Genomic DNA, 57,138 nt, shown 5'->3' on the forward strand with positions numbered 1-57,138 from the left:
GGCTGTTTTTCTCCCGCTTTTCCCACCCGATTTCCGGCGTGTTAATTGGGGGTGGGGGTGGTGGGTTAAACGGTTCAAGCGCCGTGTCCCGCGGGAGCTGCGGGGCACGGCGCTTCTTCCGGTTTCAGGTGGGCCGGCGGTACCGGGTGGACCGGCGGTCTCAGGTGTACTGGGCGACGAGACTGCGCGGGCGGATGTCGGTCCAGTTGGCGGTGACGTACTCCAGGGCCTCGTCCCGGCTCCCCGGTCCCCAGGCGCTGGTCCACCCGGCCGGCACGTCCGCGAAGGCGGGCCACAGGGAGTGCTGCCCCTCGTCGTTCACGACGACGTGGAAGGTTCCCTCGGAATTGTCGAACGGGTTGACGGAATCACTCATGACTGGCTCCTCGATTCTTCCTTCTCCACGGTGGAGAGCTTTTCCGAAATGATTCTTCCGATGTGCGAGAGGGGTTCCGGTTCGGTCATGCGGAGGTGTTCGGATTCCACGGTGTGGTTGTCCACGACGCCCTCGGTGCAGGAGATCCACGTGGCGGCCAGGGCGCCCTCCGGTTCACCGGGCCTGCGGGCCGTGAAGAACGTCAGGTCCGCGTCGGCGACGCCCGGGACGTACCGCGCCATGAGGCCGGCGTGGGTCCGCGAGGCGTGCAGCACGGAATCCAGTTCCGCGGCGGAGAAGCCGGCCAGCACCGGGTCCTCACGGGCGATCCGTTCCCTCGCCGCGGCCGGGTCTGCGCCGCCCGGCACCGCCTCGCCCGCGCCGGGCTCCTCGTCCGGCAGCACGGACACGCTGCCGGGGCCCGTCAGGTGGGCGTCCATCAGCGCGAGGAGTTCGACGCGTTCGCCCGCCGCGCGCAGCCGCACCGCCATCGCGTGGGCGACGATCCCGCCGAAGGACCAGCCGAGCAGCCGGTAGGGGCCCCAGGGCTGCACCTGCCGGATCCGCTCCAGGTAGTCGTCGGCCATCTCCTCCACGCTGCCCGGCCGGTGTCCCGGCTCGCTCAGCGCCCGGGCCTGCAGCGCGTACAGCGGCTGGTCGTCGCCCAGGTGACGGGCGAGGCCCGCGTAGGACCAGCCGACGCCGGTGCCGGGGTGGACGCAGAACAGCGGGCGGCGGGCGCCACGGGTGCTCAGGGGCAGCAGCACGCCCAGCGCGCCGGCCGTGCCGTCGTCGTCCGCGCCGAGCAGTCCGGCCGGGGTGGGCTGCCGGAACAGGTCGCGGACGGTGCGCTCGACGCCCAGGACGCTGCGCACGCGGCTGACCAGGCGCACGCCGAGCAGCGAATGACCGCCCAGGGCGAAGAAGTTGTCGTCGATGCCGACCCGAGCCACGCCGAGGACCTCGGCGAACAGGCCGCACAACACCTCCTCGCGGGCATTGCGGGGCAGCCGGCCCTCGGCCGTGGCGGCCCGGTGCGGGGCGGGCAGCGCCGCGCGGTCCGGTTTGCCGTTGACGGTCAGCGGCAGGGAGTCGAGGACGACGACGGCGGACGGCACCAGGTGGCCGGGAAGCGTCCGGCGCACCTGGGCGAGCAGTTCGGCCCCGGTGACGGTGTGTCCGTCGCGTGGGACGACGTAACCGACGAGGGTCTTCCCGCCGGGCAGGTCCTCGCGGACGACGGCGAGCGCCTGCCCGACCCCGGGGAGGCCCGCCAGCGCCTGCTCCACCTCCCCGGGTTCCACGCGCACGCCGCGCAGCTTGACCTGGCCGTCCGAGCGCCCCAGGAAGCGCAGTTCGCCGGCGGGAGTCCACAGCACCCGGTCCCCGGTGCGGTACATGCGGCTGCCGTCGGTCTCGAACGGGTCGGGGACGAACCGTTCCGCGGTCAGGCCGGGCCGGCCGACGTAGCCGCGGGCCACGTGCGCGCCGGCGATGTACAACTCACCCGGCACCCCCGGCGGGACGGGACGCAGCGCCTCGTCGAGGACGTGGCCGCGGGTGTTGTCCATCGGGTGGCCGAGGTGGATCCCGGTGCCGCGCAGCGTGCGCTGCGCGGTGCCGAACCACTGGTTGTGGGAGGCGAAGGTGGTCTCGGTGGGTCCGTAGGAGTGGACCAGGACGGTGTCCGGGCAGTGGGAGAGGACCCGCTGGAGCGCGGCCGGGGCGACGACGTCGCCGCCGGTCCAGACCTCGCGCAGCAGCCGGAGGGTGTCCAGGCCCTCCTCGGCCATCAGGTGGAACAGGCCGGCGGTGAAGTAGGCGGCGGTGGCGCCGTGCTCGCGGACGGCCCGGGCCGTCTCCGTCAGGTCGGTGCCGTCGCCCGGCATCAGGACCAGGCTGCCGCCGGTGAGGAGCGGCACCCACATCTCGAAGACCGAGGCGTCGAACCCGGTCGCCGAGTGGACCAGCATCCGGTGCGGCGCACCGGCGGCGACGTCCCGGTCGGCGGCCAGCTCGAGCACGTTGCGGTGGGTCACCCCCACGCCCTTGGGCCGGCCGGTCGAGCCGGACGTGAACATCACGTACATCAGGTCGTCTCCGGTCGCCCCCGCGGCGTCCGCCGGGACACCGGCGGAGGCTTCCGGGCCCGCGGCGGTCCGGGCGGCCCCGGAGGCCGGGTCCGCCTCGGCGGGGGCGTCCACGGCCAGCACCCGCCAGGCGCCGGCCGCGTCGGGGCCGCCCGGCCCGGCGCCCGGCCCGGCGCCCGGCACCGCGGCGGCGCGGGCGGTGTCGGTGGCGACGAGCCGGGTCGCGCTGTCCGCGAGCATCAGCCGGAGCCGGGCGGCCGGCAGCCGCGGGTCCAGCGGGAGGTAGGCGGCGCCGCAGCGCAGGACGGCGAGAGCGGTGACCACCAGGGGCACGCCGCGTTCCAGCAGCACCCCGACGGTGTCGCCGCGGCGCACCCCGGCGGCGCGCAGGCGGGCGGCCAGGGCGGCGGCCCGCTCGTCGAGTTCCCGGCGGGTGACGGTCTCCTCGCCGGCGAACAGGGCGGGGGCGTCCGGGGCGCTCAGGGCGCGGCGGGCGATCAGTTCGTGGACCGTGCCCGACGAGGACCCGGTGGTGGCGGTGTCGTTGTGCTCGGCCAGCCGGAACCGGTCGGCGTCGGTCAGCAGCGGGACGTCGGCGACGCGGATGCCGGGGTCGGCGGCCGCCGCGCGCAGGATCCGTCCGAGGTGGGCGGCGAGCACGGCGGCGGTCGCCTCGTCGAACAGGTCGGCGGCGTACTCGACACCGCCCGCCATACCGAGCGGACGGCCCCGCGCGTCGCGTCGCTCGGTCAGGGCGAAGGTCAGGTCGAACTTGACGGACGCGGTGGACAGCAGTCCCGCCTCGGCGTCCCGGAACAGCTCCTGCCCGCCGCAGGCGGCCGGGTCGCCCGGGGTGTGCTCCTGGTGGAGCTGGACGACGATCTGGGCCAGCGGGTGACGGGCGGCGGAGCGGTCCGGGTTCAGGTGCTCCACGACGCGTTCGAAAGGCAGGTCCTGGTGCGCGTAGGCGGCCAGGTCGGCCTGACGGACCCGTTCCAGGAGCTCGGCGAAGGCGGGATCGCCGGAGGTGTCGGTGCGCAGCACCAGGGTGTTGACGAAGAACCCGACGAGGCCGGCGAGCCTCTCGTCGTCGCGTCCGGCGGTCATGGTGGCCAGCGGCAGGTCGGTGCCCGCGCCGTGCCGGGTGAGGAGGGCGGCGAGCGCGGCCTGCAGCACCATGAACAGGGTGGCTCCGGTGCTCCGGGCCAGCTCGTCGAGGGCCTGGTGGGTGGCGGCGTCGAGGACGATCGGGACGTGCCCGCCCCGGTGGGAGGGCTCGGCGGGGCGGGGCCGGGCGGCCGGCAGCTCCAGCACCGGCGGGGCTCCCGCCAGGTTCCGCTCCCAGAACTCCAGGTGACCCCGGACGGCCGCCTCGTCGGAGGCGAGTTCGTGCTGCCAGAGGGCGTAGTCGGCGTACTGGACGGGCAGCGGCTCCCAGCCGGGGGCGCGGCCCTCGGCGCGGGCGCGGTAGGCGGCGGCGAGGTCGTCCAGGAGGGGCCCGACGGACCAGCCGTCGGCGGCGATGTGATGGAGCACCAGGACCAGGAGCTGCGCGCCGTCGTCCTCCTCGACCAGCCATGCCCGCAGCGGGATCTCGTGGGCCAGGTCGAAGACGTGCCCCGCGGCCTCGGCGACCGTGGCGGCGAGCCGGCCGGGGGCCGCCTTCCGCCGGACCAGGACCGGCCGGGCGGCGGGCAGGACCTCCTGGTGGGGTTCGCCGTCCGCCGACCTGTACACGGTGCGCAGCACCTCGTGCCGGTCGGTCACGTCGGCGAGGGCCCGCTCCAGGACGCCGGCGTCCAGCGGCGTGACGGGGCGCAGGACGAGGGGGATGTCGTAGGCGGCGCCGGGACCCTCCATGACGTCCACGAACCACAGCCGCCGCTGGGCGGAGGACAGCGGGAGGCGTTCGGGGCGGTGCGCGCGGGGAACCGGCCGGGGACGGGACCCCCCGGCCGGCGCCGCGCCCGGCAGCGGGCCGACGGCGGCGATGCGGCGGGCGAGCGCGTCGGGGGAGGGGGCGAGCAGCAGGTCGCTGACGCGGACCTCGGCGCCGAGGCGGGCCCGGATCCGGTTGGCGAGGCGGACGCCGCTCATGGAGTGTCCGCCGATGGTGAAGAAGCCCTCGTGCGGGCCCACGTCCTCCAGGCCGAGGATCTCGGCGAACAACTCCCGCAGGACCGCCACGTGTTCGGCGGGCGGCTGCTGCCCGCCGTCCGGGTCCTGACCCGCCTCGGCGGTGACCGCCGCCGCTGCCGCCGCTGCCGCCGCGGCGGTGCGCTCGCGGCGTTCGTCCAGACACCGGCGGTCGGCGGGGGCGATCAGCTCGCCGTCCTCCACGCGGGCCGCGGGGTCGTCGGCGGCGGCGCGCAGGGCGCGCTCGAAGGCGGTGAGCAGGAGACGCACGGTGTCCTCGTCGAGGACGTCGTGCGCGTACTCCAGGCCGATGCGCAGGCCGGCGGGGGAGCCGTCCGGGTCGCGGTGTTCCACGCAGGCGGCGGTCAGGTCGAAGGGGGTGGTGGCCGGGCCGTCCCCGGCGAAGCGGCCCGGCACCGGACCGAGGGCGAAGGAGGTGTCGGCGGATGCGGCGGGCGTGAGGGTGAGCATCACCTGGAACAGGGGGTGGACGCCCGGCGTGCGGGGCGGGTTGAGGTGCTCGACGAGCAGGTCGAACGGCACCCGCTGGTGGGCGAAGGCGGCGAGGTCGGCCTCGCGGACCCGCTCGAGGAGTTCGGCGAAGGCCGGTGCGCCGGAGGTGTCGGTGGGCAGCACCAGGGTGTTGACGAAGAAGCCGACGAGGGAGTCGAGGGCCTCGTCGTCGCGTCCGGCGACCGGGGTGCCCAGGGCGACCCGCTCGCCGGCGCCCGCCGCGCGCAGCACGAGGGCGAGGGCGGCCTGCAGCACCATCAGGACGCTGGCGTCGTGGTCGGCGGCCAGCCGGGCGAGGCGGACGTGCGTCGCGGCGTCGACGTCGGCGGTGACCAGGGCGCCCCGGCGGCCGGGGACGGCGGGGCGGGGACGGTCGAGGGGCAGGTCGGCCACCGCGGGCACCCCGTCCAGGGCGGCCCGCCAGTGGGCCAGGCCCCTGGAGACGGCGGAGTCCGCGTCCCGGGGGTCGCCGAGGACGTCGTTCTGCCACAGCGTGTAGTCGGCGTACTGGACGGGCAGCGGCTCCCAGCCGGGGGCGAGGCCCCGGGCCCGGTCGGCGTAGGCGCGGGCCAGGTCGGTCATCAGCGGGGCGAGGGACCAGCCGTCGCCCGCGACGTGGTGCAGGAGCACGGCGAGGGTCGCGCCGCGGCCGTCCCGCGGCAGGAACAGGGCGACCCGCAGGGGCAGGTCGCGGGAGAGGTCGAAGCTCTCGGCGGTGAACCGGGCCACCCGGCCCGGGACCTCGCCGGCCGGGCACTCCACGGTGCGCAGCCGGACCACCGAGGGGGCCAGGACGTGCTGGTACGGCTCCTCGTCCGGGGTGAGGAACACGGTGCGCAGCACCTCGTGCCGTTCGGCGAGGTCGGTGACGGCGGCGGCCAGCACGGCCGGGTCGGGACGCGCGTCCAGTTCGAGGACGATCGGCATGTTGTACGCGGCGGACGGGCCGTCGAGCTGGTCGACCAGCCACAGCCGCCGCTGGGCGTGGGACAGCGGCACCCGGTCCTCGGGGGACAGCGGCCTCTCGTGGACGACCGGCAGCCGCGGGTCGGCGGTGCGCAACGCCTTGCGGTCGATCTTGCCGGAGCTGGTGCGGGGCAGGGCGACGACGACGGCGACGGCGGCCGGGACGGCGGCGGCCGGCATGCGCGCGCGCACCCAGTCGCGCAGCTCCGCCGCTCCCGCGCCGCCGTCGGTCACCACGAAGGCGACGAGCCGCTTGACGCCGGCGGCCTCCTGCTGGGCGACGACCGCCGCCTCCCGGACCGCGGGGTGGCCGGCGAGGACGGAGTCGACGGCGGCCGGGTCGATGCGCTGCCCGCCGATCTTCACCTCGTCGTCGACGCGGCCGTGGAAGAGGATCTGCCCGTCGTCCCCGACGGCGACCAGGTCCCCCGTGCGGTAGGCGCGTTCCCCGTCCAGCGTGGTGAAACGGCGGGCGTTCAGCTCGGGGCGGCCGAGGTAGCCGCGGGTCAGGCCGCCGCCGAGCAGCCACAGTTCGCCGTCGACGACGGCGGCGCGGACCCCGGGCAGGGGGCGGCCGATGGGGACGGGCCCGCCGTCGTGGTCGGTCAGGTCGGCGACCGTGGCGGCGACCGTCGCCTCGGTGGGCCCGTAACTGTTGAGGAGGCGGACCCGGCCGCCGGTCAGGTCGCGCCACTGGGCGACCCGCTCCGGCAGGGCGGCCTCGCCGAAGGTCCCCACCAGGCGCAGGCAGCCGGGCAGCCGCGCGGACCCGGTGGACAGCACGTGGACCAGCTCGTGCCAGTAGGCGGCGGGCAGGTCCACCAGGGTGACGCCGTGGCGGGCACACCCGGTCAGGAACTCGCCCACGTCCAGCATGTCGTCGGTGCGCAGCACCAGGGTGGCGCCCGCGCCGAGGGCGCTGAAGATCTCCTGCACGCTGGCGTCGAAGTGCAGCGGGCTGAACTGGAGGAGCCTGTCGTCGGGGCCGATGCCGTAGGCGGGGATCACGCCGGCCGTGAAGTGGGCGAGGGAGTCGTGGGCGACGACGACGCCGTTGGGGGTGCCGGTGGACCCGGAGGTGTAGATGACGTAGGCGGCGTCCGCGTCGACACCGGGGCCGGGCAGGACGAGTTCGCTGTGCCGGGCGACGTCGGCGGGCGAGGGCGCGCCCTGACCGCAGCAGTCCCGCAGGATCGCCTCGTTGCGCGCCTCGGGCGCCTGGACGTCCAGCGGCAGGTAGGCGGCCCCGGTGGTCAGGACGGCCAGGATGCCGACGATCGCCTCGACGGAGCGCGGTCGGTGCAGGGCGACCAGGCGGCCGGGCCCGGCGCCGGCCGCGGCCAGCTCGGCGGCCCGCCCGTCCACCGCGGCGGCGAGCTCGGCGTAGGTGAGGTGGACGCCGCCCTGGACGAGGGCGCGGGCGCCGGGCCGCACGCGCGCCTGGCGGGCGACGAGCTCGAGGACCGGCGGGGCCGGCGACGGGGACGGTCCGCCGTCCAGCAGGTCTTCCGTTCCTATGGGGGGCATGCTGAGTTCCTCCGGTGAAGGGCACGGCCGAGAGACCGGGGCGAACGGTTCCTCTCGCCTCCGTGCCCTTCACGCTAGGGGCGGCCGGGCCGCCCCCGGGGCAGTGCGCGCGGCAGATGCGGGCGGCAGGAACGGGCTGACCGCAGCTGCCGCTGCCGCCCCGCGACGCACCCGCGCCGGCAGCGGGTGCCGCCGGCGCGTCGGACCGTGCGTCAGAAGGCGGCGGCGCGCGCGCCCGCCCGGGTGCGGCGCCGCAGAGCGGTCGCCGCCGGACTCCCGCCGCCCGTCATGCGGCGGGCCAGGGCGGCCGCGGTCGGGTTGCGGAACACGTCCTGCAGGCTGAGGTCCTGGCCGAACTCGGCGCGGATCCGGTTGAGCAGCCGCACCGCCAGCAGGGAGTGCCCGCCGGACTTGAAGAAGTTGTCCTCCCTGCCGACCTCCCGGCCGCCGAGGACCTCACGGAAGACGTTCAGCAGGCGTTCCTCCCGGCCGTCCGGGGCCGCCGGCCGGGGCACGTCCTTCTCCGGCGGGACGTGGCCGTGCTCGCCCGGAGCGGGCAGCCGCGTCACCTCGACCACCCGGGTGGGGGCCAGGTACTCGGGCAGCCGGTCGGCGGCCCAGCCGCGCAGCTCCTGCCCGCTCACGCCTCCGGGCAGACAGGTGACGTACGCGTACAGCCGGTCGTCGCGGACGGCGACGGCCGCGCCCGTCACGGCGGGATGGCGGAGCAGGACCTCCTCGATCCGGCCCGGCTCCACCGGGTAGCCGCCCACCGTGAGGACGGGCACCGGGCGCAGCGTGCCGTCGGCCGCGGCGAACGCGCGCCGACCGGTGGGACGCAGCCCGCCGCCGGGAGCCGGTTCGTGGACCTCGCCGGGCACCCGCACCGCGGCCGGCCGCCCCCGCTCGTCCAGGACCGTCTCCCGGCCGGCCGGGGCCGGCGGGCCGTACACGAGCTCGGAGATCGGCGCGGCGGGGTCGGCGGCCAGCGCGTCGAGGGTCTCGGCGAGCCGCCGGGCCAGCAGGCACGCGGTCTCCTCGTCGTAGAGGGCGGTCGCGTACTCCAGGACGCCCTGGAGGCCGGCGGGCGCACCGTCCGGGCCGGTCCGCTCGGTGAGCGCGAAGGTGAGGTCGCACTTGGCGCCGCCGGCGCGGAAGGCGACCGGATCGCCGTCCAGGGCGGACGGGGCGGACGCGGCGGACGGCCCGGAGGGCGCCGCGTGCACCTGGAGCATCACCTGCACCAGCGGGGCGTGGGCGGCGGACCGGTGCGGGCTGAGGTGTTCCACCAGCCGGTCGAAGGGCAGGTCCTGGTGGCTGTACGCGGCGAGCCCCGCCTCCCGGACCCGCCGCACCAGCTCGGCGTAGGCCGGGTCGCCGGAGGTGTCGGTGCGCAGCACCAGCGTGTTGACGAAGAATCCGACGAGCGGGTGCAGGGCGTCGTCGCCGCGCCCGGCGACGGTGGTGCCGATCGCGACGTCGCAGCCCGCGCCGTGCCGGGACAGGACGGCGGCGAGGGCGGCCTGCACCACCATGAACAGGGTGGCGCCGCAGTCCCGGGCACCACGCAGCAGCGCGCGGTGGGTGGCGGCGCCCACGGTGAACCGGGCAAGGGCGCCGGCGCCGTCGCTCTCCGCGGGGCGCGGCCGGTCCGTGGGCAGGGCCAGCAGCGGCGGCGCTCCGCGCAGGGCGTCCCGCCAGTGGGCGAGCTGCTCCCCGGCGATCCCGCTCCCGCCGCTCCCGACGCTCCCGCCGTTCCCGTCGTCCTCGCCGTCCTCTCCGTCCAGCAGGGTGCGCTGCCACAGGGTGTAGTCGGCGTACTGGACGGGCAGCGGCTGCCAGTCGGGGGCGCGGCCCTGGGCGCGGGCCCGGTAGGCGGTGTCGAGGTCGGCGAGGAGGCAGTCGGTGGACCAGCCGTCGCCCGCGATGTGGTGCAGGAGCAGCACCATCACCTGACCGCCGTCGGCCTCCTCGATCAGCCAGGCCTTCAGCGGGATCTCTCGGGCCAGGTCGAAGACGTGCCCGGCCGCCGCGTCGACGGCCGCCTCCAGCTGCCCGGGACCCCCGGTGCGCACCAGGGTGAGCTCGGGCTCGGCGTGGTCCAGGACCTCCTGCCAGGGCTCGCCGTCCTCGGACCGGTACACGGTGCGCAGCACCTCGTGGCGGGCGGCGACGTCGGTCAGCGCGTCGGCGAACGCGGCCGGGGCGACGGGGCGGCGCAGCCGGGTCACCACCGGAATGTTGTAGGTGGCGGAGGGGCCCTCGAGCCGGCCGACGAACCACAGCCGCCGCTGGGCGGCGGACAGCGGGATCCGGGCCGGCCGGCGCTCCGGCGGGACGGCCCGCAGCGGCGGGCGCCCCGGACCCGCGGAGCGCTCGCCCAGCAGGCGCAACAGCCGCCGGGGGGTGGGGGCGAGGAAGACGTCGCGGATCTCGGCGTGCAGGCCGAGCGCGCCGCGGACGCGGTTGGCGAGTTTGCCGGCGAGCAGCGAGTGCCCGCCCAGCTTGAAGAAGTTGTCGTCCGGCCCGGCGTCGTCCCGCCGGAGGACCTCCGCGAACAGGCCCCGCAGTATCTCCTCGCGGGGGTCCGCCGGCGGCCGGCCGGCGACCGGCGCGTCGTCCTGCGACTCGCGCCGCCGGCCGGTGCCGGGCCGCCCCGCGCGGGAGAGCGCCCGGTACCGGCGGTCGAGCGCCCGGCGCTCCTCCTCGGTGAGCAGTACGGCCCGGCTGAGGGGTGTACCGGCCGGCTGTTCGGCGAGGACGCGGAGCGCCCGCCGGAACAAGGCGAGCAGCAGTCGCGCGGTGTCCTCGTCGTACAGGTCGGTGGCGTACTGCAGGCCGAGCGCGACCCCGTCGGGTTCGCCGTCGGGGCGGTGCGTCTCGGCGCAGCTGAAGGCGAGGTCGAACTTGGCGGTGGCCAGGTCGGCCCCGTCCAGGACAGCCGGTATGCCGCCCAGGCGGACGGTGGCGTCCCGCGCGGTCTGCGCGGCGAGCGTCACCTGGAAGAAGGGGTGGCGGCCGAGGGACCGTTCGGGGTTGAGGTCCTCCACCAGCAGGTCGAAGGGCAGGTCCTCGTGGGCGAAGGCGGCCAGGTCGCGTTCGCGGACCTGGGCGAGGACCTCGCCCAGGGTGGGGTCGCCGGACAGATCGGTCCGCAGGGCCAGGGAGTTGACGAAGAAGCCGACCAGCTCGTGCAGGTCCTCCTCGGGGCGGCCGGCCACCGGCGCGCCCACCACCACGTCGTCCCCGGCTCCCGCCGTCCGCAGGGCGAGCGACAGGGCTGCCCGGCAGGCCATGAAGAAGGTCGCCCGGTGGGCGCGGGCGACACCGGTGAGCGCCTTGTGGGCGGCGGCGTCGAGTTCCGCGGTGACCACCGCGCCCCGGCCGGTCGGTTCGGCGGGGCGGGGCCGGTCGGCCGGCAGCCGGGTCTCGGCGGGGGCGCCCGCCAGGGCCTCGCGCCAGTGGGCGAGCTGCTGGTGGGCGGTGCTGCCGGGGTCCCCGGGGTCGCCGAGCATGTCCCGCTGCCACAGCGCGTAGTCCGCGTACTGGACGGGCAGCGGCTCCCACCCGGGTGCCCGGCCGCTCAGCCGGGCCCGGTAGGCGGCGTCGAGGTCGGTGAGGAGGCAGCCGACGGACCAGCCGTCGGAGGCGATGTGGTGGATCAGCAGCGCCAGCACGGCGGTGTCGTCCGGGCCGGTGAACAGGCGTGCCCGCAGGGGCAGTTCGACGGTGATGTCGAGGGGAGTGCGGACGAACGCGGTGACCGCCGCCTCCAGGTCGTCGCCCGGTGCGCAGCGCTGCGCCTCCAGCCGTACGTCCGGTGCGTCGACGATCCGCTGGCAGGGCTCGGCGTCCTCGGCCGCCGGGTAGACGGTGCGCAGGACCTCGTGGCGTTCCACGACGTCCCGCACCGCGGCCTCGAGCGCCTCCCGGTCGGGGACGGCGGCGAGGCGGAGCACGACGGGGGCGTTGTAGGCCGGCGACGCGCCCTCCAGGCGGTTCAGGAACCACAGCCGGCGCTGGGCGTAGGACAGGGGGATCACGGTTGCTGCTCCTCGGGGATGGCGGGGGCGGGCGGGTCGGGGGACCGGTGACGGGGTCCGCCCGGCGGCGTGCGCGGAGGTCAGGCATCCCGCGCGGCCGTCAGCTCCTCGATGTGCGCGGCCAGGTCGCGCAGCCGCGGATGGGCGTACACGGCCTTCACCGGCAGGGCCAGGGACAGTTCCGCCCGCACCCGGGAGACCAGCTTGATGGCGAGCAGGGAGTGCCCGCCCAGCTTGAAGAAGTTGTCGTCCGGGCCGATCGACGCGGCGCCCAGGACCTCCCCCCACACCCTGGCGATCAGCTCCTCCGCGCGCCCGCGCGGGCCGTCGCCGCCGTCCGCGGCGGCACGGGAGGCGGCCTGCGCGCGGGAGCCGGCCCGCGCCTCGACGCAGGCGGGCAGCGCGGACCGGTCGAGCTTCCCGCTGGGCGTCGTCGCGAACCGGTCCACGGCGACGAACGCGGACGGCACCATGTACGACGGCAGCGTCCGCGCCAGCCGGGTGCGCAGCTCCGGCGCGTGGCCGCCGCGGTGGTAGGCGATCAGGGCCGGTTCGCCGCCGGCGTCCTCGCCGAGGATCACGGCGGCCTCGGCGACGCCGCCCACACGGGTGAGGGCGGCCTCGATCTCCGGGAGTTCGACGCGGTGGCCGCGCACCTTGACCTGGCCGTCGGCGCGGCCGAGGTAGACCAGCCGGCCGTCGGGAAGCAGCCGGCAGCGGTCACCGGTGCGGTACACGCGGGATCCGGGGAGGCCCGAGGGGGCGGCGACGAAGCGCTCCGCGGTCAGGGCCGGCCGTCTCCGGTAGCCGCGGCCCACCCGCGGCCCCGCCAGGTGGAGCTCGCCGGTCCCGCCCGGCCCGACGGGGGCCAGGTTCTCGTCCAGCAGCAGCATCCGCAGGCCCGGCAGGACGGTCCCCAGGTGCGGTTCACCGGGCCCGTCGATCCAGCCGGCGGTGGCGTCGACGGTGCACTCGGTGGGGCCGTACAGGTTGACCGCGCGCAGCAGACCGGACCGGTGGGCGGCGGCCAGCCGGTCCCACAACGACGGGCTGATCGCCTCGCCGCCCACCAGCAGGGTCAGCGGGCGGGGACCGCCGCCGGCGGTGAGCAGTCCGAGCAGCGGGTCGGCGTGCGAGGGGGTGATGTCGAGGTCGGTGAGGGCCTGGTCGTCGACGAAGGCGGCCAGCAGCGCCGGGTCGCGGCGGGTCTCCTCGTCGATCATGACGAGGGTGTCGCCGCGGCACAGCCGCACCCACTGCTGCACGGACGCGTCGAACGACGGGGAGGCGTTCCAGCCGACCCTACGGCCCTCACCCGCGGCGATGCCCGCCTCCTCCAGCTCCCGCAGCAGGAGGGAGACGGCGCCGCGGCCGATCTCCACGCCCTTGGGACGGCCGGTGGAGCCGGAGGTGTAGATGACGTAGGCGAGGGTGTCCGGGGTGACCGGCACCGGGGCGAATCCGGCCCGGTCGGCCCGGTCGGCCAGGTCTGCGGTGAGCTCGGGCAGGGCGACGGTCCGGGTGGAGGTCCGGGTGGCGGTGGTCGCGGGCTCGGCGGCGCCGTCGGTCACCACCAGGTCCGCGCCGGAGTCCTCCAGCAGGTAGGTGCGGCGCTCGGCGGGCAGTGCCGGGTCGATCGGCAGGTAGGCGGCCCCGGCGGTGAGCGTGCCGACGATCGCCGTGACCAGGCCGGCGCCGCGCGGCAGGCACAGCGCCACCACGCTCTCCGGTCCGATGCCGAGCCCGGCCAGGCGGGCGGCGAACACGGCGGCCTCGGCGCGCAGTTCGTCGAAGGTGAGCTCCAGGCCGTCGGCGACGACCGCGGTGCGCCCACCGGGGACGGCGGCGAGCCGGGCCATCAGGTCGGCGGCGCCGGTGCCGGCGGCGCACCCGCCGCACGGGCAGTCGGCCGGGTGGGGCCCGTGCCCAGGACGCTGGGCGGCCGGCTCCGCCACGGTGACGGCGGAGCGCTCGGGGAGGACGGCGGTCATGGCGGGGCTCACTTTCCGTACGGGGTGGTGGACGGGACGGTGGTGGGGGAGCAGTCGGACAGGGCCACCGGTTCCCCCATGGCGACGAGGATCTTCCGGTCGCCGGTGAACGACTCGCGGCCGTGCGCGCAGAGGATGTTGTCGACGAGCATCAGGTCGCCCGCCTGCCAGCTCTCCCGCACGGTGACCGCCTGGTAGACGTCGTTGATCGCGTCGACCTCGGCGTCGGTGAGCGGGGAGCCGTCGCCCAGGTAGGTGTTGAACGGCAGGCCGTCCTCCCCGAAGGTCTCGGTGAGGACCTCACGGACGTCCTCGTCGAGGCTGCGGGCGTTCCAGAACGCGAAGTGGTTGAACCAGGTCCGCTCGCCGGTCACCGGGTGGGTGATGATCGCGGAGCGGCGCTGACGGGTGCGCAGGGTGTCCTCGTCCAGCCATTCGTAGCCGATGGCGTTGGCGTCGCAGTACGCCTCGGCGCCGGCCGGCTCCTCGGAGGAGAACGCCTTGCGCCAGGGCATGCCCGCCAGGTCGGAGTAGTTGCGCACCAGCAGCCAGCCCGCCTCGGCGAACCGGGCGGCCAGGTCCTCGGGCAGCAGGGCGAGCGCCCGGCGCATGTCGCCCACGGTGGTCGCCCCGCCGGTCTCCGGAGCTGTCGCGCAGCCGAAGAGCAGCACGCCGGGGAAGTCGAGGGTGTAGCTGTTCTCGTTGTGCAGGCGGATCGGCTGGGCGGCCGGCAGGTCAGTGGAGGAGAACACCCCCTCGCCGAAGTCGGTGCGCGGGGTGGCCTTCTCCTTGTAACCGGCCCGCACGGCGATCAGCGCGTCGCGTGCCGCGGCGAACGACTCCGCGTCCGTCACCGGCAGCCCGCGCAGCATGACCGCACCGGACCGGTGCAGCTCGGCGCGGATGGCGGAACGCCGGCCGGAGAGCCAGGCGACGGCCTCCTCCATGGTGGCGAAGCCCGGCGTGCGGACGACGACCGGCTTGCCGGGCTCCCGGCTGACGGCCAGGTCGGTGCCGGCGGTGCCGGCGGTCTCGGAGGCGGCGGTCTCGGAGGCGGCGGGGCTCTGGGCGAATGTGGTCATGGCGGTTCCTCAGGTCGGTTCGATGCGGCAGGAGGGGGAAGGCCGGGCGGGGGCCGGGTGGTTCGGGTCGTTCGGCTCGGCGGGTCGTTCGGCTCGGCGGGTCGTTCGGCTCGGCGGGCCGGGCACCGCGCCGGTCAGGCCGGGGCGGCCGTGGAGTCGCGCAGGGCCTGGAGGGACGGGTTCAGGCGGGCGAAGAAACCGGGCAGGTCCTGCTGGAAGTAGAAGTGGTCGCCGGGCAGCACCTCCGGCGTCACCGGGTGACCGGCGACCGTGGACCAGCCGCCGAGCATCTCCACCGGGACGATCGGATCGGCGTCCCCGCCGAACACCGCGACCGGGCAGTCCAGCCGCACACCCGGGGCGGTGCACCGGTAGGCGTCGTCGATGGCGAAGTCCGCGCGGATGGACGGCAGGACGATCTCGCGGAGCTCCGGGTCGTCGAGGATGCCGTCGTCGGTGCCGCCCCGCTCCTTGATGGCAGCGACGAGCTGGTCGTCGTCGAGGCGCTCGGGGTGCACGGGGCACTGGTTGGGCAGCACCGGCGCCCGGCAGGCCGAGGCGACCAGCCCGGCCGGAGCGCGGCCGGCGGCCTGCAGCGCACGGGCCACCTCGAAGGCGACCAGCGAACCCATGCTGTGCCCGAGCACCACCAGCGGACCCGTGTCCGAGGGCAGTGCGCCGACCACCGGGAGGGCCAGGTCGTCGACCGACTCGGGCAGGTCCTCGCAGTAGCGCGCACCGCGGCCCGGGTACTGGCCGACCAGGAGCCGCACGTCGGCCGGCAGGTGGTCGCGCCACTCGCTGTAGGCGTGCGCGTTGCCGCCCGCGTGCGGCAGCACCAGCAGCGACAGGCGGTGCGGCGCGTCACCGGGCAGATCCCAGACGACGTCCTCGGGGGCGGGGGACGGAGATCCGTTCATGAGCTCATCCGTTCGGTCTCGGTGCGGCGGCGCAGAGCGGGCCGGGCCTTGACGGCCGGCGCGGTCCGGCACGCCGCGATGTGTTCGGCGAGTCGGGCGGGGGTGGGGTGCTGGAAGACGTCGCGGACGGTGAGTCGGACGTCGAGGGTGGTGGCGATGTGGTTGGTGAGGCGGGCGGCGAGGAGGGAGTGGCCGCCGAGGGTGAAGAAGTCGTCGTCGATGGTGGGGGTGTCGGGGAGGTCGAGGGTGCGGGCGAAGAGGGTGGTGAGGGTCTTCTCGGTCTCGGTGCGGGGTGCGCGTCCGGTGCGGGAGGCGGTGGTCGGTTCGGGCAGGGCCCGTTTGTCGATCTTGCCGTTGGGGGTGAGGGGGAGTCGGTCGAGGAGGGTGAGGTAGGTGGGGACGAGGTGGTCGGGGAGACGCTCGGTGAGGTGACCGCGGATGTGATCGGCTGAGGCAGGTGCGTCGGTGACGATGTGGGCGCTGAGCCGGCCTTGGTGGACGGTGACGACGGCTTGGGTGATGTCGGGGTGGGTGAGGAGGGTGGTCTCGATCTCGCCGGGTTCGACGCGGAAGCCGCGGATTTTGATCTGGTCGTCGGCGCGGCCTTCGTAGTGGAGGTTGCCGGACGTGTCGAAGTGGACGAGGTCGCCGGTGCGGTAGAGACGGCTCCCGGCGGGGCCGTACGGGTTCGCCACGAAGCGCGCGGCGGTGAGGTCGGGTCGGCCGAGGTAGCCGTGGGCGAGGCCGTCGCCGGCGAGGTAGAGCTCGCCGGTCACACCGGGTGCGGTGAGTTGGAGGCGGTTGTCGAGGACGTAGGCGCCCTTGTTGACCAGGGGTGATCCGATGGGGATCGTCGGGTGGGGCTGGTCGCCGGGTTCGATGGTGTGGGTGGTGGTGAAGCCCATGGATTCGGCGGGGCCGTAGCCGTTGACGATGGTGATGCCGGGCTTCAGTTGCTGAAGTTTGTGGACGTGGGCCGGGGAGGCGGCTTCTCCGCCGGTGTAGGCGACGGTGACGGTGTCGAAGGCGTCGGGGTGCTCGTCGGCGAGGTAGTTGAACAAGCTCGCCGAGAGTTGGAGCATCGTGACGCCGTGGCGTTGCGAGAGCTCGGTGATCAGCGCCGGTTCGGGTCGCTGCCCCGGTTGCAGGACGGTGGTCGCTCCGTGGAGGAGGGCGCCCCAGAATTCGAGGCTGAAGGCGTCCCAGGACACCGGGGAGCACTGGAGGAACACCTGGTCGGCGCCGAAGTGTCCGTAGGACTGGGCGGTGACGGTGGAGACCAGGTTCCGGTGGGAGGACAGGATGCCCTTGGGTCGGCCGGTCGAGCCGGACGTGAACATCAGGCATGCCGCGTCGTCGCCGGACAGGGGAATGTCGAGGTTCGACTCGGACAGACCGGAGAGTCCCGCCGGCAAGGAAGTGACCGTGGTCCACGGGCCGTCGAGTCGTGCGGCGAGGGTGGGGTCGGTGATGAGGAGGCGTATGCCGGCGTCGGTGGCGGCGGTGTGCAGGCGCTCGTCGGGGAAGTCGGGGTCGAGGAGGGTGTAGGCGGCGCCGGTCTTGGCGACGGCGACGACCGCGGTGGCGAAGTCCGTGCCGCGCTCCAGCAGGACGCCGGCCATGTCGCCCCGGCCGAGGCCCTGGTCGTGCAGGTGGCGGGCCCAGCGGTTGGCGGCCGCGTTGAGTTCCCGGTAGGTGACCTGACGGTCGCGGTCGATGAGCGCGAGCTGGTCGGGGAATCGTTCCGCCTGCGCCTCGAACCGCTCGACCAGCGAGATGTCGCCGATGTCGGCGCTGGTGCCGGCCCAGGTTTTGGTGACCAGCGTCCGTTCGTCCCGGGAGAGGACGTCGAGGTCGCTGATCCGGTGGCTGGGGTCGGCCAGGACCTGCTCGAGGACCCGGCCCAGGACAGTGACCATGCGCCGCACGGTGCTGTTGTCGAACAGGTCCTGGGCGAAGAGCACCGTCCCGTGCAGTCGCCGGTTGTCGTCGGAGCGGAGCAGGAACTCCAGGTCGAACTTGGCCGAACCGTTCGTCATGCCGAAGACGTCGGCCAGGCGGTCGCCGGGCAGCCGAATGGTTGAGGCGCCACCCGTCTCGAGGCCGAGGCAGATCTGGAACAAGGGGTGGCGGGCGAGGGAGCGGGCCGGGTTGACCGTGTCGAGGACGAGGTCGAAGGGGGCTTCCTGGTGGGCGAAGGCGTCCAGGTCGGCGGCACGGATCCGCGCCAGCAGTTCCTTGAAGGTCGGGTTTCCACTGCTGTCGGTGCGCAGCACCAGGGTGTTGACGAAGAAGCCGACCAGATCGCGGAGCTGCTCGTCGCCTCGACCGGCGACCGGTGTGCCGACGGCGAGGTCGGTGCCGGCGCCGAGACGCATCAGGGCGGCGACCAAGGCCGCGTGAACCACCATGAACGGCGTGCAGCCCTCCGCCAGGGCCAGCTCACCCACCCGGGCGAAGAGATCCGGGCCGAGGTCCACCCCGATCTCGCCGCCCCGGTGGGTCGCCCGGGCGGGACGGGGCCGGTCCAGACGCAGACCGTGCTCCTCGGGCAGCCCTTCCAGCGCCGAACGCCAGAACCCGAGCTCCCGCGCCAGCACGCTGTCCGGATCGTCGGGCGAGCCCAGGGTTCTGTGCTGCCAGTGCGCGTAGTCGGCGTACTGCACCGGCAGGGGCTCCAGAACGTTGGTGGTGGCACCCGACAGCCGCGCTTCGTAGGCCCGGGCCAGGTCGTCGAAGAACACGCTGTTCGACGCGCCGTCCGTCGCCACGTGGTGCAGCAGGAGGAACAACACCCAGGTGCCGTCGTCAAGGGCGAACGCCGTGGCTCGGAAGGGGACATCGATCCGCAGGTCGAAGACCTGGCGTGCGGCCGTCGCCAGCTCCCCGTCCAGGTCCTGGGCGGCGATCCGGCGGCGGTCGAGAGGAATGCGGACCTCGGCCGGGGGCAGGATCCGCTGGCGCGGTTCGCCGTCGACCGTCTCGATCAGGGTGCGCAGCGGGGCGTGGCGTTCCGCCAGGTCGTTGAGCGCGGCTTGCCAAGCCACCAAGTCGAGTTCGCCTTCCAGGCGGATTGCGAGGGGCACGTTGTAGGCGGTGCTGTCGCCGTCCAGGTCGGCCAGGAGCCACAGTCGTCGCTGTGCGAAGGACGCGGCCGGCAGCGAGCTGTCGTCGCCGGTGCCTTCTCCGGCTGTGATCGGCGGCAGGGCGGGCTGTCCCTTGTGGCGGGAGATCAGGTCGGCGAGCCGGGCGGGGGTGGGGTGCTGGAAGACGTCGCGGATGGTCAGGCGAACGCCGAGTGCCTCCGCGATGTGGTTGGTGAGCCGCGCCGCCCGCAACGAATGGCCGCCGTGGCGAAAGAAGTCGTCGTCGATCGTGAGGGACTCGGAGGTGCTCAGTGCCCGGGAGAAGAGAGCCACCAGGGTCCCTTCGAGCGGCGTACGAGGCGCCCGGCCGCCCGTCGAGGCCGACGACGGTTCGGGCAGTGCCCGCTTGTCGACCTTTCCGTTGGGAGTGAGGGGAAGCCGGTCGAGAACCACGATGTGTGCGGGCACCAGGTGCTCGGGCAGCAGCTCGGTGAGATGCCGGCGTGCCAGGTCGGCCAGGGTGCCCACGAGGCCTTGCTCCGGCGCTCCGCCGACGACGTGCGCCACGAGGCGCTGCTCGTAGGCGGTGACGACGGCTTGGGTGACGGCGGGGTGGGTGAGGAGGGCGGCCTCGATCTCGCCGGGTTCGACGCGGAAGCCGCGGATCTTGATCTGGTCGTCGGCGCGGCCCTCGTAGTGGAGGTTGCCGTCCGCGTCGAAGTGGACGAGGTCGCCGGTGCGGTAGAGGCGGCTGCCCGCAGGCCCGTACGGATTCGGCACGAAGCGGGTGGCGGTGAGGTCGGGTCGGCCGAGGTAGCCGTGGGCGAGACCGTGGCCGGCGAGGTAGAGCTCGCCGGTGACGCCGGGAGCGGTGAGCTGGAGGTGGTCGTCGAGGACGTAGGCGCCCTTGTTGGTGATGGGTGACCCCACGGGGATCGTCGGGTGGGGTTGGTCGCTCGACTCGATGGTGTGGGTGGTGGTGAAGCCCATGGATTCGGCGGGGCCGTAGCCGTTGACGACGGTGATGCCGGGCTTCAGGCGGTGGAGCTTGTGGACGTGGGCCGGGGAGGCCGCTTCGCCGCCCGTGTAGGCGACGGTGACGGTCTCGAAAGCCTCCGGGTGCTCGTCGGTGAGGTAGTTGAACAGGCTGGCCGACAGCTGGAGCATGGTCACCTTGTGGCGCTGCGCCAGTTCGGCGATCAGCGCGGGCTCCGGGCGCTGCCCGGGCTGCAGGACGGTGGTTCCGCCGTGGAGGAGGGCGCCCCAGAATTCGAGGCTGAACGCGTCCCAGGACACCGGGGAGCACTGGAGGAAGACCTCGTCCGGTCCGAAGTGTCCGTAGGACTGGGCGGTGACGGTGGAGACCAGATTCCGGTGGGAGGACAGGATGCCCTTGGGCCGGCCGGTGGACCCGGAGGTGAACATCAGGCATGCCGCGTCGTCACCGGACAGGGGGACGCTGAGGTTGACCTCGGAGAGGGAGAAGAGTTCTTCAGGCGAGGTGGACACCGTGGTCCAGGGGCCGTCGAGTCGTGCGGCGAGGGTGGGGTCGGTGATGAGGAGGCGGATTCCGGCGTCGGTGGCGGCGGTGCGCAGGCGATCGTCGGGGAAGTCGGGGTCGAGGAGGGTGTAGGCGGCGCCGGTCTTGGCGACGGCGACGACCGCGGTGGCGAAGTCCGCGCCGCGCTCCAGCAGCACGCCGGCCATGTCGCCCCGGCCGAGGCCCTGGTCACGCAGGTGGCGGGCCCAGCGGTTGGCGGCCGCGTTGAGCTCCCGGTAGGTAACTCGTCGCTCACCGTCGATGAGTGCCACGGCCTCGGGCGAACGGGCGGCCTGCCCTTCGAACCTCTCCACCAACGAGACGTCGTGGGTGTTGAGGATCGTGCCTGCCCAGCTCCCTGTGAGCCGGGCACGGTCGTCCTGGGAGAGGATGTCGAGGCTGCCGATCCGGTGGCCGGGGTCGGCCAGGGCCTGGTCGAGGACCTGGCCCAGGACGGTGACCATGCGTCGCACGGTGCTGTCGTCGAACAGGTCTCGCGCGTACAGAACCGTCCCGTGCAGGCGCCGGTTGTCGTCGGAGCGGAGGAGGAACTCGAGGTCGAACTTGGCCGAACCGTTCACCACGCCGAACACGTCGGCCGGTCGTGCACCGGGCAGCCGCAGTTCAGGGGTGCCTCCGGTTTCGAGGCCGAGGCAGATCTGGAACAGGGGGTGGCGGGCGAGGGAGCGGGCCGGGTTGACGGCGTCGAGGACGAGGTCGAAGGGCGCTTCCTGGTGGGCGAAGGCGTCCAGATCGGTCGCACGGATCCGTGCGAGCAGCTCTTGGAAGGTCGGGTCCCCGCTGCTGTCGGTGCGCAGTACCAGGGTGTTGACGAAGAATCCGACCAGATCGCGGAGCTGCTCGTCCCCGCGCCCGGCGACCGGTGTGCCGACGGCCAGGTCGGTGCCGGCGCCGAATCGGGTGAGTGCGGCGACGAGGGCGGCGTGGACCACCATGAACGGGGTGCAGCCCTCCGCCAAGGCCAGCTCGCCCACCCGGGCCATGACGTCCGGGCCGAGATCGACCTCGACCTGTCCGCCCCGGTGGGTCGCCCGGGCGGGGCGGGGCCGGTCCAGGCGCAGTCCGTGCTCCTCGGGCAGCCCTTCCAGCGTGGAGCGCCAGAACCCGAGCTCGCGCGCCAGCACGCTGTCCGGGTCGTCGGGCGAGCCCAGGGTTCTGTGCTGCCAGTGCGCGTAGTCGGCGTACTGGACCGGCAAGGGGGTCAGCACGTTGTTGTCCGCCCCCGACAGCCGTGCTGCGTAGGCCCGTGACAGGTCGTCGAAGAACACGCCGTTCGACGCGCCGTCCGTCGCCACATGGTGCAGAAGGATCAGGAGCACGGTCGTTCCGTCACCGGGCTCAAGCACGCTGACGCGCAGCGGGATCTCCGTCCGCAGGTCGAACCGGTACCCCGCGGCCGTCACCAGGTCGGACTCCAGGGTTTCCGGAGTGGTGCTACGCCGCTCGACCGGCACCCTGACCTCGGCCGGCGGCAGGATCCGCTGGCGCGGTTCGCCGTCGACCGTCTCGATCAGGGTGCGCAGGGGAGCGTGCCGCTCCGCCAGGTCGTTGAGCGCGGCTTCCCATGCGGCTGCGTCGAGTTCGCCTTCGAGGCGGACTGCGAGGGGCACGTTGTAGGCGGTGCTGTCGCCGTCCAGGTCGGCAAGGAGCCACAGCCGTTGCTGCGCGAAGGACGCGGCCGGCAGCGAGCTGCCGTCGCCGGTGCCTTCTCCGGCCGTGATCGGCGGCAGGGCGGGCAGTCCCTTGTGGCGGGAGATCAGGTCGGCGAGGCGGGCGGGGGTGGGGTGCTGGAAGACGTCGCGGATGGTCAGGCGAACGCCGAGTGCGTCCGCGATGTGGTTGGTGAGCCGCGCCGCCCGCAACGAGTGGCCGCCGAGGACGAAGAAGTCGTCGTCGATGGTGGGGGTGTCCGCGCCACCCAGGACCTGGGCGAAGAGCACGGTCAGGGTCTCCTCGAGCGGCGTACGAGGCGCCCGGCCGCACGTCGGGACCGACGACGGCTCGGGCAGAGCGCGCTTGTCGACCTTTCCGTTGGGGGTGAGGGGAAGCCGGTCGAGGACGGTCAGGTAGGTGGGCACGAGGTGGTCGGGGAGACGCTCGGCAAGATGACGGCGGGCGTCCTCGGCGGGCCTGTCGGTGACGATGTGGGCGGACAGCCGGCCCTGGTGGACGGTGACGACGGCTTGGGTGACGGCGGGGTGGGTGAGGAGGGCGGCCTCGATCTCGCCGGGTTCGACGCGGAAGCCGCGGATTTTGATCTGGTCGTCGGCGCGGCCTTCGTAGTGGAGGTTGCCGTCCGTGTCGAAGTGGACGAGGTCGCCGGTGCGGTAGAGGCGGCTGCCGGCGGGTCCTTGGGGGTTGGGGACGAAGCGGGTGGCGGTCAGGTCCGACCGGCCCAGGTAGCCGTGGGCGAGGCCGTCGCCGGCGAGGTAGAGCTCGCCGGTTACCCCGGGGGCGGTGAGTTGGAGGCGGTTGTCGAGGACGTAGGCGCCCTTGTTGGTGATGGGAGATCCCACGGGGATCGTCGGGTGGGGCTGGTCGCTCAACTCGATGGTGTGGGTGGTGGTGAAGCCCATGGATTCGGCGGGGCCGTAGCCGTTGACGATGGTGATGCCGGGCTTCAGTTGCTGCAGTTTGTGGACGTGTGCCGGGGAAGCTGCTTCACCACCTGTGTAGGCGACGGTGACGGCGTCGAAGGCGTCGGGGTGCTCGTCGGTGAGGTAGTTGAACAGGCTCGCCGACAGTTGCAGCATCGTCACCTTGTGACGCTGAGCCAGTTCGGCGATCAGCGCGGGCTCCGGGCGCTGCCCGGGCTGCAGCACCGTCGTCGCTCCGTGGAGGAGGGCGCCCCAGAACTCGAGGCTGAACGCGTCCCAGGACACCGGCGAGCACTGGAGGAACACCTGGTCGGCGCCGAAGTGTCCGTAGGACTGGGCGGTGACGGTGGACACCAGGTTGCGGTGGGAGGACAGGATGCCCTTGGGCCGGCCGGTCGACCCGGAGGTGAACATCAGGCAGGCCGCGTCGTCACCGGACAGGGGGACGCTGAGGTCGTCGGCCTGGTACTCGGTGAGCTGGTCCGGGTTCTCGGTCACCGTGGTCCACGGGCCGTCGAGTCGTGCGGCGAGGGTGGGGTCGGTGATGAGGAGGCGGATTCCGGCGTCGGTGGCGGCGGTGCGCAGGCGCTCGTCGGGGAAGTCGGGGTCGAGGAGGGTGTAGGCGGCGCCGGTCTTGGCGACGGCGACGACCGCGGTGGCGAAGTCCGTGCCGCGCTCCAGCAGCACGCCGGTCATGCCGCCCCGGCCGAGGCCATGGTCGCGCAGGTGGCGAGCCCAGCGGTTGGCGGCCGCGTTGAGCTCCCGGTAGGTGACCTGACGGTCGCCGTCGATGAGCGCGACCTGGTCGGGGAATCGTTCCGCCTGCTTCTCGAACTGCTCCGCCAGCGAGACGTCGTCGATGTCGGCGCTGCTGCCCGCCCAGGCTCCGGTGACGAGCGCCCGCTCCTCCCGGGTGAGGATGTCGAGGTCGCCGATCCGGTGGCCGGGGTCGGCCAGGACCTGGTCGAGGACCTGGCCCAGGACGGTGACCATGCGTCGCACGGTGCTGTCGTCGAACAGGTCTCGCGCGAACAGAACCGTCCCGTGCAAGCGCCGGCTGTCGTCGGAGCGGAGGAGGAACTCGAGGTCGAACTTGGCCGAGCCGTTCACGACGGGGACCACGTCACCCGTCCCGTTGCCCGGCAGGCTCAGACGGGGGGTGGTGGCGACGTCAAGGGTGAGGCAGATCTGGAAGAGCGGGTGACGCGCGAGTGAGCGAGTGGGGTTGAGCGCTTCGAGGACGAGGTCGAAGGGTGCTTCCTGGTGGGCGAAGGCGTCCAGATCGGTCGCACGGATGCGTGCCAGCAGCTCTTGGAAGGTCGGGTCCCCGCTGCTGTCGGTGCGCAGCACGAGCGTGTTGACGAAGAAACCGACCAGGTCACGCAACTGCTCGTCCCCGCGCCCGGCGACCGGTGTGCCGACGGCCAGGTCGGTGCCGGCGCCGAATCGGGTGAGTGCGGCGACCAGCGCGGTGTGGACCACCATGAAGGGCGTGCAGCCCTCCGCCAAGGCCAGCTCGCCCACTCGGCCCATGACGTCCGGGCCGAGATCGACCTCGACCTGTCCGCCCCGGTGGGAGGCACGGGCGGGACGGGGCCGGTCCAGGCGCAGTCCGTGCTCCTCGGGCAGCCCGTCCAGCGTCGAGCGCCAGAAGCCGAGCTCCCGCGCCAGCACGCTGTCCGGGTCGTCGGCCGACCCCAGCACCATCCGCTGCCACTGCGCGTAGTCCGCGTACTGCACCGGCAGCGGTGCGAGCGCGCTCCCCGCCGCCCCGGACACCCGCGCCGCACAGGCCCGCGACAGGTCCTCGAAGAACACGTTGTTCGACGTGCCGTCCGTCGCCACGTGGTGGAGCAGCACGAGGAGCACGCACGACCCGTCACCGGGCTCGAACACGGTGACCCGCAGCGGCATCTCCGTCCGCAGGTCGAACCGGTGTCCCGCGGCCGCCACGAGATCGGACTCCAGGGACCCCGGGGTCGTGACGCGCCGTTCCACCCGCACGCGGGCCTTGTCCGGCGGAAGGACACGCTGGCACGGCTCGCCGTCCACCGTCTCGACCAGGGTGCGCAGCGGTGCGTGCCGTTCGACGACGTCGTTGAGCGCGGCCTCCAGCGCCGCCGTGTCCACGGCACCGTCGACCCGCACCGACAGCGGAACGTTGTAGGCGGTGCTGTCCCCGTCCAGGTCGGCCAGGAGCCACAGCCGCCGCTGGGCGAAGGACGCGGGCAGGGGCCCGGACGCGGGGGCGGCGGGAGCCAGGGCGGGCAGGTCGGTCGCCTTCTGCACGCCCATGCCGGTGACGTGTTCGGCGAGTCGGGCGGGGGTGGGGTGCTGGAAGACGTCGCGGACGGTGAGTCGGACGTCGAGGGTGGTGGCGATGTGGTTGGTGAGGCGGGCGGCGAGGAGGGAGTGGCCGCCGAGGGTGAAGAAGTCGTCGTCGATGGTGGGGGTGTCGGGGAGGTCGAGGGTGCGGGCGAAGAGGGTGGTGAGGGTCTTCTCGGTCTCGGTGCGGGGTGCGCGTCCGGTGCGGGAGGCGGTGGTCGGTTCGGGCAGGGCCCGTTTGTCGATCTTGCCGTTTGGGGTGAGGGGGAGTCGGTCGAGGAGGGTGAGGTAGGTGGGGACGAGGTGGTCGGGGAGACGCTCGGTGAGGTGACCGCGGATGTGATCGGCTGAGGCAGGTGCGTCGGTGACGATGTGGGCGCTGAGCCGGCCCTGGTGGACGGTGACGACGGCTTGGGTGATGTCGGGGTGGGTGAGGAGGGCGGCTTCGATCTCGCCGGGTTCGACGCGGAAGCCGCGGATTTTGATCTGGTCGTCGGCGCGGCCTTCGTAGTGAAGGTTGCCGTTGGTGTCGAAGTGGACGAGGTCGCCGGTGCGGTAGAGGCGGCTGCCGGCGGGGCCGTACGGGTTCGGTACGAAACGTGCGGCGGTCAGATCCGACCGGCCCAGGTAGCCGTGGGCCAGCCCTTCGCCCGCCACGTACAGTTCGCCGGTGGCGCCCGGCGGGCACAGCCGCAGCCTGCTGTCGAGGACGTACAGCGGCTTGTCGGCCAGTGGCGACCCGATGGGGATGGACGGGTGCGGCCGCTGCCCGCGCTCGACGGTGTGCGTGGTGGCGTAGATCATGACCTCGGCGGGGCCGTAGCCGTTGACCACGGTGATGCCGGGCCTCAGCTGCTGCAGCTTGTGCACGTGGGCCGGGGAGGCCGCCTCGCCGACGGTGTAGGCGGTGGCGACGCTTTCGAACGTCTCCGGGTGCTCGTCGACGAGGTAGTTGAACAGGCTTGCCGACAGCAGGAGCGTGGTGACGCGGTGACGCCGGGCCAGTTCGCTCACCAGCGTCGGTTCCGGCTTCTGGCCCGGCTGCAGGACGGCGGTCCCCCCGTGCAGCAGCGGGCCCCAGCACTCGAGGCTGAAGGCGTCCCAGGACACCGGCGACGACTGCAGGTACACCTCGTCCGGGCCGGTCGGGAGGTACCGCTGGCCGACGAGGGTGGCCACCAGGTTCCGGTGGGAGGACAGGATGCCCTTGGGTCGGCCGGTCGAGCCGGAGGTGAACATCAGGCACGCCGGGTCGTCGGGGGTGAGCGGGACGTCCAGGTCTCCTGCCGCCAGGTGGGCGAGTTCCCGCGGATCCTCCGTGTGGACGGCCCACGGACCGTCGAGGCGGCCCGCGAACCGGGGAGTGGTCACCAGGTGGCTGATGCCGGCGTCCCCGGCAGCGGAGCGGAGGCGCTCGTCGGGGAAATCGGGGTCGAGCAGCACATGGGCGGCGCCGGTCTTGAGCACGGCGATCAGGGCGGTGGCGAAGTCCGCGCCGCGCTCCATCAGGACGCCCGCCAGGTCGCCGCGGCCCAGTCCCCGGTCGCGCAGGTGCCGGGCCCAGCGGTCGGCGGCCGCGTCGAGCTCCCGGTAGGTGATCCGCCGGTCTCCGTCGATCAGCGCGACCCGGTCGGGGAAACGTTCCGCCTGTTGCCGGAAGCGTTCCACCAGCGTGGTGTCCTGCCGCTCGGTGGTGGCGCCGGCCCACTTCCCGAGCAGCAGGCCGCGCTCCGCCTCGGTCAGCACCTCGAGATCGGAGGTCGCGCGCCCGGCGAGCTCGCCGGCGCCAGGTGCCGCGGCCGCGGCCAGGAACGCGGCGAACCGGTCCTGGTGGGCGGCGACGGCGTCCGGATCCACGCCCTCGACCGGAGTGTCGAAGTCGATCCGGATGCCGTGCGCGGCCCCCAGGTCGAACACGGCGATGCTGAGGTCGTCGACCGGGCCGTTGCTGACGTTGTGGTTGACCGTCGGGCTGCCGCAGACGGTGAGGTCCGCGTTGAAGCCCATGATGTTGACGACCGGACCGGCGAGTCCGCGCGCCCTCCCCAGGACGCCGGCGTCCCGGCACAGCTCCTCGTAACGGGTCCGCTGGCCCCGCAGGCCGTGCTTGACCTCCGCGGACACCGAGCGGACCAGCGCACCGAACGGCTCGTCGGGGCGCACCCGCACCCGCAGCGGCACCACGTTCGACATCATCCCGGGGGTGCTGCGCGACGTCTGCGTGGTCCGGCCGGTCACCGGCAGGGCGATCACCAGCTCGTCCTGTCCGGTGACCCGGTGCAGGTACACGGCGAGCAGCGACACCAGCAGGACCGGCCAGGAGACCCGCTGCCCGCGGGCCGTGTCCCGCAGCCGGCCCGCGTCGGCCGGGGAGAGCCGCACGGTGCGCCGGGCGAAGGGCAGACCGCCGTGGGCCGGTGCGGCCCGGCCGGAGCCCCGGACCAGACTGCGGGGGACGTCCGGCGCCCCGGCGAGGTGTTCCCGCCAGGCCGCCCGCTCGGCGGCGGCCTCCGGCGACCCGCGGAACGCGGCGTCCTCCGCCAGCAGGTCGGAGAGCCGCCCGAACGGCGACGGACCCCACGACTCGCCGGCCACCGCCCGCTCGTACAGCTCCACCAGCCGCGTCAGCGCGAGCCCCACGCCGACGCCGTCCACGACCAGGTGGTGGAACCCGTAGAAGTAGAAGTACCGCTCCGCGCCCAGCCGGATCAGCGCGCAGCGCACCGGCGGCTCCGAGGCCAGCGCGAACGGGGTGCTGATCATCCCGTCGACCAGCCGCCACGCCTCCGCCTCCGGATCGGCCGCCCCGCTCACGTCGGTGAACGGCAGGTCCAGCAGGCCGGCGTCGGCGTCGACGACCTGCCAGACCTGCTCCCCGTCCTCCTCGAAGCGACGGGTCCGCAGGAAGTCCGCCTCCTCGGCGAGCCGACGCCAGGCGGCGGCCATCAGCGCGGGGTCGAGCGGGCCGAGGATCTCCCGGCACTCGGCCACGTTGTACTTCAGGCCCGTCGGGTCGAGGGCGTGCGCCGTCCAGATGTCACGCTGGGCCGCCGAGAGGGGCAACCGGGTGGCGGCCGGGACGGGAGCGACAGGCGCGTCGGACGACATGGCGGTCTCCTGGTGAGGGACGGCGGGGGAGGGGCGGGCAGTGCCATACAACCCGCCGGCCGGGGCGTGGAGCGGCAGTTGTTCCGGCGGGAGCAACAGCAGCGGGCCGCCGCGCGGCAGTCAGGCGGCAGTCGCGACGGCAGCCGCCCCGAGGACCGCGCGCACCACGCACAGCACCCGGAAGGCGGGCAGCGCGCCCTCCTCGACGGACCGGACCACGCCGCCGACCAGCAGGTCCCGCAGCATGCGGCCGCACTCGGGCAGCGGACGGCCGGTCAGCCGGACCACGTCCTCCAGCAGGAAGGCGCCGTCGCCGTCACGGCACAGGCCGGCGAGCAGATCCCGGCAGGGTGCGGGCAGTTCCGCCACGGTGCGCGCCACCCGCTCCTGGAGCCGGGAGCCGGCCGGGCCGTCGGCCAGATGGGCGAGCAGCGGAGAGGGGTCCGACTCCAGGAGGGAGCGCAGCGCGGGCAGGTCGTAGACGGCCAGCCAGGACGCGGCGGCCGCGAGCGACATCGGATGGCCGTCGAGTCGGTGGCAGATCCACGCCACATCGGCGAGGGCCCGCTCGGTGGGGACGATCCCCGGGCGCAGTCGGCGCAGCTGGTCCAGGAAGAAGCGGGAGGCGGCCGTGTCGGCGGGGCCCGTGGCGGAGGGCTCGGGAGCGTCCAGCGGCGACAGCAGGAAGAGACGTTCGCCGGGAACGTTCCACGGCCGGTCGGCGGTGACCAGCAGACGCACCCCGGGCAGCTCGCGCAGCAGACGGCCCAGCCGGTGGAAGTCGAACAGGTCCGTGTCGGCGCCGTCGAGGACGAGCACGACACCGCGGTCGCCGGGCAGCCCGGCCGGCCCGCCGGGCAGATCGTCGTCCCGCCCTTCGCCGCGCAGGAAGGCGGCGCAGTCGGCCGCGAGCGCGGAGAACGGGCCCTGCCCGCCGGGGAGGCAGTCGACGGCCGTCCCGGGCGCGGAGTGCCACAGCACGGCCAGACCCGCGTCGTGCAGCCGCGCGGCGGCCTCCAGGACGAGCCGGGTCTTGCCCACACCGCTCAGCCCCACGACGGTCACCAGCCGTTCGGCGCCCGAGCGGAGCTCCTCCACCACCGCGGCGCACTCAGCTTCACGCCCGATCAGCGGGTGAAGGGGAACAGGCGGCGCAGGGCGCTCGACGGCCGCCCGGACACCTCCTCGGTGGCCGCGCTGGGCCGCCTCCTCGAGAGCCGCACGGGCGCGAGGGCCGAGCCGCAGGCCGTCGGCGATCAGCCGGACCGTGTCGGTTCTCGGCCGCTGCGCCTTCCCCTTCTCCAGGTCGCGTATGGCGCGGACGCTGATGGTGGAGAGGTCCGCGAGCTCCCGCTGTGTCAGGCCGATGCGCAGCCGGTGCCGAAGGATGAGGGCGCCGAGCGCGAGGGCGGCGGGGGCGGTGTCCTGAGAAGCAAGGCGGTGCGTCATGTGCAGCTCCTGCTGGTCGGGTCAGGAAGGTCTGCCGGCCATGGTCGGCACGCCGCCTATCCAGGAACCATCCCGCCGCTAACCCCTCACGCGCCGCCCGCCGGCCACCGCGCCGGCCACCGCCGGCGGCCGGCGAGCGCGGCTATCACGACGGGACAGCGGGCGCCGGACCGTGATAGCGGGGTGATAAGGCAGCGGACGGTGCCGTGAATCCGGCCCTTCCTAACTTTGTGGTCGTCAGCCGCTACCGGCCGCCACCACCGAGAGGAAGCACCCCATGTCGCACACCGCCGCCCCCCGCAACGCCCTCCGCGCCACGGTCGCCTCCACGCTGATCGTGCTCCTCGCCGCCGCCGGCGCCCAGACCGGCTGGGCCGCCGCCACCGGACCGGACACCGCGGTGGTCGCCACCGCCGGGACCACCGTCGGCGGCGACACCACCACCGACGAGGGCGACACCGGCACCACCACCGGCGGCACGGGCAGCACCAGCGGCACGGGGACGACCGGCGGCACCGGCACGACCGGTGGCACGGGCGGCACCGGTGGCACGGGCGGCACCACCGACAACAACCCCTGGGACTGACCCCGGCCGCGACCGGTCCGCCCCGCGGTCGCCGTGCCGAGCAGGAAGAACAGCGTGTCCCGGACCGGCCTCAGCCCGCGGCGAGCAGCCGCCGCGCCTCCGTCAGCTCACGGACCATCCCCCGCTCCTGGAACACCTCCACCGCCGGTGCCAGCAGCTCCCGGGCGCGCCCCGGATCCCCCTCCAGCAGGCGCGCCAGGTCGAGACGCGCCAGCGCGCCCCCGCCGACATCCATGATCCGCTCCCGGGCGGTCACGGCCCGGTCGAAGAAGTCCCTGGCACGATCGGGCCGGCCCATCACGGAGAAGGCGTGCCCCAGGTCGCGCAGCAGGTGCCCCTCACCGATCACGTCGCCGGAATCCCGGCACAGCTCCAGCACCTCCGTGAAGGTCAGCACCGCCAGATCGCTCTTGCCCTGCTCCAGCAGCAACTGGCCGACCCGCCGCAACGTGCGTGCCCGGCCGCCGACGTAACCCACCGCGTCGTACGTGTCCAGGGCCTCGTCCAGCTGGGCCTGCGCCGCCGCGAACTCGCCCTGCCGCATCCGGATGTGGGCGCTCTGCGTCAGCACGATCGCCCGCCCCACCACGTCCCCCGCCCGGTCGAAGTCCGCCAGCGACCGCGCGTACAGGTCCAGCGCCGACGCGTCGTCACCGCCCGTCCGGGCGATGAGGGCCAGGTCCCGGCGGCACAGGCCCTCACCCGTGGGCTCGTCCAGCGCCTGGAAGACGTCCAGCGCCGAGGTCAGCGCCTGCCGTGCCGCGTCGAACTGGCTGCGGCTCATGTACAGCGAGCCGAGCGAGGCACGCACCGCCGCGGTACCCCGCAGATTGCCCGCCTTGCGGGCCGCCGTCAGCGCGCACAGGTGCGTCCGCTCCCACAGGTCGTACAGACCCCTGACCTCGAACAGTGTGACCAGCGTCGTCGCCAGGTCCCAGCACAGGTCGTGCAACCCCTCCTCGGCCGCGTGCTCCACCATGCGGCACAGGGCGGCCTGCTCGGCCTCCAGCCAGGCCAGCGGATCCCCCAACAGCTCCCGCGTGTACACGGCGGGCGGCTCCCAGCGCGGGGCGTCTCCGTGCAGCACGGTGAAGTCCCCGCCGTACAGCTTCCGGTGGGCCTGCTGCGCGAGGTACATCCACCCGCCGCCCATCCGGGCCAGCGCCGCCCCCCGCTCCCCGGGCGGGTCGGACGCCAGCCGCTCCCGCGCGTACACCCGGATGATCTCGTGGAAGCGGTACCGGAAACCACCGCTCCGCTCCACCCCGGCGACGTCCAGCATCTGCACGTCGACCAGCGGCTCCATCAGATCCGACGGGAAGGGCCGGCCGTCGTCCAGGAGGGCGCCCGCCAGCCAGCTCGGCAGGGTCGGCGCCTGGGCCATGCTCAGCAGCCGCAGCAGCCGACGGTCCTCCGGGGCGAGCCCGTCGTACGTCAGGGCCAGACTCGCCCGCATCGTCATCTCACCGTGCGTCAGTTCGTCCAGCCGGTGCCGCTCGTCGGCCAGCCGCTGCACCATCGACGCCAGCGACCAGTGTGGCCGCGCCGCCAGCCGTGCCGCCACGATGCGCAGGGCCAGCGGCAGCCTGCCGACGGTGCGCACCAGCGCCTCCGCGGCCACCGCCTCCGTCGTCACCCGCTCCCGTCCGACGATCCGGGCCAGCAGCTCCAGCGCCCGGTCCTCACCCAGCACGTCCAGCTCGACGCGGTACGCCCCCGGTAACGCCGTCAGCCGGGTCCGGCTGGTGACCAGCACCGCGCAGTGACGGCTCCCCGGCAGCAGCGGCAGCACCTGCCGCTCGCTCGCCGCGTCGTCCAGCACCACCAGCACCCGGCGCGACGCCAGTCTCGAGCGGTACATCTCCGCCCGCTCGTCCAGCGACTCCGGGACCAGCTGCCCCGGAATGCCCAGCGCCCGCAGGAAGCGCCCCAGCACCTCCTGCGGGGTGACCGGGGCGCCGGTCGTCCCCCGAAGGTCGCAGTACAGCTGCCCGTCCGGGAACGCCGAGTCCGACAGCCGGTGCGCCACCTCGACGGCCAGGGCCGACTTGCCGGTGCCCGGCTTACCGGTGACCGCCGCCAGCCCCACCGTCGTCCGCTCCGGCCCTCCGGTCAGCGCCTCCGCGAGGGCCGCCAGCTGCGCCGCGTCCGCCACGAAGTCGGCGGTCGCCGCGGGAAGCTGATGCGGCACGGCCTGCTGCAGGGAGGTCCCGGCCCGCGCCGCGGACTCCTCCGGCCCGGCCTCCGTGTCCGCACCGGGCGGCGCCTGCGCCTCCGCGGCCCGCCCCGGGGCGGGCCGCGGAGCCGGGCCGGAGGGCGCGGTGAGCGTGCCCGTGAGGATCGCCGACTCCAGCTCCCTGAGCTCCCGGCCCGGCTCCAGCCCGAGCTCCTCGTCGAGCAGCCGCCGCCCCGTGCGGAACACTTCGAGCGCCTCGGCCTGCCGGCCCGACCAGTACAGCGCCTGCATCAGCTGGCCGCGCAGCTTCTCCCGCAACGGGTGCTGGTGGGTGAGCAGTTGCAGCTCGCCCACCAGCCGGTCGTGCCGCCCCAGCCCGAGTTCCAGCTGGATCCGCAGCTCGACGGCGGTGAGCCGCTCCTCGTCGAGCTGCCGCGCCTTGTTCGCGAGCGCGCCGCTGTCCAGCCCCGGCAGGCAGTCCCCCTGCCACAGAGCCACCGCGGCCCTCAGTTCCTCCACGGACCGTTGCGCGTCGCCCTGCTCCCGCAGCCTCCTGGCCCGCGAGACCCCCGCGGTGAACAGTGCGGCGTCCACGTTCCGCTCGTCGGTGTGCAGCACGTACCCGGGGGCCCGGGTGGTGATCGAGACCTCCGCGTCCGCACCGGCCAGCAGCTTCCGCAGCCGCGACACACAGATCTGCACCTGGGTGCGGGCGGTCTCCGGCGGAACGTCCTCCCAGATGAGGTCGACCAGATAACCGGTGCTGACCACCCGGTTGGCCTCCAGCAGCAGCGCGGCGAGGATGACCTCCTGGCGCCCGGGCGGTACCCGCAGCGGACCGTCGACCCCTTGCACCTGCAGCGGTCCGAGAATCCGGAAGGACGGGCGCGGCGCCGCAGGGGCGCCCTGCTCCTCCGCCGTCATGAGGTCGGTCAACGAATCCCCCACCGAGACAGATGAGTTGACGAGGCAAGAGCAGCTTCGAACAGTCTCCACATATGTCACTGTTCTGTCCATGGCGTGCATATGTCGGGCGAGAATAGTGCCGCGATAGCGAAGAGTTGGCCGCGCCGCCCAGACTCGGGAGGGAGGACGAAAGGGGTACAGCCCGATGACGAGTCACGACCGGCCGGCAGCCGCGCTCTCCGGAGCGACCGACCTGATCACCGCCGCAGGCGTGGACCACGTCCGCCTGGTCTACGACTACCTCGACGCGGGCGACGCGGACTCCTGCGCCTCCCTGATGCACGAGTACGTGGTCCTGGAACTGCCCGGCATGCCCCCCGTTCACGGCCGCGCCGAGGTCGTCCGTGCCCACCTCTGCCACGGCGCCGCCCGGGCCCGTCACGAGATCGACCACCTGGTGGCCGCCGACCGCAGCGTGGTCGCCGAGGGCCGGCGCGTCGTCCCCGGCTCGCACCACCCGTGCACGCGCTTCGTCGACGTCTTCCGCATCGCCGACGACGGCATGGTCAGCGAGTGCACACGCTATTACCACACCGCTCCCTAGGCTCCGGCCGGACGGGCCGGAGCGGAGAGTGGGGGAGAGGCCGCCGGCCACGACCGGTCAGGGGACCTCGCGGACGGTGTTGCGCAGCGTGCCGAGCCCGGTGACCTCCACCTCGACGACGTCGCCGTCGACGACGAAGCCCGGGGGGTCCATGAAGAGCCCGACGCCGCCCGGCGTGCCGGTGACGACGACGTCGCCGGGGGAGAGGGGGGTGAACGCGGTGACGTACTCGATGATCGACGGGATGTCGTTGATCAGGTCGGCGACCTTGCCGTGCTGGCGGACCTCGCCGTTGACCCGGGTCGTCAGCTCGAGTCCGGTGACGTCGCCGACCTCGTCGGCCGTCACCAGGCATGGGCCGAAGCCGCCGGTCCCCGGCCAGGTCTTGCCGGGCAGCCACTGACTGGCGGCGCGCTGCCAGTCCCGCACCGAGAAGTCGTTGTACACCGCGTAGCCCGCGACGTGGTCGTACGCGTCGGCCTTGGCGACCTTGTGCGCGGGCCGGGAGATGACCAGCGCGACCTCGCCCTCGTAGTCGAACTGCGCGGACTGCACCGGCTTGAGGGCGTCCGCGCCGTGCCCCATCTGGCTGTCGGCGTAACGGGCGAAGACGACCGGGGCCGCCGGAGCCGCCTTGCCGATCTCGTCCCGGTGGCTGCGGTAGTTGACGCCAATGCAGATGATCTTGCCGGGGTTCGGGATGACCGGGGCGAGCCGTATCCCGCTGAGCGCCACCGGGTTGTCGGTGTGGTGCGCCAGGGCGTCGAGGGAGCCGGCGGCGATGGCTTCGGCGAGCGAAGGCGCGGTGGAGGTCGCGTCGTAGACGGTCTCGCCGTCGAGACGGCCCCAGGCGATGCCGCCGTCGGCACGGTGGTAGCTGACGAACTTGCTCATCGGGTGGTCCTGTTCGGTGAGGGGAGAGGGCGCGGGGCTGAGGAGGAGACGTTGACGAAGGTGCGGAGGCGGGCGACGACGGACTGCTCGCCGGTGGGGTCGAAGACCGCAGCGACGTAGCGGTCGGGGCGCACCGCGACGAACACAGGACCCGCGCAGGCGCCGGCCGTGAGCACCGCGGTGGTCTCGGTGACCGTGCCGTCGGCCGGCGTGCCGCCGGGGGCGAGGACGCGCAGTCGTTTCGCGCCGATCGCGTCCCAGTACGGGTCGACCGCCGGGCCGGGCAGCGGGCCGCCGATCTGCAGCAGCGCCCAGCCGGGCCCGAGGTGGGCGTCGAGGCCGCGCTCGGCGCCGGTGGCGTCGCGGACCACCGGCTGGCTCAGGGCGAGGCCGACGCTCACGGAGGGGAGCACGACGCCGCCTGCCGCGGCGCCACCCGCCGGGACGGCGACCCCGGCGGTGGTGTCGGGGGGTGCGATGAAGCGCATGTTGGCGAGGAAGTCGCGGACGCGGGGGATCAGGCCGACCGTGCGGACCACGGTGTCGCGGACGCGCGTGAGCACCGGACGGGTCGCCATGACGACCGCGCCGATGCGGCGCGAGACGGCCACCATCGCAGCTCCGTGGCCGCGGCGCTCCACCTCGTAGGAGTCCAGCAGCCGTTCGGTCGCGCGGCCGGCGATCGCCTCGGTCAGCTTCCAGGTGAGGTTGGTGGCGTCGCGGACGCCGGCGTTCAGGCCCTGCCCGGCGAACGGCGGCATCAGGTGCGCGGCGTCGCCGGCGAGGAACACCCGCCCCGCCCGGTAGGTCCGCGCGATGCGCTGGTGGGCGACGTACACGACGGCGCGGCGCACGTCCTCCGGCGACAGCTCGGTCCGGAAGCGCGGCACGACCAGCTCGCGGATCCGTTCCGGTGTCGTCATCTCCTCGGGGTCCTCGTGGTCGAAGAGCATGAACTCGATCCGCAGGCGCCCCGAGGCGCCGGGCACGAGGACGTACGGCCGCTCCCCGTCACCGTGGAACTCGGCGAACCGGTCCCGCACGCGCGGCTCGTTGAGCAGGTCGACGACGATCCACCGCTGAGGCTGGGTGGTGCCGACCAGGTCGATGCCGGTCGCCCGGCGGACGAAACTGCGTCCGCCGTCGGCGCCGATCAGCCAGTCGGCGGTCAGGGTCCGCGTCCTGTGTCCGGTCGTCCGCCCGGTTCCGTCCCCGGTCGTCACCGTCAGGCCGACCCCGTCCCCGTCCCGCGTGAGCGCGGTCGCCTCGGCGCCGCGCAGGAACTCCAGCCCTTCGTGCGCGACGGCCCGCTCCCACAGCAGCCGCTCCAGGACCGGCTGGTCGAACTGGGTCTTGGCGGGGTGCCCCAGCCGGGAGGCGACCGGCCGCGCCTCGAGCAGGAGGCGGTCGCCGAGCCCGAAGTAGCGGCTGCCGGTGTCGAGCAGGGACTCGGCCTTGAGCGCGTCGGCCACGCCGAGCCGCTCCAGGGTGCGGAACGACTCGTCCTGGAGGCTGATGGCGCGTGGCAGGTCGCCCGGTGCGGTCTCCTTCTCGACGAGCGTGGTCCGCACCCCCGCGTCGGCGAGCAGCAGGGCGGCGGTGAGCCCGATCGGGCCGGCGCCCACCACGAGCACCTCACGCCGGGCGCTCACGACGCCGCCCCCGGCCGCGGGCGGAGCGTGAAGTCGGTGTCGAAGTCGGCGTCCCGGGTGAGGTTCCAGTACTCGAGGTGGCCGTAGGGCCACACCTGCGAGACCCGGCCGCGGGGGTTCTTGTACCAGGTGCGCACCTGTGGCTGCCCCCACGCGCGCCGGGCGTTGCCCTGGTCGACCCAGGCGAGGAAGCGGTCCAGGGTTTCCTGCCGGACCTCGACCGACGCGGCCCGGCGCCGCAGCAGCTGGTGGATCGCTTCGGTGGCGAACTCGACCCCGCACTCGATCATGAAGTGGAACTGGCCGTGCACCACGTAGTTGGTGTTCGGCCCCTGGACGAGGAACAGGTTCGGGAAGCCGGGCACGCAGATGCCGGCCCAGGCGGTGGCGTCGCCGTCCCAGTGCTCCTTGAGGGTCTGCCCGGTGGGCCCGGTGACCTGGATCGGGTCCAGGTAGTCGGAGGCCTTGAAGCCGGTGGCGTAGACGACGACGTCGACCGGGTGGTGCGTGCCGTCGGCGGTGACGATGCCGTCGGAGGTGAACCGTTCGATCGGGGAGGTGACGAGCGCGGCGTGCGCCCGGTGGAGGGCGCGCGCCCACACGCCGTTGTCGCGGAGCATGCGCTTGCCGCCCGGGGGATACGACGGCACGACGACGTCGAGCATGTCGGGGCGGTCCGCCCACTGCTCGCGCAGGATCGCGGTGAGCGTCTCCCGTACCCGCAGGTTGGTCGCCGACACCGAGTCGGTGCGCTCCCACCCGGGATCCACCTCGACGGTGTGCAGCCGCCCCGTGCGCGCGCCCCAGAACGCCTGGAAGCGGAACCACTGTCCGTAGTGCGGGACGTGTTCGCTGAGCCAGGCCAGCGCTGCCGGCGTCGGGTCGTGGTAGTTCGGCGCGGGAACCGTCCAGGGCCCGGACCGCTGGAAGACGTCGAGGTGGGCGACGCGGTCGACGATGCTCGGGACGATCTGGTAGGCGCTGGCGCCGGTGCCGACCACCGCCACGCGCTTGCCGGTCAGGTCCACGTCGTGGTCCCACCGGGCGGAGTGCATCCGCACCCCGCGGAAGTCGTCCTGGCCGGGGACGTCGGGGATGTGCGGCTTCTCCAGCTGCCCGGTCGCGGCGACGACGGCGTGGAACCGCCGGCGCCGCTCGACGCCGTCGCGCCGGACCACGACGTCCCAGACGGCCGCGGCGTCGTCCCAGGTCATCGACAGGACCTCGGTGTCGAACTCGATGTGTTCGCGCAGCTTGGCCCGGTCGACGATCTCGGCGGCGTACTCCTCGATCTCCGCGCCCTCGGCGTACGCGTTGGGCCAGTCGGCCCGCTGCGCGAAGGAGAAGCTGTAGCAGAAGGTCGGGGTGTCCAGCCGGACGCCGGGGTAGGTGTTGGCCAGCCAGGTGCCGCCGACGTCGGGGTGCTTCTCGAACGCGACGAACGGCACGCCCGCCTGCTTGAGCCGGTACATCGCCGCGATGCCGCTCATACCGGTGCCGATGACCGCGACCTCGAACTCGCGGTCCGGCGCGACCTCCTCGACGTGCCAGGTGGGCGCCCCCGGACGCTGCGGGAGCAGGTCGAGCTCGTGCATCATCAGTGCCGCGTCCTCGGCGCCCGCCCCACCCGTGACGAAGTCGACGAGGGCGCGGGCCTCCACCGCATCGAGCAGGCGGGGACGGGTGAGCTTCTCGTCGCGGACGCGCTGGAGCGCGGGCAGCGCGAGTTCCCGTGCCCGCGCCTGCGCGGCCTCGCTCATGCCGCCGTGCGGGGGCGCCGTCGTGTCGACGGGAGGGAGCGGCGGGCGCAGCTCGGCCGGGATCAGCGTGTGGTCCCCGGTGAGCGCCGCCAGCGCCGTGAGCAGCGACGGCAGGTCGGCCTCCGCGACCACGCGTCTCAGGAAGGCGTCGTCCTCCGTGACGGGCGTGTACTCGTCGCGCCAGTACACGTCGTCGATCTGGACGACCTCGCTCGGATCGGTCATCGGCCCTCCATCGTGATCGGCTGTTCGGGGTTGTCCTGGGGGCGTTCCGGGGTCATGCGACGCGGGCGGCCTCGAAGACCTCGCCGAGCACGTCGTCGAGTTCCTGGGTGAGGCACTCGGCTGCGATCACGTGGTCGGGGCGCAGGACGACGGCGCCCACCGGGCGTGCGTCGAACCAGGCCTGCAGGCCCGACTCGCCGCCCAGGTCGCCGACGACGGTGACGCCGGCCGACGCCTGCTTGCGCGCCCAGGGCAGCTGCACCTTCGGCACCACCTGCACGAGGCGAGCGCCGAGGCGGTCGAGCACGGCGAGCCGCTCCGGGGACAGGAAGGCCCGCGGGTCGTTGTTCCAGGTGATCACCCGCCAGCCCTGGCCGGTCGCGTCGTCGAGCAGCATCTCCACGCCGTCGGTGTCGGTGGCCCGGGGCTGCGGGAAGATCGAGCCGGCCAGCCGCGGCACGTCGCGCGCGGGCAGCGTCTTGTACGTCGGCAGCGGCGTGTGCACCACGACGCCCTCGTCGAACCGGGGCTGCGGCTTGAACGCCTGCCGCTTCTGGGCCTCCCGCTCCTCGGGGGTGCGGTTGGCGGCGATCCGGTCACGCTCGGCGGCCTTCACGGGGTCGTGGTCGGTCATCTCCTTCGCCATGCCGAGGGAGACGGCCACCATCTGCGTGACGTGGCCGAGGCGTTCGGTCTCGTACGTGTCCAGCAGGGCGTCGGCGGCGAGGCCCTTGACGACGGCGGCCAGCTTCCAGCCGAGGTTGAAGGCGTCCCGGATGCCGGAGTTCCAGCCCTGTCCGCCGACGACCGGCATCACATGGGCGGCGTCACCGGCGAGGAAGATCCGCCCCTGCCGGAACCGTCCGGCGACGCGGGCGTGGTGGCGGTAGACGCGGCGGCGGATGATGTCCAGCCGGGCCGGGTCGGGCACGTGCGGGGCCAGCAGACCGAAGACGAACGCGTCGTCGTCGGCGAGGGCGGCGCTCTCGTGCTCGAACAGGGTGAACTCCCAGCGGCGGATGCCGTGCGGCAGCGCGATGGAGGCGTAGCTGCGGGCCGGATCGCCGCCGAACACCGCGTGCGGCGTACCGATCGGGTCGTTCGCGACGTCGACCACGAGGCCGTCGCTCGGCCGGGTCTCGCCCTCGAAGGAGATGCCCAGGCGCTTGCGGGTGGGGGAGGCCCCGCCCTCCGCGGCGACGACGTAACGGGCGCGCAGGGCCTCGCCGTTCGCGAGGGTGGCGACCACTCCGCCGTCCTCCTCGACCAGGTCCACGACCTCCGCGCCGAAGCGCGCGGCGGCGTTCGGGAAGCGGTCCAGGCCCTCCAGCAGCACCCGGTCGACCAGCGGCTGCACGAAGCCGTTGCGGCGCGGCCAGCCGAACTCCCGCGTGGTCGGGTTCACTTCGGACAGGATCGTCCGGTCCCCGTTGACCATGTAGATCTTCTGGTCGGGGATGGTGTGCGGGAGCACCTCCTCGACGAGGCCGGCGGTCTGCATGGCCCGCAGCGCCTCGTCGTCGATGCCCACGGCCCGCGGGTAGTCGACGAGTTCACGCTCCCGCTCGACGACCAGGACGTCGACGCCCTGCTGTCCGAGCAGGTTGGCCAGGGTCAGGCCGACGGGGCCGGCGCCGACGACGAGGACGTCGCACGTGACGGTCATGAGGTGCTCCCGGTGGATCGTGCCGCCCCCAGTGCGGCGAGGGTGTCGTGGAACGCGCGGTGCAGCAGGACGAGGTCGATGCCGAGGCCGACGTAGTCGACGAGGCCGTCGGCGAACAGGGCGGCCGTGTAGTCGGGCCGGCCGGAGTAGATGCCGAGGGTGACGCCGTGCGCGGTCGTCACCTCGCGCAGGTGCGTGATCGCCTCGCGCACGGGGCCGTCCTCCCAGTCGCCCCGGCCGGGCAGGCCGTGGGTGACGGCCAGGTCGGCCGGCCCGATGTAGACCGAGTCCAGGCCGGGGGTCGAGACGATCTCCTCGGCCCGCTCGACACCGGCCCGGGTCTCGATCTGGACGACGGCGGACACCGCGTCGTTGCCGGCCTCGGTGTACACCTCGCCGGGGTAGAGCGCCGGCCGGGACGGGCCCAGGCTGCGGTTCCCGAGAGGCGGGTACTTGGTGGCGGCGACCAGCGCCTCGGCCTGGGCACGGGACTCGACGGTGGGCGCCACGATGCCGCGTGCCCCGCTGTCGAGCAGCCGCAGGATCGGGGCCGGGTCGAGCGAGCCGACGCGCGCGTAGGCGTAGGCGTTGTCCCGCGGAAGGGAACGGAGGATTCCGCAGGCCGCCTCCAGGCCCAGCTCGCCGTGCTGGAGGTCGAGGATCACCCCGTCGTAACCGGCGGCCGCGGCCCACTCCGGCATGGAGAAGGAGGGGAGGGACTGGTGGTAGAGGACGGGGTTCCCGCCGCCGAGGGCCGACCGCTTCACCGCGCCGGTCCTTCCTGGTCCGCCCCGTTCCGGGCGTGCCCGTCCTGGTCCTGCCCTTCCTGGGCGGCCCCGTCCCGTCCGGCCAGCCGGGCGGCGTGCGCGGCGGCCGCCCGGCCGCCGAAGACCGGCACGATCTCGCGGCGGGCGAACAGCCACCGGCCGTCCACCTTCCGGTAGCGCTCGCGGAACTCGCCGACCGAGGCGGGCTCGGTCGGCGGCTCGTTGCTGTCGCGGAAGGTCAGGTACTGCACGGTGCCCTCGACCTCGTCGCCGTCCCGCACCAGGCGGATCCCGCCGATGAAGTGGCGGCCGACGATGTCGGTCTGCCGGGCGCGCTTGGCCCCCCAGACCTTCATGGCCTCGCGGTCCATGTCACCCATCGGCCCCACCGAGACGCCGTCCTCGGTGTAGAGCTCCCAGGTGGTGTCCGCCTGGTTGTGGTCCAGGCGGTAGAGCATCTCCGCGATGAGCTGCTCGATCTCGACGCGGGTGATCGCGTCGACGGGACGGTAGTCGTTCATGTCCGTCTCAGCCCTTCGAATCGGCGGTCGCGACCACGCGACCGAGTCCGGTGATGGTGGCGACGCACTCGACGTCGGCGGGCCACGGCTCGATGTAGCCGATGGACCCGGACAGCAGCACCTCCCCGGCGCGCAGCGGCTCGCCGGTGCGGAGGGCGGTCGCGGCCAGCCAGACGATCGCGTTGACCGGGTCCTCCAGCACGTTGCTGCCGACGCCCCGGGTGATCTCGGCACCGCCGCCGGTGATGACCATCTCCACCTGGGTCAGGTCGACCTCTCCGTAGGGGTGCCGCTCCTCGCCGAGGACGACGCCGCTGCAGCCGGCGTTGTCGGCGATGGTGTCCACGATCTGCCCGACCGATCCGCCGTAGCGGAAGTCGACGACCTCGAACGCGGGGGTGACGTGGTCGATCGCGGCCTCGACGCTCTCCCGGGTGGCGTCGAGGACGTCGCTCTTCAGGACGAACGCGACCTCCGCCTCGATCAGCAGCCGGTTGTACCGGGACAGCGGGAGGCGCACCCCCGAGGCGTGCACCATGTCGTCGTGGATGACGCCGTAGTCGGGTTCGTCGATGCCCACGCGTGCCTGGACCAGGGGGTTGGTCAGGCCGACCTTGCGGCCCACCCGCCGCACGCCCAGCTCCCGCTCACGCAGGGCGGCGAACTCGGCGGAGATGGCATAGGCCGCGTCGAGGTCGTGCTCGGGGAGCCGGGGGCTCACGTACGGCACGGTGTACACATCACGCTTGGCCTCGAACAGCTCGCGCGCGATCCGGTCGATGGTCTCCTGGGGGACGCCCACCACGGTCCTTTCGTCAGACATGCTTGTTCAGGAAGGCGACCGCCGCGGCGTTGAACTCCGCGGCGCCCTCCCACTGCGGCCAGTGCGCGGCGCCCCGGACCAGCAGGAACTCGCCGTCCGGGATCAGCCGGCACAGGCGCTCGCCCTCAGCCGCGTCGCCGGTCGGCTCGTTGTCGGTCCACACCATGAGCGCGGGGACCGGGAGCGCCGCGAAGTCCTCGTCGGTGACCCGGTTGCGCCACCGCCGCTCCGGCTCCCGCAGCGCGGAGACGTTCGCCATGCTGAACCCGTCGCGGGAGTAGATCGCCTGGCGGACGCGGACCAGCTCGTCGGTGATGTTCTGCGGGTCGTGGATGACGACCTGGAGGCGCTTCCGCACGTTCTCGAAGGTCGGCTCGCTGACCGCCTGGGCGCTCACCGACTGCGTCCGGTCCAGCTGCGGCTCCCCGACCACCCGGCCGCCCGGTGCGGACAGGATCACCGTGTGCAGCCGGTCGGGGTGCTTGGGCGCGAACTTCAGCGCGAGCCAGCCCCCGAGGGACTCACCGGCGAGATGCACGCGGTCCAGGGACAGGGCGTCCAGCAGCGCGAGCAGGTGCTCCGCGTAGTCGCGGATCTCCAGCGGATGGTCGGCGAGCGAGGTGTACCCGTGGCCCGGGTAGTCGTAGCCGACCACCCGGAAGCCGGCCTCGACGAACGCGCGGACGTTCTGCGTCCACGCCTCGATGTGGCCGCTGGTGCCGCTGGCCAGCACCACCGTCCGCGCGTCGGGGGCGGTCGCGGGGAAGTCCAGGACCCGGGTGCGGTAGCCGCCGGCGTCCACGTACCGCAGGGTGTGCTCGAGGTCCGCGATCTCCTCCCAGAAGCTCGCGACGTGCGTGCGGCCCGCCCGGCTCACGCGGTCACCGCCGCCTGGATCGCGAAGCCCGCGCCCCACTTCTCGACCGGCCAGTAGTGGTCGACGGCCATGCGGTAGGAACCGGCGGTGGACAGCGCCGCGTAGGCCGCGATCCAGCTGCGCATCTCGTGCGCCGCGGAGCCGCCCTCCGCCAGGAACCAGCCGTTCTCCCAGTCGTCGACCGGGCTCAGGTCGCCGGAGCGGAGCACGTCGAGGACGAGCGTGTCCCATTCCTCGTTGAGCGGGTCGCTCGGCGCCTTGCCGTCGGCGATCGCCTGGATGCCCCGGACGATCATCTGCTCGCGCTCGTGGCGCTCCTCGGGCGAGGGCGCGTACGAGACCAGGCGCTCGTGCACGGTGCCCGGGGCGCCGTCCCAGCGGGGGATCGGGGGGCTGTGGGAGATGCCTCCGGAGGCGAGGAACAGCACCTTCCTGTCCATCGCCCGGGCGGCCCGGCCGAAGGCCTCGCCCAGCAGGCGCACCCGTCGCAGCGGGGAGAGCGGCAGCCCGATCGCGTTCACGAACACCGGCACGATCGGCTGGGTGAAGCCCTTGCCGAACACGAAGTCCAGGGGCTGGACGATGCCGTGGTCGACCGTCATCCGCTCGCTGCGGCCGATGTCGACGCCCTCGGCCAGCACCGCCGCGTGGAAGGCCCTGGCGGCGTCGCCGTCGACCGGGAGCGGCCCCGCGGTGGTGCCGTAGTCGCCGACGCCCTCGGCGACCGCGCCGATCACCCACGGCGTGATCAGGGAGTAGAGCTGGCCGTTGAAGTGGTCGGGCCCGAACACCACGACCAGGTCGGGGTCGTAGGCGGCGACGAATCCCTTGATCTCGTCGATGGCGGCGTTGATCTCGGTGAACGTACTCCCTCCCGGGTCGACGTTGCCGAAGGACGGTGCGTGGGAGAGTGCTGCGAGGGCGAGCGGCAAGGCTGGTCCCTTTCTCGGGATGGGGCGGAGCCGGCGGGTGTGGCCGGGCCGGGCCGGGCGAGGGCCCCGGCCCGGCCCGGGGACTCGGGGCCGGGGAGGCGGCCGGGATCAGGCGGCCGCGGTGACGGGCGCGGGCTCGGGCTCCGCGGCCGGGGAGGCGGCGCGCGCCTGGCTGCGGTGGAGCAGCAGTACGCAGACACCGGCGACGAGCATCGGCAGGGCGAAGACCGTGAAGGCGGTCCCCATCCCCATGCCCGCGTCGAAGGCCGCGCCGCCCACGATCGGGGCCGCGATGCCGCCGAACCGGCCGGCGCCGATGACGATGCCGAAGCCGGTCGAGCGCGCCAGCGTCGGGTAGAGGGTCGGGACGATCGCGTAGAAGGCGGCGGTGCCCGAGCAGACGAAGAAGGACGCCAGGAAGAGGGTCCACCAGGCAGTGGGCATCCCCGGGCCGGCCAGGCCGAACAGCGAGAGGGCGCCGGTGGCCAGCACCAGGAAGACCGGGGCGAGCAGGCGGACGTTCACCCTTCCGCCGAGGAAGCCGAAGAGCACGTTGCCGAGGATGCCGCCGATGCTGAAGGCCGTGACGAGCTGCGGCGCCAGCGAGGGGTCGCCGTTGCCGGCGGCGACGCTGCTCGGCGCCCAGTTCGTCATGAAGTAGAAGCTGAGCATGTAGGCGACGTAGCCGACGATCATCAGGATCGTGTAGCCGCCCGTGCGCCCGGTGAAGACGGTGCGCAGCGATCCCTTGCTGCCGGCGGTGGCGGGGTCGGGCTCCGGCAGGGCCGCGAGCGCGGGCCGGCGCATCTTGACCAGGAGGGCGTTGAGCCGGTCGAGGGAGTCGGCGCGCCGTCCCTCGGAGAGCCAGGCGAGCGACTCCGGGAGGAGGACGAAGGACGCGACGGCGGCGACGGCGCTCAGCGCGAAACCGACCCACCAGCCGAACTGCCAGCCGCGCTCGCCCAGCATCGGGCCCACGATCATGGACCCGAGAAGCCCGCCGATGTTGATCGCGGCCGCCGATATCGCCATGACCAGCGCGTAGACCCGCCGACCCGTGTACTCCGCCAGGATCACGCCGGTCACGGCCACCAGCGCGCCGACGCCGATGCCGGTGACGATGCGGCTGACGACCAGGGGGCCGGTCCCGGTCTCCGGGGTGGCGAACGGGCCGATGAACATGCCGATCGCGATGGTGGTCGTGGCGATGACGCCCATCCTGCGCCGGCCGATGCGGTCGGCGAGCGGCGCGACGACGATCGAGCCGATCAGCATGCCGATGAGGGCGCCCGACATGACGAGTCCGAGCTGGGCCTTCGTCACACCGAAGCCCTGCTCGATGTAGGGGGCGGCGAACGAGGTCAACGAGACGTCGTACCCGTCGAGCACGACGAGGGTGATGGCGATGACGACGGCGCGGATCTGAAGTCCGCTCATCTTCCCTTCGGCGACCTGGTCGGTGACCTTCATGGGCGGCCTCTCTGCGGTCGGGAACCGCGGGTCGGCGGCATTGCCGCCCGCGGGGCCGGAAGGCCGCGTCGAACCGCCGCCTTCTCGAATCTAGAATCTAGGTTCTAGGTTCTAGATGGCGGTACAGTGACCGGCGAACGCGGTCGGCGTCAAGGGGTCGATCCGAGATTTGGTAGAACTGCGGTCCGAACGGCGAGGGGGGAACAATGGCTGGCAGGCGGAAGGCCCACCGGGCGTCCGAGGAGTCCAAGCAGGCGATTCTTGAGGCCGTGCTCTCGCGGGCGGTCGAGGCCGGGTACGAGGGCACGACCATGGCCGACGTGGCCCGTGCGTCCGGTCTGCCGATCGGATCGGTCTACTGGCACTTCCAGAACAAGGAGCAGCTCTTCGTCGAGCTGCTCGAGTACTCCTTCGAGGTCTGGAAGCGGGCCAACGCCGACTTCGGCGGCATGCGCGACCTGCTGCGACGCACCATCGGCGAGTCGGCGGCGGCCTCGGCCAGCCTGGCCGAGCCGGCTGCGGCGTTCTGGAGCATCGGTCTGGTCTTCGCGTTCGAACGGCGACTCGAGGACAACCTCGCCCGGCAGCGGTACCTCGCCATTCGCGAGGAGATGTTCCAGTTCGTCACCTCCCGGCTGCGGGCCGCCTACCCGAAGGTGCCGGAGGACGTGGCGGCGGCACTGGCGCACGACCTGGCCGTCATGGGCCGCGCGCTCACCGACGGCTTCCGGGTGGCCGCTGCCGCCGGTGACGACACCGACTTCGCCCGCTACGCCGAACTGGCCGCCGACGCGCTCGAGTCCCTGGTCGCCACCCGTCTGAAGGAGTACGCGCATGCCTGAGACGCCCTTGTCCGCCGACGGGAAGGTCGCCGTCGTCGTTGGTGGCGGATCCGGGATCGGCGCTGCCTCTGTGCGGGAGTTCGCCGCACACGGCTACCGGGTGGTCGCGATGTCGCCGTCGGGCCGGGCCCGGTCCCTGGCCGAATCGCTCGGCGGCGCCGGTGTGGACGGCTCGAACACCAGAGTCGAGGACCTTCGGGCGTGCGTCGACCTCGCGGTGTCGCGGTACGGCCGCATCGACGCGGTCGTGAACAGCAGCGGTCACGCGGCTCGTGGCCCGGTTCTCGAGATCACCGACGAGCAGTGGGCCGAGGGCGTCGACCTCTACCTGCTGAACGTCGTGCGCATGGCCCGCCTCGTGACGCCCCATCTGATCGCCGCCGGTGGCGGCGCCATCGTGAACATCTCCACCGCGGGCGTCTTCGAGCCCAGTGCGAAGTTCCCCGTGTCGGTGACCATGCGGGCGGCGCTGGCCTCCTTCACCAAGCTGTACGCCACCGAGTACGGCCCGCAGGGCGTCCGGATGAACAACCTGCTCACCGGGCTGACCAAGGACGATCCCGCGGCGGTCCCGGCCGAGTGGACGAGCGGCATCCCGCTGCGCCGGGCACAGAGCACGGCGGAGGCCGCCAGGATCGTCCGCTTCCTGGCCGGCGAGGAGTCGGCCTACATGACCGGGCAGAACATCCGCGTCGACGGCGGAGAGACCCGGTCGGTCTGACCGGCGCGGTGCCGTGCGTTCCTGCCGTGCCCCGGCGTGCGCCAGGAATCCGCAGTTCGGGGCGGTGCCCGACCGCCGCCGACGGGACCGGGTCGGTGCCTCTTTCTCATGGGCCGGCGCCCGCGGCGGACGCTCGCCCCACCGGTCGACGTATGCCGCTCGGCGGTCCAAGTTCCCGCGCAGAAGCGGCGGTTGAGCCCTTGCTGCCTCCCTGGGGAGTGCCTGGTCGCGTGGTGGTTCAGGACTCCCGGCGCCCGGGCCACCCGGAAACGGCGCCCCGGACCGCAGGCCCGCGCTCTATACTTCTACAGTCATGTAGAAACTAGAGGGATGGTCGCGACCCCGTCCGACGAAGGAGTTGCCCGATGGCCCTGTGGGACCGCATCCGGGAATCCGCATCGACGATGCAGACCCAGCTGATCGCGAAGAAGAACGACCTGAAGTCCGGAGCCTTCCGGGACGCCTCCATGGCGATGTGCGCGCTCGTCGCGGCCGCCGACGGCACCATCGACCCGGCCGAACGCCGGCGTGTGGCGCAGCTGATCGCCAACAACGAGGTGCTGCAGAACTTCGACGCCGACGACCTGCGGCGCCGCTTCGAGGACAACCTGGCCAAGCTGACGGCCGACTTCGACTTCGGCAAGGTCAGCGTTCTGCAGGAGATCGGCAAGGCCAGGAAGAAGCCCGCGGAGGCGCGGGCGGTGATCCAGATCGGCATCGTCATCGGCGGCGCCGACGGCGACTTCGACAAGACCGAGCAGGCGATGGTCCGTGAGGCGTGCTTCACCCTCGATCTGCCGCCCCACGAGTTCGACCTGTAGGACGACGACCGCACCGTCCGGCGCGCACCGAGCGTGAGAACGGGACGGGTCGGCATCCGAAGCACCACACGACTTCGAGGAGAGGACGGACGGCATGGAGATCTCCGGCGTCATCACCGCCATCGTCATCGGCGCTGTCATCGGCGTGTTGGGGCGCCTGGCCCTGCCCGGCCGCCAGCGCACCGGCTTCCTGTGGACCATCGGCGTCGGAATCGTCGCCGCCCTGGTCGGCACCGCGATCGCCGCCGCCCTGGGGGTGGCGGACACCAGGGGCATCGACTGGATCGAACTGGCCATCCAGATCGCGCTCGCCGCAGGCGGCGTCGCCGTGGTCGAACGACTCAAGGGCCGCCGCTGACGCGTGACGGCCGCCGCGCGTCACCGCCGCACAACGCCCTCCGCCCCATGTCCCTCGGGCAGCGCGGGCAGCGCGGGCAGCGCGGGCCTCGCCGCCGGCGCGCCACCCGGCCGGCTGCGGCCGCGAGCCGGCCGCGAACCTCCTGGGCGCCCCGCCCGGCTGAGCCCGGCAGGCAGGTCACCGGGGCGCGAGGAGGGGCGGCGCGGAATCGTTCCGCGCCGCCCCTCACATGGTCGTCGGCGTCCAGGGGCCCCGATTCTGGGGGTTCGGCCCCGCTCGCGGCCGGGCGGACCGACGGGTCTCAGCCCGTGTGCGGTTGCAGCAGCCGGGCCAGCAGGTCGTCCAGGGTGACCATGCCGGTGGGGCGGCCGCCGACGTCCCGCACCACCGCGAGCGAGGCGCGGTGGCGGCGCAGCAGCTCGATCGCCTCGGCCACGGTGGCCTCGCCGGTCAGCTCCGGCACCGGGCGGGCCAGGGCCCGGGCGTCGGTGACGCGCCCACGGGAGCGGGCGACCATGGCGTCGCGCGCGTGGATCGAGCCGACGAACGCGTCACCGGCGCGGACCAGCAGCCGGGTACGGCCGGCGGCCGCCGCGACCCGCAGGATCTCGTCGATGCCGGCGGCGGCGTCGACCGAGGTGATGCGGGCGGTCGGCACCTGCAGTGCGGCGACCGGGGTCTCGGGCTCGGTCAGCGAGCGGGTCAGCAGTTCGCCGTCCGTCTCGCTGATCAGGCCGAGCCGCCGGGACTCCACCACCAGGTGGGTGAGCTGCTCGCGGTTGTGGACGGAGGCCAGCTCCTCGCGCGGGGCGACCCGGCACAGCCGCACCAGGGCGTTGCTGAGCGCGTTGAGCAGCCGGATCAGCGGCCGCACCGTCCGCACCACGGCCCGGAAGGGCGGCGAGAGCAGCATGGCGGAGCGCTCCGGGTGGGCGATCGCCCAGGACTTGGGCGCCATCTCGCCGACCACCATGTGGAGGAAGACCACCACGATCATCGCCACGGCGAACGCGATGCCGTAGCTGAGCCCGCTGGGCAGGCCCAGGCGGTGCAGCAACGGGTCGAGTTCGTGGGAGATCGCGGGCTTGGAGACGGAGCCGAGGCCCAGCGTGCAGATGGTGATGCCCAGCTGGGCGCCCGCCAGCATGAGGGACAGCTCCCGCATGCCGGCCAGGGCGGCCCCGGCTCCGCGCCGGTTCTCGGCCGCGGCCTTCTCCATCCGGTGCCGTTTGGCGGCGACCAGCGCGAACTCGGCGGCCACGAAGAAGCCGCTGCCGATCAGCAGCAGGACGGTGACGAAGACCGCCATCGGGAAACTCATGCCGGGACCTCCGTCCGCGTTCCGGTTCCGGTGCCGGGCAGCTCGATCCGCACCCGGTCGGGCACGTGCCGGTCGAGGGTGCGGACCTCGATCAGCGCGGAGCCGCCCTTGGGCAGCTCCACGGCGAGCCGGTCGCCGACGGCCGGGAAGCGGCCGAGGCGGTCGACCACCAGGCCGGCCACGGTGTCGTAGTCCTCCTCCTCGGGCAGGCCGACACCGGTGACCTCGGCCACCTCGTCCAGCCGCCGTCCGGCGTCCACCAGCCAGCCGCCGGCGTCCGGCACGGCGACCTCCGTGACGGTGTCCGTCTCGTCCGCGATGTCGCCGATCAGTTCCTCGGCTATGTCCTCGTAGGTGACGATGCCGGCCACCCCGCCGTGCTCGTCGAGGACGACGGCGAACTCGTCGTCCCGCTCGCGCATCTGGGTGACCGCGTCGGGCAGCGGGAGGGTGTCGGGCAGGAAGAGCGGCCGCCGGGCGAGCGCGCCGGCGGTGGCGTCCTGGAGGTCGTCGGCCGATCGGCGCATCAGCTCGTTGACCCCGAGGACGCCGGTGATCTCGTCGGGGTGGTCGCCGAGCACCGGGTAGTTGGAGTGTCCGTGGCGGGCGATCAGGCCGATGGCCTCGGCGGCCGTCGCGTCCTCCCGGACGAAGACGGCGTCCACCCGCGGCACCATCACCTGGTGCACGGTCCGGTCGGAGAACTCCAGCGCGTGGTCGAGGAGGGCGGCGGTCTCCTCCGGCAGGGCCCCACGCTCGTGGGACTCGCCGATCAGGTGGCCCAGCTCCTCCAGCGTGGCGCCGTGGTGCAGCTCCTCGACCGGCTCGATGCCGACCCTGCGCAGCAGCCGGTCGGCGGCGCCGTCGAAGACCCGGACCAGCGGCCCGACGATCTTCAGGTAGAGCAGCGTGGAGCTCGCCAGGGACTTGGCGAGGCGTTCCGGGACGGCGATGGCGAGGTTCTTCGGGGCCAGTTCGCCCAGCACCATCTGCACGAAGGTGGCCAGCACGAAGGCCAGCACCACGGAGACCGCGCTCACCGCGGCCGAGGGCAGGCCGATGCCGGACAGGGCGGGCCTGAGCAACGCGGAGACGGACGGCTCGGCGATGAAACCGACGACCAGTCCGGTCACGGTGATGCCGAGCTGAGCGCCCGACAGCATGAACGACAGCCGCTCCAGCACCTTCAGCGCGCGGGCCGCCTTCCGGTCGCCCCGCTCGGCGTCGCGCGCCAGCGCGAGGCGGTCGGCGGAGACGTAGGCGAACTCCTGGGCGACGAAGTAACCGGTGCCCGCGGTCAGCACGAAGACGGCCAGCAGGCCCAGCAGGGCGTTCGCGGCACTCATCGAACACCATCCCGCCGTGTGCCGTGATCAGGAACGCGTCGGCGGAATGGTCGGGGACTGTGCCCCGGGGGGTCCGTCGGTCTGGCGGACAAGGGGTGACTCCTTCTGGTTCTGGATCTACCGGGACAACGGTCCGGACCGGGCCGGTGTTCCCGGCCCTCACCGCGACCCGGCGTGGAGGGTGTCCCTCCGCGTACGGGATCATCCTATGCTTCTACACGTCTGTAGAAGTGGGAACGGCGGGTGAACCGCCGGTCGGTCGCCCTGCCTGGGCGAACGCGGCACTGAAGGAGGAACGGACGCCTCATGGTGTTCAAACGACTGCTCGGCGCACTCGGTGTGGGGGGACCCACCGTCGACACGGTCCTCGACCCCGGACCCGTCCTGCCCGGCTCGACGCTCACCGGTCAGGTGCGGATCGAGGGCGGCAGCGGCGACGTCGAGATCGCACAGGTCGCCCTGGAACTGGTGGCCCGGGTGGAGGCGGAACACGCGGACGGGGAGAGCGAGGGTGTGGTCGCCTTCGAGCGGTACACCGTCGGCGGGGGATTCCGCCTCGCGGCGGGGGAGCGGCTCAGCCTGCCGTTCGGAGTGCCGCTGCCCTGGGAGACGCCGGTCACGGAGCTGCACGGGCAGCCGCTGGGGATCGTGCTGGGCGTGCGCACCGAGCTGGCGGTGGCGGGCGCCCGGGACAAGGGCGACCTGGATCCGCTGACCGTGCGGCCGCTGCCCGTCCAGGAGGCGATCCTCGAGGCCTTCGGCAGCCTCGGCTTCGGCTTCCGGTCCGCCGACCTGGAGTACGGCCGCGTCGGCGGCACCGGCCAGCGGCTGCCCTTCTACCAGGAGATCGAGATCACCCCGTCGCCGCGGTTCGCGCATCAGGTGAACGAGATCGAGGTGACCTTCCTCGCCCACCCGGGCGGCATGGAGGTCGTCCTGGAGGCCGACAAGCGAGGCGGGTTCCTCTCCGCCGGTCACGACGCGCTCACCCACGTCACCGTCGGCCATGACGAGGTCCGCGACTGGAGCGCCGAGGTCGACGGCTGGGTCCGGCGACTCGTCGAGCACCGGGCCGCGTACGGGGCGCACGGCGGGTTCGGGGCCGGCGGGCACGGGCACGGGCACGGGGATGACGGCCACGGCGGTCACGGGCACGCCGGTTACGGGAACGGCGGCTTCGGGCACGGCGCGCAGGCGGCGTACGCCGGGCAGGCGGGTCACGGCCACGGGGACCACCACCAGGGGCATGGTGCGTCGGGGCCGGGCATGGGCACGGCGGTCGCGGCCGGCGCCGCGGGGCTCGCGGTCGGGGTGGTCGGCGGCATGGTCGCGGCCGAGGTCGTGGACGAGGTGGGTGACTTCTTCGAGGGGGACGAGGATGAGGGGGACGGCGAGGAGGCATGAGTCCTGCGGCGGTGGCTCCCGCGGCTCGTCGCCGCCCGTGAGGCGCCGCCGGGCGTCGGCGTGGAGGGGCTGCGCCGCGGATCGGCGTGGCGCGGCACCTGACTGACCCGGTCCGGTCCCGGATTGACCCGGTCCGGTCCCGGATTGACCCGGTCCGGTCCCCGGCCGACCCGGTCGGGTGTGGCTGAGGTCCTGTCCCTCCCCTCGGCGCGCGTGCGTCGGGGGAGGGAGACGCACCCGGGTCAGAGCGGGGTGGCGGCGTACAGGATGAGGGTCATCGTCACGGCCGCGTTGGCGGACGACATCGCCGACACGGCGGCCGCGACCGCCGCACCCCAGGCGGCGAGTCCGACGGCGGTGAACAGGGACGGCCACCGCCGTGCGGCCGGGGCCGGACCGAGCAGCGCGGCCACCCGCCTGGGCACCGGCCCCGCGACGGCGAAGTTCGCCCACGCCGCCGACGGGGCGGCGCGGGACACCAGCGCCGCCTTGCCGATCGCGCGGGCCACGGTCCGCCGGCTGCCGACCGCCTGCGCGGCCTCCTCGTCCGCCCACCGTTCCGTCGTGTACGACACGGCGGTCCGCAGCGGCCGCAAGAAGGGGTTGGCCCGCGCCGCCAGCCCCACCGCCAGCAGGTAGCGGTGGTGGCGGGCGGCCAGGTGGGAGCGCTCGTGGGCGAACAGGGCGCGGCGCTCCGCCGGTTCGAGACCGTCGAGGAGCCCGGTGGTCACCACGACGCGGCCCCGTCGGCCGCCGCCGGGGAGGGCGTACGCGTAGGCGACGTCGTCCGGCAGCACCGCCACCTCCGTGTCCCGCAGCCCGGCGAGCGCCCGGTGCGCCCGGCGCCGCAGCCGGACGTGCCGCCACAGGGTCCGGCCGCAGAGGGCGAGCACCGCGCACAGCACGGGGATGGCCGCCTTGCCTGCCACCTCGTCGTACGGGACCGCTTCGCGCACCTCAGGGTCGGACCAGCCGTCCGGCAGAGGGTTCCCGGGGAGCTGGGCGGTGCCGACGACCACCAGCAGGCCAAGGCAGACGGTGCTGCAGGCGGCCATCACCGCGGCGACGGACGTCAGCAGCCGGGTCGCCGTCCGCGGGTGCAGGTGCTGCTCGGCCAGCCGGGCCACCGGCCAGGCGGTGAGCGGCAGGACCAGCGGAAGGAAGACGAACACCCCCATGAGGTCAGTCGTCCCCTTCGCTCCCGGGCCGGCCGAGGAGTTCCCGCAGCAGGCGTTCGTCGTCCGGTTCCAGGCCGGTGACGAAGCTCGCCAGCACGGCCTCCCGGTCCCTCTCGCCGTCCAGCACCCGGCGCATCTTCCGGGCGGCCAGACCGGCGTGGTCGGACGCCGGGGTCCACGCGAACGACCGCCCCGCGCGCTCACGGGTGACGGCCCCCTTGTCCAGCAGCCTGGTCAGGATCGTGACCACCGTGGTGTAGGCGAGGTCCTCGCCCAGGCGTCCCTGCACCCAGCCGGCCGTCGCCGGGCCCTCCGCCTCCTGCAGTGCCGACAGGACCAGCGCCTCCAGCTCCCCCTGCCCGCGCCGGGGCCGCCGCTGCTCCGCCACGACCTGTCTCCCCTCCGCCGCTGTTCGTTTCCCGGGCGGTCATCGTATAGACCCGCGAGGGCCCGCCCGCTCGCCTCACCGTGGACCAGAGCTTCTACACGCCTGTAGATTCTGACGGGTCACCAGGAGTCCCCCCGTCCTGAGGGCGTCCCCCCGCCACATCCACCCCACCCCTAGGAGCAGGCCATGTTCGGACTGAGTGAACTCGCCGTCGTCCTCGTCGTCGTCATCGCCGTCCTGTCCGCCAAGAGGCTCCCCGACCTGGTGCGGTCGGCCGGCAAGTCGGCGCGCATCCTCAAGGCCGAGGCCCGCGCACTGAAGGAGGAGAAGGAGCGGGAAGAGGCGGCGAGTACGGACAGTACGGAAGCGGCCGCACCTCCCCGGGTCGTCCCGGGTGAGCTGACGCCGCCCTCGCCCGGAGCCGGCGCACCGGGTGGCGCGCCGCACCAGGCGGAGAGGCGGACGCCGCCGTCGGCTCCGTGACGGACGCCCCGCGGGTCGGCGACGAGAGCGGAGAAACGCGGTGGCCCCGGACCGGGGGTACCCCTAGCATCCGTCCGTGACCAAGAGCAACGAAAGTCCGGGCGACGACGAGTGCGACGCGGAGGCCGGGAGAGAACTCGCCTGGCGGGCCCGGTCCGTCGGCCTCGCGGCACTCGACATGGACGACGCCGAACTCGTGCACAGCTGGAGATCCGATCCTGTGGCCGCCCACCAGATGGGGATGTGGCCACGCTCGATCACCGCCGTGCGCGAGCGCATCGAGCGTGACATCGAGGACGACGACCGCGACGACTTCCTCGTCTGTCCGGTCGGCGGCGCCCCGGTCGGCATTGTCGCGCTGACCCGCCAGAACATGGTCGACGGCACAGCCGACGTCGAGTTGATGCTCGCCGCCGGACACCGCGGGCAGGGCCACGGCCGCGCTGCCCTCGACGCGGTGGTGGACCTGGCGTTCGGCGAGCTCCCGATGTACCGGCTCACGGCGGAGACGCACACCGACAACACCCCGGCGCTCGCCGTCCTCGCCAAATGCGGCTTCACCCGTGAGGGAGTCCGTCGCGCCGCCTGCCTCCACCGCGGCCGCCGCCACGACCTGGCCGTGTTCTCACTGCTCCGCCCCGAGTGGGAAGAGCTGGACCGCCCTCGCGCCTGGGAGGCATGACCGGTCGGGCCCCAGCTGGTACTTACTCACCGCTGCCGGGTCAAGACCGCTGCGTGAGACGGGAGTTGTGCGCGAGGGCGGGGCTTCGGCACACTCGCCGCATGGATCGCCACGCCCACCTGAGCCGTCGACTCGACGTCGACCTGGCCCACGTGTGCTCGGCGATGTGTCACCGCGCCCTCTGAGCGCGGTGACCCCCGCCCGGCCGTGCCGGGCTTCTCCCTCCTGCCGGGCGGAGTGTGCACCGCTGTCCGCGTGTACCCGCTCCCCTTCCGATGGACGGATGACCCCATGCGCCTCGCGCCCCTCTCCCGTGCCGCCGTCGTCGCCGCGTCGACGCTGCTCGCCCTGAGCTCCGGCACCTCCGCCTCGGCGGTGACCCCGACCGGGCCACTGCCGCCCGCCAACCCGTACGCCGGCCCGGTGGGCACCGCCACCATGCACGGCGACACGGCCTCCTCGGACGCCACCCCGCTGCCCGGACCGGCCGCCGGCACGCTCACCTCGCACCGCACCGCCCTGGCGTCCGCCTGCCCGACCGTGCTGGTGGGCGCGGACGGCTTCCCGGTGGCGCTCTGCACCACCATCTTCGGCCGCACCCCCACCGTGCACCTTCTCGACCCCGCCACCGGGGAGTCCCTCGCGGAACTGGCGCTCGCCCAGGGGTCCCTGCTCGGCGGGGTCTACGCCTACCTCGACCACCGGGACAGACTGGTCGCCGTCGACGGCAACCGCGACCTGCTGCGGGTCGCCCACCGGCGCACCGCTTCCGGCGGCTGGGAGCTGTACGTGGACAGCCGGCTCCCGCTCGCCGGGGCCGTGCCGGACGGCGACTCGGTGACCGGGGTGGCACCGGACTGGGAGGGACGGGTCTGGTTCGCCACCGCGCAGGGCGTGGTGGGGACGGCCGACGACCGGACGGGCGCGGTGCGTCCGCTCGCCCTGCCCGGGGGCGAGCAGGTGGCCAACTCGATCTCCACGGCGCCGGCCGGCACCGCCGTGTCGACCACCCACGCCACCTACCTGCTGACCGCCGCGGCGGACGGCACGCCACGGATCGCCTGGCGCAAGGCCTACGAGCGGGGACCGGGCCGCAAGCCCGGACAGCTCAGCTGGGGCACCGGTTCGACGCCGACCTTCTTCGGCCCGCGCACCGGCACCGACTACCTGACCATCGTCGACAACGCGGCCCCGACCGTGAACCTGCTGGTGTACCGGGTCGCCGACGGCTCCCAGGTCTGCTCGGTGCCGGTGCTGAAGACGGGTGGCAGCGGCAGCGAGAACTCGCCGGTGGCCGTCGGCGACAGCGTCTTCATCGCCTCGACGTACGGCTACCCCTACCCGCAGCTCCCGGAGGGCGCGGGGGAGAGTGTGCCCTCCTCGGCCGCCTTCACCGGCGGCCTGTCCCGGGTGGACGTGCGGGCGGACGGGTCCGGATGCGACCTGAAGTGGGACAACCGCGTCCGGTCGGCGGCGGTGCCGCGGCTGTCCACGGCGGACGGAAAGCTGCGCACGGTGCTGCGGGAGCCGGTGATCCCGGGAACCACCTCCACCTCCGTCCTCGACCCCTACCACTACGCGGAGATCGACCCGGAGACTGGCGCGGTGACCCGCACCAAGTGGCTGGGCAGCGGCTTCATCTTCGACACCCTGCAGATGGTGGGCTCCATCGCCCCCGGCGGGGTGGTCCTCCAGGGCACCACCACCGGCGTCCTGCGGATCACGGCCGGGTAGCCGAGGAGGGGACGACGGGCCGTGCCCCGCCGCCGCGACGGACGGCGGCGCAGGGAGGGCGGCGTGGGAAGGGGAGGGACGCCCGTGGCCCGGCGTCCCTCCCTCTGCCCGGAACGGCCGCGCGGGGGCCACGCCGGTCGTGAGGTGGCCTCGGCGGCCCGGCGGTCGCCGGCGGGCCGCCGGGGGCGGCGAGCGGGCCGGGGCCCGCACCGGCGGGCCCGCGCCCCCGGG

Annotated in this window: 33 protein-coding genes; 10 read left to right on the plus strand and 23 right to left on the minus strand. The window is 73.7% G+C overall.

Annotated features, from left to right (window positions below; translation table 11 throughout):
• Positions 1–160: 160 nt before the first annotated feature.
• From ACFRAV_RS16520 to ACFRAV_RS16555, 8 genes are all read right to left on the minus strand, one after another.
• Positions 161–376 (minus strand): MbtH family protein, encoded by a 216-nt coding sequence (locus ACFRAV_RS16520; protein ID WP_382555992.1) that lies wholly within the window; start codon positions 374–376, stop codon positions 161–163.
• Positions 373–7,608: an amino acid adenylation domain-containing protein gene (locus ACFRAV_RS16525; RefSeq protein ID WP_382555995.1), complete on the minus strand. Its 7,236-nt coding sequence runs from the start codon at positions 7,606–7,608 to the stop codon at positions 373–375. The genes ACFRAV_RS16520 and ACFRAV_RS16525 overlap by 4 nt, the downstream gene beginning before the upstream one ends.
• 212 nt (positions 7,609–7,820) lie before the next feature.
• Positions 7,821–11,651: a condensation domain-containing protein gene (locus ACFRAV_RS16530; protein ID WP_382555998.1), complete on the minus strand. Its 3,831-nt coding sequence runs from the start codon at positions 11,649–11,651 to the stop codon at positions 7,821–7,823.
• A gap of 80 nt (positions 11,652–11,731) precedes the next feature.
• On the minus strand, positions 11,732–13,642 hold the full coding sequence (locus ACFRAV_RS16535; RefSeq protein WP_382556001.1) for an amino acid adenylation domain-containing protein: 1,911 nt from the start codon (positions 13,640–13,642) through the stop codon (positions 11,732–11,734).
• A gap of 8 nt (positions 13,643–13,650) precedes the next feature.
• Positions 13,651–14,724 (minus strand): TauD/TfdA family dioxygenase, encoded by a 1,074-nt coding sequence (locus ACFRAV_RS16540; protein WP_382556004.1) that lies wholly within the window; start codon positions 14,722–14,724, stop codon positions 13,651–13,653.
• 134 nt (positions 14,725–14,858) lie between these two features.
• Entirely contained in the window at positions 14,859–15,644 is a 786-nt protein-coding gene (locus ACFRAV_RS16545; RefSeq protein ID WP_382556007.1) for a thioesterase II family protein, read from the minus strand.
• Positions 15,641–28,321 (minus strand): amino acid adenylation domain-containing protein, encoded by a 12,681-nt coding sequence (locus tag ACFRAV_RS16550; protein ID WP_382556010.1) that lies wholly within the window; start codon positions 28,319–28,321, stop codon positions 15,641–15,643. Before ACFRAV_RS16550 ends, ACFRAV_RS16545 begins: the two co-directional genes overlap by 4 nt.
• A 120-nt stretch (positions 28,322–28,441) precedes the next feature.
• Positions 28,442–29,770 (minus strand): AAA family ATPase, encoded by a 1,329-nt coding sequence (locus ACFRAV_RS16555; RefSeq protein ID WP_382556013.1) that lies wholly within the window; start codon positions 29,768–29,770, stop codon positions 28,442–28,444.
• A gap of 277 nt (positions 29,771–30,047) precedes the next feature.
• Between ACFRAV_RS16555 and ACFRAV_RS16560 the strand changes: the two genes are divergently transcribed.
• Positions 30,048–30,356, plus strand: coding sequence for a hypothetical protein (locus ACFRAV_RS16560; RefSeq protein WP_382556015.1), 309 nt, complete (start codon positions 30,048–30,050; stop codon positions 30,354–30,356).
• A gap of 70 nt (positions 30,357–30,426) precedes the next feature.
• Here the strand turns inward: ACFRAV_RS16560 and ACFRAV_RS16565 are convergent, their stop codons facing one another.
• Positions 30,427–33,456 carry a BTAD domain-containing putative transcriptional regulator gene (locus tag ACFRAV_RS16565; RefSeq protein ID WP_382556073.1) on the minus strand — a complete coding sequence of 1,010 codons (3,030 nt, stop codon included), beginning with the start codon at positions 33,454–33,456 and terminating at the stop codon, positions 30,427–30,429.
• 187 nt (positions 33,457–33,643) lie between these two features.
• Between ACFRAV_RS16565 and ACFRAV_RS16570 the strand changes: the two genes are divergently transcribed.
• Positions 33,644–34,042: a nuclear transport factor 2 family protein gene (locus ACFRAV_RS16570; protein ID WP_382556017.1), complete on the plus strand. Its 399-nt coding sequence runs from the start codon at positions 33,644–33,646 to the stop codon at positions 34,040–34,042.
• 57 nt (positions 34,043–34,099) lie between these two features.
• Here ACFRAV_RS16570 and ACFRAV_RS16575 read toward each other — a convergent pair whose 3' ends face one another.
• From ACFRAV_RS16575 to ACFRAV_RS16620, 10 genes are all read right to left on the minus strand, one after another.
• The gene (locus ACFRAV_RS16575) at positions 34,100–34,936 is read right to left on the minus strand and encodes a fumarylacetoacetate hydrolase family protein (protein WP_382556020.1); all 837 of its coding nucleotides are present in this window, start codon (positions 34,934–34,936) and stop codon (positions 34,100–34,102) included.
• On the minus strand, positions 34,933–36,588 hold the full coding sequence (locus ACFRAV_RS16580) for an FAD-dependent monooxygenase (RefSeq protein ID WP_382556023.1): 1,656 nt from the start codon (positions 36,586–36,588) through the stop codon (positions 34,933–34,935). The genes ACFRAV_RS16575 and ACFRAV_RS16580 overlap by 4 nt, the downstream gene beginning before the upstream one ends.
• Entirely contained in the window at positions 36,585–38,573 is a 1,989-nt protein-coding gene (locus ACFRAV_RS16585) for a flavin-containing monooxygenase (protein WP_382556026.1), read from the minus strand. Before ACFRAV_RS16585 ends, ACFRAV_RS16580 begins: the two co-directional genes overlap by 4 nt.
• A gap of 52 nt (positions 38,574–38,625) precedes the next feature.
• A complete protein-coding gene (locus ACFRAV_RS16590) occupies positions 38,626–40,239 on the minus strand; it encodes a bifunctional 3-(3-hydroxy-phenyl)propionate/3-hydroxycinnamic acid hydroxylase (RefSeq protein ID WP_382556028.1) in 1,614 nt (537 codons plus the stop codon).
• Positions 40,236–41,006 (minus strand): HpcH/HpaI aldolase/citrate lyase family protein, encoded by a 771-nt coding sequence (locus ACFRAV_RS16595; RefSeq protein WP_382556030.1) that lies wholly within the window; start codon positions 41,004–41,006, stop codon positions 40,236–40,238. Before ACFRAV_RS16595 ends, ACFRAV_RS16590 begins: the two co-directional genes overlap by 4 nt.
• Complete coding sequence (locus tag ACFRAV_RS16600) at positions 41,003–41,527, minus strand: nuclear transport factor 2 family protein (protein WP_382556031.1); 525 nt, start codon at positions 41,525–41,527, stop codon at positions 41,003–41,005. The genes ACFRAV_RS16595 and ACFRAV_RS16600 overlap by 4 nt, the downstream gene beginning before the upstream one ends.
• Before the next feature lie 7 nt (positions 41,528–41,534).
• Entirely contained in the window at positions 41,535–42,350 is an 816-nt protein-coding gene (locus tag ACFRAV_RS16605) for a 2-keto-4-pentenoate hydratase (RefSeq protein WP_382556033.1), read from the minus strand.
• Positions 42,343–43,227: an alpha/beta fold hydrolase gene (locus ACFRAV_RS16610; RefSeq protein WP_382556036.1), complete on the minus strand. Its 885-nt coding sequence runs from the start codon at positions 43,225–43,227 to the stop codon at positions 42,343–42,345. Before ACFRAV_RS16610 ends, ACFRAV_RS16605 begins: the two co-directional genes overlap by 8 nt.
• Positions 43,224–44,159: a 3-carboxyethylcatechol 2,3-dioxygenase gene (locus ACFRAV_RS16615; protein ID WP_382556038.1), complete on the minus strand. Its 936-nt coding sequence runs from the start codon at positions 44,157–44,159 to the stop codon at positions 43,224–43,226. Before ACFRAV_RS16615 ends, ACFRAV_RS16610 begins: the two co-directional genes overlap by 4 nt.
• Before the next feature lie 108 nt (positions 44,160–44,267).
• The gene (locus tag ACFRAV_RS16620) at positions 44,268–45,629 is read right to left on the minus strand and encodes an MFS transporter (RefSeq protein WP_382556040.1); all 1,362 of its coding nucleotides are present in this window, start codon (positions 45,627–45,629) and stop codon (positions 44,268–44,270) included.
• 206 nt (positions 45,630–45,835) lie between these two features.
• On the opposite strand from ACFRAV_RS16620, the gene ACFRAV_RS16625 reads away from it, so the two are divergent.
• The 4 genes from ACFRAV_RS16625 to ACFRAV_RS16640 all read left to right on the plus strand — a co-directional run bounded on the left by ACFRAV_RS16625 (position 45,836) and on the right by ACFRAV_RS16640 (position 48,371).
• Positions 45,836–46,471 carry a TetR family transcriptional regulator gene (locus tag ACFRAV_RS16625; RefSeq protein ID WP_382556042.1) on the plus strand — a complete coding sequence of 212 codons (636 nt, stop codon included), beginning with the start codon at positions 45,836–45,838 and terminating at the stop codon, positions 46,469–46,471.
• Positions 46,464–47,192 carry an SDR family oxidoreductase gene (locus tag ACFRAV_RS16630; protein WP_382556043.1) on the plus strand — a complete coding sequence of 243 codons (729 nt, stop codon included), beginning with the start codon at positions 46,464–46,466 and terminating at the stop codon, positions 47,190–47,192. The genes ACFRAV_RS16625 and ACFRAV_RS16630 overlap by 8 nt, the downstream gene beginning before the upstream one ends.
• A gap of 365 nt (positions 47,193–47,557) precedes the next feature.
• A complete protein-coding gene (locus ACFRAV_RS16635) occupies positions 47,558–48,013 on the plus strand; it encodes a tellurite resistance TerB family protein (RefSeq protein ID WP_382556045.1) in 456 nt (151 codons plus the stop codon).
• Positions 48,014–48,107: 94 nt separating this feature from the next.
• Positions 48,108–48,371 carry a GlsB/YeaQ/YmgE family stress response membrane protein gene (locus tag ACFRAV_RS16640; protein WP_382556047.1) on the plus strand — a complete coding sequence of 88 codons (264 nt, stop codon included), beginning with the start codon at positions 48,108–48,110 and terminating at the stop codon, positions 48,369–48,371.
• Positions 48,372–48,672: 301 nt separating this feature from the next.
• Here ACFRAV_RS16640 and ACFRAV_RS16645 read toward each other — a convergent pair whose 3' ends face one another.
• Both ACFRAV_RS16645 and ACFRAV_RS16650 read right to left on the minus strand, forming a co-directional pair.
• Positions 48,673–49,692 carry a hemolysin family protein gene (locus ACFRAV_RS16645; protein WP_382556049.1) on the minus strand — a complete coding sequence of 340 codons (1,020 nt, stop codon included), beginning with the start codon at positions 49,690–49,692 and terminating at the stop codon, positions 48,673–48,675.
• Entirely contained in the window at positions 49,689–51,038 is a 1,350-nt protein-coding gene (locus tag ACFRAV_RS16650) for a hemolysin family protein (protein WP_382556051.1), read from the minus strand. Before ACFRAV_RS16650 ends, ACFRAV_RS16645 begins: the two co-directional genes overlap by 4 nt.
• Positions 51,039–51,344: 306 nt before the next feature.
• Between ACFRAV_RS16650 and ACFRAV_RS16655 the strand changes: the two genes are divergently transcribed.
• Positions 51,345–52,442, plus strand: coding sequence for a sporulation protein (locus tag ACFRAV_RS16655; protein ID WP_382556053.1), 1,098 nt, complete (start codon positions 51,345–51,347; stop codon positions 52,440–52,442).
• 242 nt (positions 52,443–52,684) lie between these two features.
• Here ACFRAV_RS16655 and ACFRAV_RS16660 read toward each other — a convergent pair whose 3' ends face one another.
• Both ACFRAV_RS16660 and ACFRAV_RS16665 read right to left on the minus strand, forming a co-directional pair.
• On the minus strand, positions 52,685–53,620 hold the full coding sequence (locus ACFRAV_RS16660) for a M56 family metallopeptidase (protein WP_382556055.1): 936 nt from the start codon (positions 53,618–53,620) through the stop codon (positions 52,685–52,687).
• 4 nt (positions 53,621–53,624) lie between these two features.
• On the minus strand, positions 53,625–54,008 hold the full coding sequence (locus ACFRAV_RS16665) for a BlaI/MecI/CopY family transcriptional regulator (protein ID WP_382556058.1): 384 nt from the start codon (positions 54,006–54,008) through the stop codon (positions 53,625–53,627).
• Between the two features lie 186 nt (positions 54,009–54,194).
• Between ACFRAV_RS16665 and ACFRAV_RS16670 the strand changes: the two genes are divergently transcribed.
• The 3 genes from ACFRAV_RS16670 to ACFRAV_RS16680 all read left to right on the plus strand — a co-directional run bounded on the left by ACFRAV_RS16670 (position 54,195) and on the right by ACFRAV_RS16680 (position 56,907).
• Positions 54,195–54,491: a twin-arginine translocase TatA/TatE family subunit gene (locus tag ACFRAV_RS16670; protein ID WP_382556061.1), complete on the plus strand. Its 297-nt coding sequence runs from the start codon at positions 54,195–54,197 to the stop codon at positions 54,489–54,491.
• 76 nt (positions 54,492–54,567) lie between these two features.
• Complete coding sequence (locus ACFRAV_RS16675) at positions 54,568–55,173, plus strand: GNAT family N-acetyltransferase (protein WP_382556064.1); 606 nt, start codon at positions 54,568–54,570, stop codon at positions 55,171–55,173.
• A 291-nt stretch (positions 55,174–55,464) separates the two neighbouring features.
• Positions 55,465–56,907, plus strand: coding sequence for a hypothetical protein (locus ACFRAV_RS16680; RefSeq protein WP_382556067.1), 1,443 nt, complete (start codon positions 55,465–55,467; stop codon positions 56,905–56,907).
• The last annotated feature ends 231 nt before the right edge of the window (positions 56,908–57,138 follow it).

Source organism: Streptomyces sp. NPDC056600, from assembly GCF_042792855.1.
Classification (GTDB): domain Bacteria; phylum Actinomycetota; class Actinomycetes; order Streptomycetales; family Streptomycetaceae; genus Streptomyces.

Coding starts and splice junctions, on each gene's coding strand:
- ACFRAV_RS16520 (WP_382555992.1), bottom strand. CDS start 376: ATGAGTGATTCCGTCAACCCGTTCGACAATTCCGAGGGAACCTTCCAC.
- ACFRAV_RS16525 (WP_382555995.1), bottom strand. CDS start 7,608: ATGCCCCCCATAGGAACGGAAGACCTGCTGGACGGCGGACCGTCCCCG.
- ACFRAV_RS16535 (WP_382556001.1), bottom strand. CDS start 13,642: ATGACCGCCGTCCTCCCCGAGCGCTCCGCCGTCACCGTGGCGGAGCCG.
- ACFRAV_RS16540 (WP_382556004.1), bottom strand. CDS start 14,724: ATGACCACATTCGCCCAGAGCCCCGCCGCCTCCGAGACCGCCGCCTCC.
- ACFRAV_RS16545 (WP_382556007.1), bottom strand. CDS start 15,644: ATGAACGGATCTCCGTCCCCCGCCCCCGAGGACGTCGTCTGGGATCTG.
- ACFRAV_RS16550 (WP_382556010.1), bottom strand. CDS start 28,321: ATGTCGTCCGACGCGCCTGTCGCTCCCGTCCCGGCCGCCACCCGGTTG.
- ACFRAV_RS16555 (WP_382556013.1), bottom strand. CDS start 29,770: ATGACGCACCGCCTTGCTTCTCAGGACACCGCCCCCGCCGCCCTCGCG.
- ACFRAV_RS16560 (WP_382556015.1), top strand. CDS start 30,048: ATGTCGCACACCGCCGCCCCCCGCAACGCCCTCCGCGCCACGGTCGCC.
- ACFRAV_RS16565 (WP_382556073.1), bottom strand. CDS start 33,456: ATGACGGCGGAGGAGCAGGGCGCCCCTGCGGCGCCGCGCCCGTCCTTC.
- ACFRAV_RS16570 (WP_382556017.1), top strand. CDS start 33,644: ATGACGAGTCACGACCGGCCGGCAGCCGCGCTCTCCGGAGCGACCGAC.
- ACFRAV_RS16575 (WP_382556020.1), bottom strand. CDS start 34,936: ATGAGCAAGTTCGTCAGCTACCACCGTGCCGACGGCGGCATCGCCTGG.
- ACFRAV_RS16585 (WP_382556026.1), bottom strand. CDS start 38,573: ATGACCGATCCGAGCGAGGTCGTCCAGATCGACGACGTGTACTGGCGC.
- ACFRAV_RS16590 (WP_382556028.1), bottom strand. CDS start 40,239: ATGACCGTCACGTGCGACGTCCTCGTCGTCGGCGCCGGCCCCGTCGGC.
- ACFRAV_RS16600 (WP_382556031.1), bottom strand. CDS start 41,527: ATGAACGACTACCGTCCCGTCGACGCGATCACCCGCGTCGAGATCGAG.
- ACFRAV_RS16605 (WP_382556033.1), bottom strand. CDS start 42,350: ATGTCTGACGAAAGGACCGTGGTGGGCGTCCCCCAGGAGACCATCGAC.
- ACFRAV_RS16620 (WP_382556040.1), bottom strand. CDS start 45,629: ATGAAGGTCACCGACCAGGTCGCCGAAGGGAAGATGAGCGGACTTCAG.
- ACFRAV_RS16625 (WP_382556042.1), top strand. CDS start 45,836: ATGGCTGGCAGGCGGAAGGCCCACCGGGCGTCCGAGGAGTCCAAGCAG.
- ACFRAV_RS16630 (WP_382556043.1), top strand. CDS start 46,464: ATGCCTGAGACGCCCTTGTCCGCCGACGGGAAGGTCGCCGTCGTCGTT.
- ACFRAV_RS16635 (WP_382556045.1), top strand. CDS start 47,558: ATGGCCCTGTGGGACCGCATCCGGGAATCCGCATCGACGATGCAGACC.
- ACFRAV_RS16640 (WP_382556047.1), top strand. CDS start 48,108: ATGGAGATCTCCGGCGTCATCACCGCCATCGTCATCGGCGCTGTCATC.
- ACFRAV_RS16645 (WP_382556049.1), bottom strand. CDS start 49,692: ATGAGTTTCCCGATGGCGGTCTTCGTCACCGTCCTGCTGCTGATCGGC.
- ACFRAV_RS16650 (WP_382556051.1), bottom strand. CDS start 51,038: ATGAGTGCCGCGAACGCCCTGCTGGGCCTGCTGGCCGTCTTCGTGCTG.
- ACFRAV_RS16655 (WP_382556053.1), top strand. CDS start 51,345: ATGGTGTTCAAACGACTGCTCGGCGCACTCGGTGTGGGGGGACCCACC.
- ACFRAV_RS16660 (WP_382556055.1), bottom strand. CDS start 53,620: ATGGGGGTGTTCGTCTTCCTTCCGCTGGTCCTGCCGCTCACCGCCTGG.
- ACFRAV_RS16670 (WP_382556061.1), top strand. CDS start 54,195: ATGTTCGGACTGAGTGAACTCGCCGTCGTCCTCGTCGTCGTCATCGCC.
- ACFRAV_RS16680 (WP_382556067.1), top strand. CDS start 55,465: ATGCGCCTCGCGCCCCTCTCCCGTGCCGCCGTCGTCGCCGCGTCGACG.